Origin of the sequence: Stenotrophomonas sp. SORGH_AS_0282 (assembly GCF_030818125.1) — a bacterium.
Classification (GTDB): Bacteria; Pseudomonadota; Gammaproteobacteria; order Xanthomonadales; family Xanthomonadaceae; genus Stenotrophomonas; species Stenotrophomonas rhizophila_A.
The window spans coordinates 628,046-683,902 of record NZ_JAUTAB010000001.1; the positions used below are offsets into that span (position 1 = coordinate 628,046).

52 protein-coding genes (2 of these 52 only partly in view) are annotated in these 55,857 nt (G+C 67.1%); 37 read left to right on the plus strand and 15 right to left on the minus strand.

Annotated features, from left to right (window positions below):
• From QE395_RS02725 to gloA, 4 genes are all read right to left on the minus strand, one after another.
• On the minus strand, positions 1-23 hold the 5' portion of the coding sequence (locus QE395_RS02725; protein WP_306987489.1) for a UdgX family uracil-DNA binding protein. It extends 1,444 nt beyond the left edge of the window; 23 of the gene's 1,467 nt are visible here — the first part of the coding sequence; it begins with the start codon at positions 21-23; its stop codon lies beyond the left edge, outside the window.
• Complete coding sequence (locus QE395_RS02730; protein ID WP_306987490.1) at positions 20-1,327, minus strand: putative DNA modification/repair radical SAM protein; 1,308 nt, start codon at positions 1,325-1,327, stop codon at positions 20-22. Before QE395_RS02730 ends, QE395_RS02725 begins: the two co-directional genes overlap by 4 nt.
• 90 nt (positions 1,328-1,417) lie before the next feature.
• A complete protein-coding gene (locus QE395_RS02735; RefSeq protein ID WP_068854082.1) occupies positions 1,418-1,846 on the minus strand; it encodes a VOC family protein in 429 nt (142 codons plus the stop codon).
• 92 nt (positions 1,847-1,938) lie between these two features.
• Positions 1,939-2,466 carry a lactoylglutathione lyase gene (gene gloA / locus QE395_RS02740; RefSeq protein WP_249833148.1) on the minus strand — a complete coding sequence of 176 codons (528 nt, stop codon included), beginning with the start codon at positions 2,464-2,466 and terminating at the stop codon, positions 1,939-1,941.
• 103 nt (positions 2,467-2,569) lie between these two features.
• Here gloA and QE395_RS02745 point away from each other — a divergent pair, with 103 nt between their 5' ends.
• Together QE395_RS02745 and QE395_RS02750 are read left to right on the plus strand one after the other, a co-directional pair.
• Entirely contained in the window at positions 2,570-3,682 is a 1,113-nt protein-coding gene (locus QE395_RS02745; RefSeq protein ID WP_093534005.1) for a PLP-dependent cysteine synthase family protein, read from the plus strand.
• A gap of 117 nt (positions 3,683-3,799) precedes the next feature.
• On the plus strand, positions 3,800-5,830 hold the full coding sequence (locus QE395_RS02750; protein WP_306987492.1) for a M3 family metallopeptidase: 2,031 nt from the start codon (positions 3,800-3,802) through the stop codon (positions 5,828-5,830).
• 104 nt (positions 5,831-5,934) lie between these two features.
• On the opposite strand, the gene QE395_RS02755 is transcribed toward QE395_RS02750, so the two are convergent.
• Genes QE395_RS02755 through QE395_RS02765 form a run of 3 tightly spaced genes read right to left on the minus strand, consistent with a single transcriptional unit; the run spans position 5,935 to position 7,811 of the window.
• Positions 5,935-6,738, minus strand: a complete 804-nt coding sequence (locus tag QE395_RS02755; RefSeq protein WP_306987493.1) for an SDR family oxidoreductase — start codon at positions 6,736-6,738, stop codon at positions 5,935-5,937.
• The gene (locus QE395_RS02760; protein WP_095362992.1) at positions 6,729-7,322 is read right to left on the minus strand and encodes a DUF1415 domain-containing protein; all 594 of its coding nucleotides are present in this window, start codon (positions 7,320-7,322) and stop codon (positions 6,729-6,731) included. Before QE395_RS02760 ends, QE395_RS02755 begins: the two co-directional genes overlap by 10 nt.
• A 6-nt stretch (positions 7,323-7,328) precedes the next feature.
• Positions 7,329-7,811: a YajQ family cyclic di-GMP-binding protein gene (locus QE395_RS02765; protein ID WP_095362991.1), complete on the minus strand. Its 483-nt coding sequence runs from the start codon at positions 7,809-7,811 to the stop codon at positions 7,329-7,331.
• Between the two features lie 79 nt (positions 7,812-7,890).
• On the opposite strand from QE395_RS02765, the gene QE395_RS02770 reads away from it, so the two are divergent.
• From QE395_RS02770 to QE395_RS02790, 5 genes are all read left to right on the plus strand, one after another.
• Positions 7,891-8,787 (plus strand): DMT family transporter, encoded by an 897-nt coding sequence (locus tag QE395_RS02770; protein WP_095362990.1) that lies wholly within the window; start codon positions 7,891-7,893, stop codon positions 8,785-8,787.
• A 132-nt stretch (positions 8,788-8,919) separates the two neighbouring features.
• Positions 8,920-9,927 carry a methionine ABC transporter ATP-binding protein gene (locus QE395_RS02775; RefSeq protein ID WP_249834390.1) on the plus strand — a complete coding sequence of 336 codons (1,008 nt, stop codon included), beginning with the start codon at positions 8,920-8,922 and terminating at the stop codon, positions 9,925-9,927.
• Positions 9,924-10,613 (plus strand): methionine ABC transporter permease, encoded by a 690-nt coding sequence (locus QE395_RS02780; RefSeq protein WP_068854074.1) that lies wholly within the window; start codon positions 9,924-9,926, stop codon positions 10,611-10,613. Before QE395_RS02775 ends, QE395_RS02780 begins: the two co-directional genes overlap by 4 nt.
• Positions 10,614-10,745: 132 nt before the next feature.
• Positions 10,746-11,024 (plus strand): type II toxin-antitoxin system RelE/ParE family toxin, encoded by a 279-nt coding sequence (locus QE395_RS02785; protein ID WP_068854073.1) that lies wholly within the window; start codon positions 10,746-10,748, stop codon positions 11,022-11,024.
• Positions 11,025-11,035: 11 nt separating this feature from the next.
• A complete protein-coding gene (locus QE395_RS02790; RefSeq protein WP_083214286.1) occupies positions 11,036-11,338 on the plus strand; it encodes a HigA family addiction module antitoxin in 303 nt (100 codons plus the stop codon).
• On the opposite strand, the gene QE395_RS02795 is transcribed toward QE395_RS02790, so the two are convergent.
• Positions 11,339-11,941, minus strand: a complete 603-nt coding sequence (locus QE395_RS02795; RefSeq protein WP_306987495.1) for a lipocalin family protein — start codon at positions 11,939-11,941, stop codon at positions 11,339-11,341.
• Between the two features lie 164 nt (positions 11,942-12,105).
• Here QE395_RS02795 and QE395_RS02800 point away from each other — a divergent pair, with 164 nt between their 5' ends.
• On the plus strand, positions 12,106-12,462 hold the full coding sequence (locus QE395_RS02800) for a hypothetical protein (RefSeq protein WP_093533995.1): 357 nt from the start codon (positions 12,106-12,108) through the stop codon (positions 12,460-12,462).
• Between the two features lie 34 nt (positions 12,463-12,496).
• Positions 12,497-14,590 carry a prolyl oligopeptidase family serine peptidase gene (locus QE395_RS02805; protein WP_306987496.1) on the plus strand — a complete coding sequence of 698 codons (2,094 nt, stop codon included), beginning with the start codon at positions 12,497-12,499 and terminating at the stop codon, positions 14,588-14,590.
• Positions 14,591-14,725: 135 nt separating this feature from the next.
• Here QE395_RS02805 and QE395_RS02810 read toward each other — a convergent pair whose 3' ends face one another.
• On the minus strand, positions 14,726-15,913 hold the full coding sequence (locus tag QE395_RS02810) for a pyridoxal phosphate-dependent aminotransferase (RefSeq protein WP_306987497.1): 1,188 nt from the start codon (positions 15,911-15,913) through the stop codon (positions 14,726-14,728).
• A 133-nt stretch (positions 15,914-16,046) separates the two neighbouring features.
• On the opposite strand from QE395_RS02810, the gene QE395_RS02815 reads away from it, so the two are divergent.
• The 8 genes from QE395_RS02815 to hslU all read left to right on the plus strand — a co-directional run bounded on the left by QE395_RS02815 (position 16,047) and on the right by hslU (position 23,655).
• Complete coding sequence (locus QE395_RS02815; protein ID WP_306987498.1) at positions 16,047-18,128, plus strand: S9 family peptidase; 2,082 nt, start codon at positions 16,047-16,049, stop codon at positions 18,126-18,128.
• A gap of 57 nt (positions 18,129-18,185) precedes the next feature.
• Complete coding sequence (locus QE395_RS02820; RefSeq protein ID WP_306987499.1) at positions 18,186-18,602, plus strand: YbaN family protein; 417 nt, start codon at positions 18,186-18,188, stop codon at positions 18,600-18,602.
• Positions 18,603-18,729: 127 nt separating this feature from the next.
• Positions 18,730-18,975: a lipoprotein gene (locus tag QE395_RS02825; protein WP_068854065.1), complete on the plus strand. Its 246-nt coding sequence runs from the start codon at positions 18,730-18,732 to the stop codon at positions 18,973-18,975.
• Complete coding sequence (gene dapF, locus QE395_RS02830) at positions 18,968-19,819, plus strand: diaminopimelate epimerase (RefSeq protein WP_306987500.1); 852 nt, start codon at positions 18,968-18,970, stop codon at positions 19,817-19,819. The genes QE395_RS02825 and dapF overlap by 8 nt, the downstream gene beginning before the upstream one ends.
• Entirely contained in the window at positions 19,816-20,493 is a 678-nt protein-coding gene (locus tag QE395_RS02835) for a DUF484 family protein (RefSeq protein ID WP_068854063.1), read from the plus strand. The genes dapF and QE395_RS02835 overlap by 4 nt, the downstream gene beginning before the upstream one ends.
• A gap of 22 nt (positions 20,494-20,515) precedes the next feature.
• Positions 20,516-21,406, plus strand: a complete 891-nt coding sequence (xerC, locus tag QE395_RS02840) for a tyrosine recombinase XerC (protein WP_093533981.1) — start codon at positions 20,516-20,518, stop codon at positions 21,404-21,406.
• A gap of 91 nt (positions 21,407-21,497) precedes the next feature.
• The gene (hslV, locus tag QE395_RS02845) at positions 21,498-22,049 is read left to right on the plus strand and encodes an ATP-dependent protease subunit HslV (RefSeq protein WP_017356659.1); all 552 of its coding nucleotides are present in this window, start codon (positions 21,498-21,500) and stop codon (positions 22,047-22,049) included.
• A 232-nt stretch (positions 22,050-22,281) separates the two neighbouring features.
• Positions 22,282-23,655, plus strand: a complete 1,374-nt coding sequence (gene hslU / locus QE395_RS02850; RefSeq protein WP_306987502.1) for an ATP-dependent protease ATPase subunit HslU — start codon at positions 22,282-22,284, stop codon at positions 23,653-23,655.
• 424 nt (positions 23,656-24,079) lie between these two features.
• Here the strand turns inward: hslU and QE395_RS02855 are convergent, their stop codons facing one another.
• On the minus strand, positions 24,080-24,748 hold the full coding sequence (locus tag QE395_RS02855) for a TetR family transcriptional regulator (protein WP_068854060.1): 669 nt from the start codon (positions 24,746-24,748) through the stop codon (positions 24,080-24,082).
• A 162-nt stretch (positions 24,749-24,910) separates the two neighbouring features.
• Here QE395_RS02855 and smeD point away from each other — a divergent pair, with 162 nt between their 5' ends.
• The 3 genes from smeD to QE395_RS02870 are packed head-to-tail and all read left to right on the plus strand — an operon-like array spanning position 24,911 to position 30,662.
• A complete protein-coding gene (gene smeD, locus QE395_RS02860) occupies positions 24,911-26,086 on the plus strand; it encodes a multidrug efflux RND transporter periplasmic adaptor subunit SmeD (protein WP_306987504.1) in 1,176 nt (391 codons plus the stop codon).
• Positions 26,087-26,098: 12 nt separating this feature from the next.
• Positions 26,099-29,275, plus strand: coding sequence for a multidrug efflux RND transporter permease subunit SmeE (gene smeE, locus QE395_RS02865; RefSeq protein ID WP_306987505.1), 3,177 nt, complete (start codon positions 26,099-26,101; stop codon positions 29,273-29,275).
• Positions 29,268-30,662, plus strand: a complete 1,395-nt coding sequence (locus QE395_RS02870) for an efflux transporter outer membrane subunit (protein ID WP_249833135.1) — start codon at positions 29,268-29,270, stop codon at positions 30,660-30,662. Before smeE ends, QE395_RS02870 begins: the two co-directional genes overlap by 8 nt.
• Here the strand turns inward: QE395_RS02870 and QE395_RS02875 are convergent, their stop codons facing one another.
• The 3 genes from QE395_RS02875 to QE395_RS02885 all read right to left on the minus strand — a co-directional run bounded on the left by QE395_RS02875 (position 30,663) and on the right by QE395_RS02885 (position 32,109).
• On the minus strand, positions 30,663-31,055 hold the full coding sequence (locus QE395_RS02875) for a low affinity iron permease family protein (protein ID WP_306990402.1): 393 nt from the start codon (positions 31,053-31,055) through the stop codon (positions 30,663-30,665).
• 69 nt (positions 31,056-31,124) lie between these two features.
• A complete protein-coding gene (locus QE395_RS02880) occupies positions 31,125-31,457 on the minus strand; it encodes a hypothetical protein (protein ID WP_068854055.1) in 333 nt (110 codons plus the stop codon).
• A gap of 199 nt (positions 31,458-31,656) precedes the next feature.
• Entirely contained in the window at positions 31,657-32,109 is a 453-nt protein-coding gene (locus tag QE395_RS02885; protein WP_068854054.1) for a nucleoside deaminase, read from the minus strand.
• A gap of 71 nt (positions 32,110-32,180) precedes the next feature.
• Here QE395_RS02885 and ubiE point away from each other — a divergent pair, with 71 nt between their 5' ends.
• The 3 genes from ubiE to QE395_RS02900 all read left to right on the plus strand — a co-directional run bounded on the left by ubiE (position 32,181) and on the right by QE395_RS02900 (position 35,866).
• Positions 32,181-32,942, plus strand: coding sequence for a bifunctional demethylmenaquinone methyltransferase/2-methoxy-6-polyprenyl-1,4-benzoquinol methylase UbiE (gene ubiE, locus QE395_RS02890; RefSeq protein WP_306987507.1), 762 nt, complete (start codon positions 32,181-32,183; stop codon positions 32,940-32,942).
• A 151-nt stretch (positions 32,943-33,093) separates the two neighbouring features.
• On the plus strand, positions 33,094-35,025 hold the full coding sequence (locus tag QE395_RS02895) for a M1 family metallopeptidase (protein ID WP_306987508.1): 1,932 nt from the start codon (positions 33,094-33,096) through the stop codon (positions 35,023-35,025).
• Between the two features lie 109 nt (positions 35,026-35,134).
• Complete coding sequence (locus QE395_RS02900; RefSeq protein ID WP_068854051.1) at positions 35,135-35,866, plus strand: hypothetical protein; 732 nt, start codon at positions 35,135-35,137, stop codon at positions 35,864-35,866.
• A gap of 274 nt (positions 35,867-36,140) precedes the next feature.
• On the opposite strand, the gene QE395_RS02905 is transcribed toward QE395_RS02900, so the two are convergent.
• Complete coding sequence (locus tag QE395_RS02905; RefSeq protein WP_068854050.1) at positions 36,141-37,079, minus strand: carbohydrate kinase family protein; 939 nt, start codon at positions 37,077-37,079, stop codon at positions 36,141-36,143.
• A 274-nt stretch (positions 37,080-37,353) separates the two neighbouring features.
• Here QE395_RS02905 and QE395_RS02910 point away from each other — a divergent pair, with 274 nt between their 5' ends.
• The 8 genes from QE395_RS02910 (at position 37,354) to QE395_RS02945 (ending at position 47,415) form a co-directional block, all read left to right on the plus strand.
• Positions 37,354-38,400, plus strand: a complete 1,047-nt coding sequence (locus tag QE395_RS02910) for a rod shape-determining protein (RefSeq protein WP_038686189.1) — start codon at positions 37,354-37,356, stop codon at positions 38,398-38,400.
• Between the two features lie 159 nt (positions 38,401-38,559).
• Complete coding sequence (gene mreC / locus QE395_RS02915) at positions 38,560-39,564, plus strand: rod shape-determining protein MreC (protein ID WP_210131082.1); 1,005 nt, start codon at positions 38,560-38,562, stop codon at positions 39,562-39,564.
• On the plus strand, positions 39,561-40,046 hold the full coding sequence (gene mreD / locus QE395_RS02920) for a rod shape-determining protein MreD (RefSeq protein WP_068854048.1): 486 nt from the start codon (positions 39,561-39,563) through the stop codon (positions 40,044-40,046). Before mreC ends, mreD begins: the two co-directional genes overlap by 4 nt.
• Position 40,047: 1 nt before the next feature.
• Complete coding sequence (mrdA, locus tag QE395_RS02925; protein WP_306987511.1) at positions 40,048-42,111, plus strand: penicillin-binding protein 2; 2,064 nt, start codon at positions 40,048-40,050, stop codon at positions 42,109-42,111.
• On the plus strand, positions 42,108-43,220 hold the full coding sequence (gene rodA, locus QE395_RS02930; protein WP_068854046.1) for a rod shape-determining protein RodA: 1,113 nt from the start codon (positions 42,108-42,110) through the stop codon (positions 43,218-43,220). Before mrdA ends, rodA begins: the two co-directional genes overlap by 4 nt.
• 527 nt (positions 43,221-43,747) lie before the next feature.
• Positions 43,748-44,893 carry a lytic murein transglycosylase B gene (gene mltB / locus QE395_RS02935; RefSeq protein ID WP_249833132.1) on the plus strand — a complete coding sequence of 382 codons (1,146 nt, stop codon included), beginning with the start codon at positions 43,748-43,750 and terminating at the stop codon, positions 44,891-44,893.
• On the plus strand, positions 44,890-46,137 hold the full coding sequence (locus QE395_RS02940) for a septal ring lytic transglycosylase RlpA family protein (RefSeq protein WP_249833131.1): 1,248 nt from the start codon (positions 44,890-44,892) through the stop codon (positions 46,135-46,137). The genes mltB and QE395_RS02940 overlap by 4 nt, the downstream gene beginning before the upstream one ends.
• A 60-nt stretch (positions 46,138-46,197) precedes the next feature.
• Complete coding sequence (locus tag QE395_RS02945; protein WP_095362969.1) at positions 46,198-47,415, plus strand: D-alanyl-D-alanine carboxypeptidase family protein; 1,218 nt, start codon at positions 46,198-46,200, stop codon at positions 47,413-47,415.
• 372 nt (positions 47,416-47,787) lie between these two features.
• On the opposite strand, the gene QE395_RS02950 is transcribed toward QE395_RS02945, so the two are convergent.
• Complete coding sequence (locus tag QE395_RS02950) at positions 47,788-48,849, minus strand: lipid A deacylase LpxR family protein (RefSeq protein WP_068854042.1); 1,062 nt, start codon at positions 48,847-48,849, stop codon at positions 47,788-47,790.
• A gap of 192 nt (positions 48,850-49,041) precedes the next feature.
• Here QE395_RS02950 and QE395_RS02955 point away from each other — a divergent pair, with 192 nt between their 5' ends.
• From QE395_RS02955 to QE395_RS02980, 6 genes are all read left to right on the plus strand, one after another.
• On the plus strand, positions 49,042-49,320 hold the full coding sequence (locus QE395_RS02955; protein WP_068854041.1) for a DUF493 family protein: 279 nt from the start codon (positions 49,042-49,044) through the stop codon (positions 49,318-49,320).
• Positions 49,308-50,015 carry a lipoyl(octanoyl) transferase LipB gene (gene lipB, locus QE395_RS02960; RefSeq protein ID WP_249833129.1) on the plus strand — a complete coding sequence of 236 codons (708 nt, stop codon included), beginning with the start codon at positions 49,308-49,310 and terminating at the stop codon, positions 50,013-50,015. The genes QE395_RS02955 and lipB overlap by 13 nt, the downstream gene beginning before the upstream one ends.
• A gap of 18 nt (positions 50,016-50,033) precedes the next feature.
• Positions 50,034-51,044, plus strand: coding sequence for a lipoyl synthase (gene lipA / locus QE395_RS02965; RefSeq protein ID WP_068854039.1), 1,011 nt, complete (start codon positions 50,034-50,036; stop codon positions 51,042-51,044).
• Positions 51,045-51,651: 607 nt separating this feature from the next.
• On the plus strand, positions 51,652-53,829 hold the full coding sequence (locus QE395_RS02970) for a carboxy terminal-processing peptidase (RefSeq protein ID WP_184125654.1): 2,178 nt from the start codon (positions 51,652-51,654) through the stop codon (positions 53,827-53,829).
• Between the two features lie 116 nt (positions 53,830-53,945).
• On the plus strand, positions 53,946-54,638 hold the full coding sequence (locus QE395_RS02975) for a DUF2242 domain-containing protein (protein WP_249833128.1): 693 nt from the start codon (positions 53,946-53,948) through the stop codon (positions 54,636-54,638).
• A 13-nt stretch (positions 54,639-54,651) separates the two neighbouring features.
• A protein-coding gene (locus QE395_RS02980) for a hypothetical protein (protein WP_306987514.1) crosses the window boundary here: on the plus strand, positions 54,652-55,857 show its 5' portion. The gene runs 81 nt beyond the window's last position; the window shows 1,206 of its 1,287 coding nt (coding positions 1-1,206); the start codon lies at positions 54,652-54,654; its stop codon lies off the right edge, out of view.

Genomic DNA, 55,857 nt, shown 5'->3' on the forward strand with positions numbered 1-55,857 from the left:
ACCCGCACACTCCAGCGGTTCATGCGGCAGCGTCGGGAAACAGCGAGGCCTGGCGCGGCGGCGGTGCCAGCCGCGCGCGCAGCGCGGTGGGGTCATCCAGTGCGCGACGCGGGTGATGATCGGCCAGCTGCACGAACGGCAGCAGCTTGCTCATCGGCGCGCGCAGGCGGGCTACGTCGGCCACGCGCAGGCGGCCATGGCGGCGCGCCATCAGCACGCGTTTGACGTTGCGCACGCCCAACCCCGGCACGCGCAGCAGCATCTCCTTCGACGCCACGTTGAGATCGACCGGGAAGCGTTCAGGGTGGCGGATCGCCCAGGCCAGCTTCGGGTCGATATCCAGGTCGAGCATGCCGTTCTGGGTGGTATCGGTGATTTCCTCCACGCCATAGCCATAGAAGCGCAGCAGCCAGTCGGCCTGATACAGGCGGTGTTCGCGCGCCAGTGGCGGTGCCTGCACCGGAAGCAGCCGGCTGGCGTCGGGGATCGGGCTGAAGGCGGAGTAGTACACCCGGCGCATGCGGTAGTTGCCGTACAGGTTGTCGGCAGCACCCAGGATCTGCTGGTCGCTGGCGCCGTCGGCACCGACGATCATCTGCGTGCTTTGCCCGGCGGGTGCGAAGCGCGGTGCGCGGGCGCGTCCGGCACGCTTGGTCGGGGCGGTCGGCGCCGGTGCCGCCACCGTGGTGGGCTTGGCCTCGCTGGTAGTCCTGGCCTCCTTGGCTTCTTCGATGCGCCAACGCAGTTCACCCATCGCGCCGCGGATGGAAGGCAACGATTTCTCTGGCGCGAAGCTGCTCAAGCCCTCCTCGGTGGGCAGCTCGATGTTGATCGACAGGCGGTCGGCGTAGCGACCGGCCGCCGCCAGCAATTCGGGTGAGGCTTCCGGAATGGTCTTGAGATGGATGTAGCCGGAGAACCGGTGTTCCTCGCGCAGCTGGCGCGCCACTTCCACCATCTGCTCCATGGTGTAGTCGGCATTGCGGATGATGCCGCTGGAAAGGAACAACCCTTCGATGTAGTTGCGCTTGTAGAAATCCATGGTCAGCGCGACGACTTCGGCCACGTTGAAGCGTGCGCGCGGTACGTTGCTGGAGACCCGGTTCACACAGTACGCGCAGTCGTAGATGCAGAAGTTGGTGAGCAGAATCTTCAGCAACGAGACGCAGCGACCGTCAGGGGTGTAGCTGTGGCAGATGCCGGCGCCTTCGGTGCTGCCGATGCCGGCGGACGCGCGCGAATCCCGCCGCCCCGCGCCACTGGAGGCGCAGGACGCGTCGTACTTGGCGGCATCGGCCAGAATCGCCAGTTTGCGTATCGTCTCCATGGAGAGACGGTAGGGGCGGCCAGTCTCACGTTGTGAGACTGGCGTGGGTGGTGGCTGAAGGGTTCAGGCGCGGCCGGGTAACGACGGTACTCAGAACGTGACTTTCACCGAGTCGGCGCTGTAGGTCGCCGGGCCGTGGTACACGACCTCGATGTTGTTGCCGTCCGGATCGATCGCGAAGGCGGCGTAATAGCCCGGGTGGTAGGGGCGTTCGCCGGGGGCGCCGTTGTCCTTGCCGCCTGCGGCCAACGCCGCCTTGTGGAAGGCATCGACGGTGGCGCGGTCGCGGGCCTGGAAGGCCAGGTGGTGGCGGCCGGTCAGTTCACCGGCGGCCGCTTCGCTGTCGGCGGTGGAAATGAACAGCTCATCGGCCCAGAAATACGTATCGCCCTCGCCGGCGATGGGAATGCCGATGGTGTCGAACACGGCCTGGTAGAAGCGGCGGCTGGCCGGCAGGTCACGCACGATCAGTTGCAGGTGGTCGATGAGCCGGCCGCGGTGCAGTTCCATGGTTTCCATGCGGGTTCCTTCGGGTGGAAAGGAACGCAGGTATACCACCGGCGGTGCACGCCCGCCTTGGCAGGGCGTGCACATTGTTGAAGCCGGGGCGGTCAGCCAATCGGGGTGTTGGAGATGATCTCCACCCAATAGCCGTCCGGGTCCTTGATGAAGGCCAGGTGCTTCATGCGGCCGTCTTCCAGGCGCTTCTGGTAGGGCACCTGCAGCTCATCGAAGCGCTGGCAGGCGGCCTGGATGTCCGGCACGGAGACGCAGATGTGGCCGAAGCCGCGCGGGTCCTGGTTGCCGTCGTGGTACACGCGGCCTTCCTGGCTTTCGGTGCCATGGTTGTGGGTCAGTTCCAGCACGCCCGGAAGGCCGGCCATCCACACCCGGCGGGCGTCGTCGCCCTCGGGGATGGACGTGCCCGCCGGCAGCAGGGCCAGGAAGTACAGGCTGAACTGCGCCTCGGGGAAATCGCGCTGGTCGAGCAGGCGGAAGCCGAGCACGCGGGTGTAGAAGTCCAGCGAGGCGGCGGCGTCCTTGACGCGCAGCATGGTGTGGTTGAACACGAAGCCGGTGGTTTCGGCCGGCGGCTGGGCGGCAACGCCCGGCTGGGACTGCAGGGAGGCAAGGCTCATGGAAGATCCTGTGGGGGTGCCGCGCAATGCGGCTGGCCGTTCATTTTAGCGGGGCGGCGGCAAGGGGACGTAGAATGCTGCATCTTCCTGGCCCGTCGTCGACATGTCGCAGCGTGAATGGGTGGCCGCCGCCATCCGCAAGATCGAAGCCGATTTCAACCGTTCGGCCGATACCCACCTCATTCCGATGGACCTGCCGGGCCACCCGGGCATCGAGCTGTACTTCAAGGATGAATCCAGCCATCCCACCGGCAGCCTGAAGCACCGCCTGGCGCGCTCGCTGTTCCTGTACGCACTGGCCAACGGCTGGCTGCGCGAAGGGCGCCCGGTGATCGAGGCGTCCAGCGGCTCCACCGCGGTGTCCGAAGCCTACTTCGCGCGCCTGCTGGGCCTGCCATTCATTGCCGTGATGCCGGCCACCACCTCGCCGGAAAAGATCGCCGCCATCGAATTCCATGGCGGGCGCTGCCACCTGGTGGAGCGCGCCTGCGACCTGAACTGCGATTCGGAAAAGCTGGCCCGCGAAACCGGCGGCCACTTCATGGACCAGTTCACCTACGCCGAGCGCGCCACCGACTGGCGTGCCAACAACAACATCGCCGAATCCATCTTCAAGCAGATGGCCGAAGAGCCGCATCCGGTGCCGGAATGGATCGTGTGCAGCCCCGGCACCGGCGGTACCGCCGCCACGCTGGGTCGTTATGTCAGCTACCGCCGGCATGACACCCGCATCCTGTGCGCGGACCCGGAAGTGTCGGTGTTCTTCGACGGCTACCGCGCGGCCCTGGCCGGTGAACCGTGGCGCGAGCTTACCTGCAGCGGTGGTTCGCGGGTGGAAGGCATCGGCCGCCCACGAGTGGAATCGAGCTTCATCCCGACCAGCGTGGATGCGATGGTCAAGGTGCCCGACGCGCTGAGCCTGGCGGCCATGCGCCATGTCAGCCGCCAGCTGGGGCGCCGGGTCGGCGGCTCCACCGGTACCAATTTCATCGGCGTGCTGCACGCGGCCGAACGCATGCGCGCGGCCGGCCGCAGCGGTTCGATCGTGACGATCCTGTGCGACAGCGGCGAACGCTATGCGCACAGCTACTACAACCCGGACTGGTACCCGCGGCAGGGCATCGACGTGGAGCAGGCCGATGCGGTGATCGCCGCGGCCGTGGCCGGGCAGGGCCTGCCGGAGCTGCCCAACGCCGCGCTGGAAGCCCTGTACTGAGTACCGCAGGCGGGTGAACGGCCACGAACCCGTGGCCGGCGGGGCTTGTGCAGCGCCGGGTCCGGTGCCATATCGTGGGAAACGCCGGCGTGCCGGCCCCGCTGTCTGGAGACCCCTGTGACCCCTGCCAATCCCCTGCTCGATTTTTCCGGCCTGCCCCGTTTCGATGCGATCCAGCCCGAGCACATCGGGCCGGCCATCGACACCTTGCTGGCGCAGGCCGAAGCGGCGGTGAAAGCCGCTGAAACCGTGCAGCCGGTCAGCTGGGCCAGCTTCGTCGAGCCGCTGGACGATGCCACCGAACGCCTGTGGCGCGCCTGGGGCCAGGTCGGTCACCTGCAGGCGGTGGTGAACACCCCGGCGCTGCGCGAGGCCTACAACAGCAACCTGCCGAAGGTGACCCGCTTTGGCAGCGCGCTCGGCCAGAACCTGGCGCTGTTCGAGCAGTACCGCGCGCTCGCCGCCACGCCGGAAGCGACGCAGTACGACCCGGCCCGGCGCAAGGTGCTGGACAATGCACTGCGCGATTTCCGCCTGGGCGGCGCCGAGCTGGACGAGGCCGGCAAGGCGCGTTACAGCGCGATCCGCGAAGAACTGTCGGCGCTGTCGGCCACGTTCTCGCAGAACGTGCTCGATGCTACCGATGCGTGGTCGCTGCACGTGGAAGACCGCAGCGAACTGGCCGGCCTGCCCGACGATGTGGTCGCCGCTGCGCGCGCCGCCGCGGAGAAGGAGGGTCTTCCAGGCTGGAAGCTGACCCTGCAGATGCCGTGCTACCTGCCAGTGCAGACCTATGCAGAACACCGCCCGCTGCGCGAGACGCTGTACCGCGCCAACGCGCTGCGTGCCTCCGAGTTCGGCGATCCCAAGCTGGACAACAGCGCGCACATCGATCGCGTGCTGGCGCTGCGCGCCGAGCTGGCGACCCTGCTGGGCTTTGCCAACTACGCCGAGTACTCCATTGCCACCAAGATGGCCGACGACGCGCCGCAGGTGCTGGGTTTCCTGCGCGACCTGGCAGCGCGTGCGAAACCCTACGCGCAGCGCGACCGCGCCGAGCTGGACGCATTCGCACGCGACGAACTGGGCCTGCCTGCGTTGGAAGCGTGGGACCTCGCCTTTGCCTCCGAGAAACTGAAGCAGGCGCGTTACAGCTATTCCGAGCAGGAAGTGAAGCAGTACTTCACCGAGCCGAAGGTGCTGGAGGGTTTGTTCAGCGTCATCCACGGCCTTTATGGCCTGCAGGTGCAGCCCGACCAGGCGCCGGTGTGGCATCCGGACGTGCGCTTCTTCCGCCTGGTCGATGCGCAGGGCGCGCTGGTCGGCCAGTTCTACCTGGACCTGTACGCGCGTGAAGGCAAACGCGGCGGCGCGTGGATGGACGACTGCCGCAACCGCCGTGATACCGCGCAGGGCGTGCAGACGCCGCTGGTGTATCTGGTGTGCAACTTCGGCAAGGGAGCCGATGACAAGGCCTCGACCTTCAGCCACGACGAGGTGACCACGCTGTTCCATGAAATGGGCCATGGCCTGCACCAGCTGCTGACCCGCATCGGCGAGCTGGGCGTGGCCGGCATCAATGGCGTGGAATGGGATGCGGTGGAGCTGCCCAGCCAGTTCATGGAGAATTTCTGCTGGGAATGGGACCGCGTGCAGGCCATGACGGCGCATGTGGACAGCGGCGAGCCGCTGCCGCGCGCGCTGTTTGACCGGATGCTGGCCGCGCGCAATTTCCAGAGCGGCATGTTCACCGTGCGCCAGCTGGAGTTCGCGCTGTTCGACATGCAGCTGCACAGCAGTTTCGATCCGATGCAGGACAGCGTGCTGCAACTGCTGGAACGCGTGCGCGACGAAGTGGCGGTCAACCGCCCGCCGGAATGGAACCGCTTCCCGCACCAGTTCAGCCACATTTTCGCGGGTGGGTATGCGGCGGGCTACTACAGCTACAAGTGGGCCGAGGTGCTCAGCGCCGATGCGTACGCCGCATTCGAGGAAGCGCCGGAGCAGGTGGCCGAAACGGGCAGGCGCTTCCGCGATGAAGTGTTGTCACGGGGCGGCAGCCGGAGTGCAGCGGAGAATTTCGCGGCGTTCCGCGGGCGTGCGCCGAACGTGGACGCGTTGCTGCGTCACAACGGCATGGCCGGTTGATGCGATGGGTACCGACCAACGGTCGGTACCTACCGGTACGACCGTTGGTGCGCACGCACCATTGATCCGGGTAGGTGCCGACCGTTGGTCGGCAAGGCGGTGAATCACTCGGCGTAGATCATCGTGCGGCTCATGCCGCCATCGACGATGTGGTCCTGTCCGGTGATGAAGCCGGACAGGTCCGAGAGCAGGAACACCGCTAGCGCACCGATGTCTTCCGGCTGGCCGACGCGCCCCACCGCATGCTGGGCATGGTCGCGGCGCGACAGCTTCGGCGTGCGCCGCCGTGCCGGGGCCTGCCAGGCATCGGTGGTGATCCACCCGGGGCTGATGCTGTTGACCCGCACATCGGGCCCGCTGCTGATCGCCAGCGCGTGGGTAAACGCCACCAGCCCGCCCTTCGCCGCCGCATAGGCTTCGCTGTCCGGCTCGGACTGCCAGGCGCGGGTGGAGGCGATGTTGATGATCGCCCCGCCGGCCTGCGCACGCAGCGCTGGCAGTGCGTGCTTGCTGCACAGGAACGCCCCGTGCAGGCTGGACAGGCGGCGCTGCCATTCGGCCAACGTCATGTCAGCCAACGGCGCCCCATGCGCGCTGGCGATGCCGGCGTTGTTGACCAGCCCATCAATCCGCCCGAAACGCTTCAGCGTGGCCTTGACCAGCGCCTGCACGCTGCGTTCGCTGGCGACATCCGCGCGCTGGAACGCGGCGCGCTCCGGCAGTGCCCATTCCTTCAAACAGGCGCGGCCGGCGTCGGCGTCCAGGTCGGCGATCATCACGCTGCCGCCGGCGCCCAGCACCGCCTGCGCGATGCCCCGGCCCACGCCCTGCGCGCCACCGGTGACGATCACGACGCGGTCGCGCAGCGGTAGCGCGGGCCAGTCGGAAATGGCCGGGGTCAGTGGCACCGGGGGGTGTCCTTGCGGCCGAGCAGGCGGGTCCAGCCTTCAATGCCCAGCTTGTCGAGGGTTTCAATGTTGCGTTCGACGATCACGTCCGGGTCCGGGAAGGCGGCCACGGCGCGTTCCACGCTGTCTTCGCGCAGCAGGTGCAGGGTCGGGTAGGGCGCGCGGTTGGTGTAGTTGCTCACGTCATCCGGCGCGACCCCGGCGAACTGGTACTGCGGGTGGAAGCTGGCCACCTGCAGGATGCCCTGCAGGTCCAAGGCTTCGATCGCCGCATCGGCGTTGTCGAGGAAGTCGTTGTAATCCAGGAAATCGGTCAGCACGTCCGGGTGCACGATCAGCGTGGTGTCGATCTGCTCGGCCGGGGTGTCGCGCAGCAGCACCAGCTCCTCGGCGAGTTCTTCCACCAGTGCTTCGACGGTGGTGGCGTCGCTGAGCACGAAGCGCACCTGGTCCTTTACGTACACCGCCTTGGCGAACGGGCACAGGTTCAGGCCGATGACGATCTGCTCCAGCCAACGCCGGGTTTCCGCGATGGGATCGCTGCCGTCCGGCGCGGTGTCGGCGATGAGGGGCATGTCATTCATGGGCAATCAGTCGCGGAAATTGTCGAACTGGAGCGGGACCTCGAACGTTCCCTTTTTCAGCAGGGCCATCACGTCCTGCAGGTCGTCGCGCTTCTTGCCGGTCACGCGCAGCTTGTCGCCGTTGATCTGGCTGTCGACCTTGAGCTTGGCTTCCTTGATTGCCGCAGCGATCTTCTTGGCGACCTTCTGTTCGATGCCCTGTTTCACGGTGATCTTCTGGCGGGCGCCGGCGAGGTTGGTTTCGATATCACCGAATTCCAGGCAGGCGGCATCGATCTTCCGCGCGGTCAGGCGCTGGCGCAGGATGTCGGTCATCTGCTGCAGCTGGAAGTCGCTGGGCGCGGACTGGCTGATGACGCTGTCTTCCAGCACGAACTTGGCATCCACGCCCTTGAAATCGAAGCGGGTGGACAGCTCCCGGTTGGCCTGGTCGACCGCATTGGTCAGTTCGTGGATGTCGACTTCGGAAACGACGTCAAAAGAGGGCATGGGGCAAACTCCTGCAGGTGAAGCCGCCATTCTAACAACCCCCGCATGGACGTCCCGGCAAGGGCGGTGATAATGGGCCATGGAATCCCAACGCACCCCCACCCGTGCCGTCGCCTGGATGCTCATGGCCGTGGCCTGCTTCTCGCTGATGGATGCGGGCATGAAGCAGTTGTCCTCCAGCTACCCGACCCTGCAGGTCACCTTCCTGCGTGGCGCGGCGTCGCTGCCGTTCGTGCTGGTCTGGGTGCTGGCCACGGCCGGCCCGCGCTCGTTGATTCCGGTCCGGTGGGGCCTGCACCTGCTGCGCGGGCTGCTCGGCATGGCCATGATCGGGTGCTTCGTGTTCGCCCTGCGCAGCCTGCCGCTGTCCACCGCCTACACCATCTATTTCGTGGCGCCGCTGCTGATCGCCGCGCTGTCGGTGCCGCTGCTCGGTGAATACGTCGGGCCCCGCCGCTGGATCGCCATCGGCATCGGCCTGGTCGGGGTGCTGGTGGTGCTGCGTCCCGGCGTGGATGGCTTCATTTCCATTCCGGGCCTGATGGTGCTGCTGGCGGCCACCGCCTATGCGGTCGCGGCGATCACCGTAAGCATGCTGACCCGCACCGATACGCCGCAGTCGATGGTGGTCTGGTTCCTGGTGATCCTGGCGCTGGGCGCCGGGTTGCTGGCGATCCCGGACTGGCAGCCGCTGCAGTTGCGCCATGGCTGGCTGATCGCCGGCATGGGCCTGGCCGGGGCGGGTGGCCAGGTGGCGCTGACGCGGGCCTTCCAGCTGGGCGAGGCCTCGCTGATCGCCCCGCTGGAATACACCGGGCTGGTCTGGGTGATCGGCTGGGACCTGTTGTTCTGGGGCGTGCTGCCGGACCGCTTCACCTGGCTGGGCGCGGCGATCATCGTGGCCTCCGGGCTGTACCTGCTGCACCGCGAGCGGGTCCGCCAGGTGCGGGCGCCGCAGCCGCTGGACCACCCCTGAGCGCCGCCGGGCGGGCGATGACGCCGCCTTATAATCAAACGGAATATGATTCGCTGCTGCCGCGCGGGCCAGGGCCGTCCCGCGCTGGTAGGCTGCACGCCCCCTCCCGTCGATGCCCCGGTTGACCGCGAAGTGATCGAGTTCCAGCGCCTGCACAAATCCTATGCCGTCGGCGGCCGCGCGATCGCCGCGCTGCAGCCGCTGGACCTGACCATCGAGGCCGGCGAAGTGTTCGGCATCATTGGCCATTCCGGCGCGGGCAAATCGACCCTGATCCGGCTGATCAACCGGCTCGAAGAACCCACCGGTGGCCGCCTGCTGATCAATGGCGAGGACGTCACCGCGCTGGACCGCGACGGCCTGCGTGCGCTGCGCCGGAAGATCGGCATGATCTTCCAGCACTTCAACCTGCTGTCCTCGCGCACGGTGGCGGCCAACGTGGCCTTCCCGCTTGAGCTGGCCGGCACCCCGCGTGCGGACATCGACGCCCGTGTGAGCGAACTGCTGCATACCGTGGGCCTGGAGGCGCACGCCAACAAGTATCCGGCACAGCTGTCCGGCGGCCAGAAGCAGCGCGTCGGCATCGCCCGCGCCCTGGCCACCCGCCCGCAGATCCTGCTGTGCGACGAAGCGACCAGCGCGCTCGACCCGCAGACCACCGCCTCGGTGCTGAAGCTGCTGGGGCGGATCAACCGCGAGCTGGGCCTGACCATCGTGCTGATCACCCACGAGATGGATGTGATCCGCCGCGTCTGCGACCGCGTGGCCGTGCTCGATGCCGGACACTTGGTGGAGACCGGCCCGGTCACCGAGGTGTTCCTGCACCCGCAGCACCCGACCACGCGCCGCTTCGTCAACGAATCCGAGCAGGTCGACGAAGGCGAGCTGCACAAGGATTTCGACGCCGTGGCCGGGCGCATCGTGCGCCTGACCTTCCTCGGTACCGATACCTATGAGCCGGTGCTGGGCCGGATCGCCCGCGAGACGGGGGTGGACTACAACATCCTGTCCGGCCGCATCGACCGGATCAAGGACACCCCGTATGGCCAGCTGACGGTATCGCTGGTGGGCGGCGACGTTCAGGCCGCGCAGGCCGGTTTCGTTGCGGCTGGTGTCCACCTTGAGGAGCTGCGTCGATGATCCTGGCCACTGCCGGCGGTTTCTTCCGCCACCTCGACGCCGCCAAGTGGGCCGATATCGGCCAGGCCACCGTCGACACCCTGCTGATGCTGGCCGGCTCACTGCCGCTCACGCTGGCCATCGGCCTGCCACTGGGCGTGCTGCTGTTCCTGACCGGTTCGCCGCAGCTGCACCGCAAGCCGGTGCTGTATGGCGGGCTGGCGCTGCTGGTCAACCTGCTGCGCTCGGTGCCCTTCATCATCCTGATGATCGTGCTGATTCCGATCACGCTGTGGATGATGGGCACCTCGCTCGGCGTACGCGGCGCGATCGTGCCGCTGGTCATCGGTGCCGCACCGTTCTACGCGCGCCTGGTGGAAACCGCGCTGCGCGAAGTGGACCGCGGCGTGATCGAAGCCAGCCAGGCGATGGGCGCCACCACCTGGCAGCTGGTCAGCCGGGTACTGCTGCCCGAAGCACGGCCGGGCCTCATTGCCGGTGCCACCGTCACCGTGATCGCGCTGATCGGCTTCACCGCCATGGGTGGCGCGATCGGCTCAGGTGGGTTGGGCGACCTGGCGTTCCGCGACGGCTACCAGCGCTCCCACACCGACGTGGCCCTGGTCACCGTGGTGCTGCTGCTGGTGCTGGTCCAGCTGCTGCAGATGCTGGGCGATTGGCTGGTGGGGCGGTATTCGCGCAAGTAAGGGGCGTACCTGGCGCAATCATTGAGCCTGGCGATACGAACCGGCGATCGGATTGATCCGACGTTCGACCGCGTCGGCATTGCGTGATCCGCGTCTGTGCTATATTCCGTTCAGCGTATTACGCTTCGCGGAATGATCCAGTCCTTCCGCTGCCGCCACACGCTTGCCCTGTTCGAAGGCCGATGCCCACGGCGGTTCCGCAGCATCCAGGCGGTTGCCGAGCGCAAGCTGCAGATGCTGGACGCGGCGCAGACCCTGCAGTTCCTGCGCAGTCCGCCCGGCAACCGTCTTGAAGCGCTGGCGGGCGAACGACGAGGGCAGTTCAGCATCCGCATCAATGTCCAATGGCGCGTGTGTTTCACCTGGACGGATGCAGGTCCGTGCCATGTCGAAATCGTTGATTACCACTGAGGATGCCGACCATGAGCCGTGCCGCCAACAAACTGAGGGCCATCCACCCGGGCGAAATCCTGCGGGAGGAATTCATGGCGCCGCTCGAGCTGAGCATCAATGCGCTCGCGCGTGCCCTGGACGTGCCGGCCACCCGGCTGCATGCCATCGTGCATGAAACCAGGGGCGTCACCGCGGATACGGCGGCCCGGCTGGCGCGCCATTTCGGCGGTGACGCCGCCTCGTGGCTCGCACTGCAGGCCGAATACGACCTCAAGACCCTGTCTACGTGGCAGGACATCGAACGCAGGGTCATGCCGCGCGTTGCGGCCTGATCACCTTACGTTCGGAACCTCGTAGCCCAGGCGGTCCACCTGCTCGGGGTGCTGCGGCACGCGCTTGAGCTTGTCGGTGTTGACCCCGTACTGGTCGCGCAGGCGCGTGGCCAGTTCCTTGTACAGGTCCTTGTCCATGTCCGGCTTGCGCGCGAAGATCCAGGCCATCTCGCGGCCCGGGTACCCCAGCATCGCCCACGAATAATCCGGCGCCACTTCCAGTACGCGGGTATGGGTCGGCACCACCTTGTAGAACCAGGTGCGCCAGTTGTGGTTGCCGCTTTCCTCGTCCACGGAGGCGCGCACGGTCAGTTCCTGCTGCGGCTGCGAGAAGCCATCGCGGAAGCGATACGTGATGGCCACCTTCTGGTCGCCGCGCAGCGTGTACTGGTTGACGCTGGCCACGTGGCCGCGCTCGACCGGGTTCGGCACGCGGCCGATGACGTACCAGGTACCCATGAACTTCTGCAGGTCGATCGGCGCGCTGGCCGGGGTGCTGACCGTCGGCACCGGGGTCGGCTTGCTGTCGCCGAACGCACAGGCGGACAGCAGCGACAGCGTCGACAGCAGCAGGACAACGCGATGCGGGCGGTTCGAAGACATGCGGCGAAAAGCTCCAGTGGTGGTACAGGCCATGGGTCGGTCAGCGTGGCTGCAGGCATGGTGGGTGGGACGGAAGAGAACGTCAATGGCGGGAATGCGAAGGTCGCAGCCTGTGAGATGGCAGCGCGGCAAGGTGACGCATCACTTTCGCATGGAGCCCTGTCATGACCCTGTCGTCTTCGCGCCGTTCCCGCACCCCGCAGCCTGGCACCCGCGCCCTGCAGGCCCCCGATCCCCGCATCCTGCGGGGCGTTCGCCAGGTGGCCCTGGCCGGCTTGGCCGTCGTGCTGGTCTGGCCGGCCGCGCGTGGCAGCAGTGAATGGGTGGGGTGGTTGCCGATGTGGCTGGTCGGCATGCCGTGCCTGGCGTGGTGGAGCCTGTACCGCTTCCGCCTGCCGACGTCGCTGTTGGCCTGGCAGGCCCGCCGCCGGCGCGGCCCGCAGGCGCGCCGCCGGGTCCGCCGCGCGGCTCCCCGCCTTCGCCCTGACCTTCGACAGGGGGGAGCGGGGCAGGCCGTGTGATAGCGTCCGGGGGATATGACCGCCTGGAGCCGCAATGTCACGACTCGCCTCTGCCTGCCTGATGGCAGGCCTGTTCTCTGCTGGTGCCGCTGGAACCGCGATGGCCGCTGAGACCCCTGCAGATCCCTACGCCTGGCTGGAAGATGTCACCGGCGACAAGTCCTTGGACTGGGTCAAGCAGCAGAACGCCAAGTCCGAAGGCCGCCTGGCCCAGACCCCGGCCTTCAAGCAGATGGAAGCCAGCATCCGCGAGGTGCTCGATTCGGATGCCAAGATTCCCGGCGTGCAGAAGATCGGCGAGTACTACTACAACTTCTGGAAGGACAAGCAGCACGAGCGCGGCCTGTGGCGGCGCACCACGCTGGATGAGTACCGCAAGCCTGCCCCGAAGTGGGAGACCGTGCTCGACCTGGACGCGCTGAACAAGGCCGAGGGCGAGAACTGGGTGTGGCACGGTGCCGAATGCCTGCGCCCGGAGTACACCCGCTGTCTCATCGCGCTGTCGCGCGGTGGCGCCGATGCCGACGTGACCCGCGAATTCGACCTGGCCAACAAGCGCTGGATCAAGGACGGCTTCTTCCGTCCCGAATCCAAGGGCGGGCTGGGCTGGATCGACCGCGACACCGTGTTCGTCTACACCGATTTCGGCAAGGACAGCATGACCACCTCCGGCTACCCGCGGGTGGCCAAGCTGTGGAAGCGCGGCACGCCGCTGTCGGCGGCCAGCGTGGTCTACGAAGGCAAGTCCGATGACATGTACATCGCGGCGATGCACGACGATACGCCCGGCTATGAGCGCAACCTGGTCAGCCGCACGCTGGCCTTCTACAACAACGAGATCTACCTGCGCGCCGACGATGGCACGCTGACCAGGATCGATGCGCCGAACTCGGCCGAGAAGGGTCTGCGGAAGCAGTGGCTGACCCTGGAGCTGCGCGATCCGTGGACGGTGGGTGGCAAGACCTATGCCGCCGGTTCGCTGCTGATCACCAAGCTGGACGACTTCATTGCCGGCAAGCGCGACTTCGAGGTGCTGTTCGCCCCCACCGCGACCACCTCGCTGGCCGGCTCGAGCTGGACGAAGAACCATCTGGTGCTGAACGTGCTTGATGACGTCAAGAGCCGCCTGCAGGTGCTGACGCCGTCGGCCGAGGGTTGGAAGAAGAGCGACTTCACCGGCGCGCCCTCGTTCGGCACCGTGGCGGTAGGCGCGGTGGATGCCGACGAAAGCGATGCGGTGTGGATGACCGTCACCGACTACCTGACCCCGACCACCCTGGCGCTGGCAGAGATCGGAAAGCAGCCGGAAGTGCTCAAGACCATGCCGGCGTTCTTCGATGCCGAAGGCAAGGTGATCGAGCAGCACTTCGCCACCAGCAAGGACGGCACCCGCGTGCCGTACTTCGTGGTGCATGCCAAGGACATGAAGCTGGACGGGTCCAACCCGACCCTGCTGTACGGTTACGGCGGCTTCGAGATCTCGCTGACCCCGTCGTACTCCGGCGGCATGGGCCGCGCCTGGCTGGAAAAGGGCGGCGTGTACGTGGTGGCCAACATCCGTGGCGGTGGCGAGTACGGCCCGCGCTGGCACCAGGCGGCGCTGAAGCAGAACCGGCACAAGGCGTATGAGGACATGGCCGCGGTCGCCCGCGACCTGGTGAGCCGGAAGATCACCTCGCCCCGGCACCTGGGCGTGCAGGGCGGCAGCAACGGTGGCCTGCTCACCGGCAACATGCTCACCCAGTACCCGGAGCTGTTCGGGGCGGTGGTGGTGCAGGTGCCGCTGCTGGACATGAAGCGCTACAGCCACCTGCTGGCCGGCGCCTCGTGGATGGCCGAATACGGCAACCCTGACACCGCCGACTGGGCGTACATTCAAACCTTCTCGCCGTACCACCTGTTCGATCCGAAGAAGACGTATCCTCCGGTGCTGTTCACCACCTCGACCCGTGACGACCGCGTCCACCCGGGCCATGCCCGCAAGATGGCGGCGAAGATGATCGAGGCGGGCAAGGACGTCACCTACTACGAGAACATCGAAGGCGGCCACGGCGGCGCGGCGAACAATGCGCAGGCCGCGCACATGTCGGCGCTGGCCTACAGCTTCCTGTGGGAACAGTTGAAATAAGAAGGTGTGCCGACCGACGGTCGGCACCTACCCTCGGTAGCCACCGACCGTTGGTCGGTGCACGCCTCCGGGTGGTGGGGCGTCTGGTTGGCTCCACCCCTTTTGAACGCCGCGCGTGATGCGCGGCGTTTTTTTTCAGCCCTTCCAGGTTTCCAGGCCGCGCGTGATCCTTGCCACGGCTTCCTCCAATCGCGGAATTTCCTGCGTATACGCCAGCCGCACGTGCTGGTTGGCGCGGTAATGCCCGAAATCCAGGCCCGGGGTGAACGCCACGTGCTCGGTTTCCAGGAAGTGCGCGCAGAAGGCCTGCGCGTCATCGGTGAACCCGCTGACGTCGCAATAGAGATAGAACGCGCCTTCCGGTTCGACCTCGATGCGGAAGCCCAAGGCCCGAAGGGCGGGCAGCAGGTAGTCGCGACGTGCCTGGAAGGCGTGGCGGCGCTGCTCGAAGATGGCGATGGTGTCCGGCTCGAAGCAGGCCAGCGCGGCATGCTGGGCGATACTGGAGGCGCTGATGTACAGATTCTGGGCCAGCTTCTCCAGGTCTGCCACGGCCTGCGGCGGTGCCACCAGCCAGCCCAGCCGCCAGCCGGTCATGCCGAAGTACTTGGAGAAGCTGTTGAGCACGAACGCGTCGTCGTCGACCTGCAGCACGCTGGGCGCATCCATGCCGTAGGTGAGGCCGTGGTAGATCTCATCCACCACCAGGTGGCCGCCACGCGCCTTCAACGACTGCGACAGCGCAGCCAGCTGCGCCGCCGACAACACCGTACCGGTCGGGTTGGCTGGTGACGCCACCAGCGCACCGACGCTGGCGGCATTCCAATGGGTGTCCACCAGGGATGGGGTCAACTGGTAGGCGGTGTGCGGCCCCACCGGCACCAGTTGCGCCGCGCCTTCCACCAGCCGCAGGAAATGGCGGTTGCACGGGTAGCCCGGGTCGGCCAGCAGCCAATGGCGGTCGGGATCGACCAGCAGGCTGCTGGCCAGCAACAGCGCGCCCGAGCCGCCGGGGGTGACCAGGATCCGCTCCGGGTCCAGGTCCAGGTTGTAGCGGGTGCCGTAGAACCCGGCGATGGCCGCACGCAGGGCCGGCAGCCCGCGCGCGGCGGTGTAGCGGGTATGCCCGGCGGCCAGCGCGGCCTGGCCGGCCTGCACGATGGGCGCGGCCGTGGTGAAGTCCGGCTCGCCGATTTCCAGGTGGATCACATCATGGCCGGCCTGTTCCAACGCCTGCGCGCGGGCCAGCAGGGACATCACGTGGAAGGGTTCGATTTCCTGGCTGCGGCGGCTGTAGCCGGCCGTGGGGATGCGGGTGCTCATGCACCCCATGATAGGCGAGGGCCTGCGCGCTTGCCGTGGGTGCCGCCGCGCCGCCAGACTGGCCACCATTGCATTCACTGGCAAGGAGCCCTATCTCGTGAAATTCCCCCTTCCTTTTCTGGTTGCCACCCTGATGACCGCTTCCGTGCATGCCGCCCCCGCGCTGACCCCACCCGACGCCGAGAAGCATCCGCACGCGGTCACCACTCCGTTCGGTGCGACCCGCAATGACGATTACTACTGGCTGCGGGACGACAAGCGCGAAGCGCCGGCCATGCTGGCCTATCTGAATGCGGAGAACGCCTACACCGACCAGGTGATGGCCCCGCTCAAGCCGCTGCAGGACACCCTGTACAAGGAGATCGTCGGCCGCATCAAGCAGGACGATGCCAGCGTGCCGGCGCGCGAGCGCGGCTACTGGTATTACAGCCGCTACGAAACCGGCAAGGACTACCCGATCCAGGCGCGCCGCAAGGGCAGCATGGACGCGCCGGAAGAAATCCTGCTCGACCTCAACGTGATGGCCGAAGGCAAGGGCTATTTCGACGTGGGCGATGCCGACGTCAGCCAGGACAACCACCTGCTGGCCTGGGCCGAGGATGACGTGGGCCGCCGCCAGTATGTGATCCGTTTCAAGGACCTGCGCACCGGCGAGGTGCTGCCGGACCGCATTGAGAACGTCTCCGCCAACGTGGTCTGGGCCGACGACAACCGCACGCTGTTCTATGTGGAAAACGACCCGGAAACCCTGCTCACCGTGCGGGTGAAGAAGCACGTGCTGGGTACCCCGACCCACAGCGACGTGCTGGTGTACGAGGAAGCGGACGACAGCTTCTACATGGGCGTGGGCCGCACCCGTGACGACCGCTTCATCACCATCGACCTGCACAGCACCGTCAGCTCGGAAAGCCGCTACGCACCCGCCGCCAACCCGCAGCAGTTCACGGTGCTGGCGCCGCGTGCGCGCGATGTGGAATACGACGCCGACCATTTCGGTGGGCGCTGGGTGATCCGCACCAACGATGCCGGTGCGAAGAACTTCAAGATCGTCACCGCGCCCACCGAGGCCACCGCACGCAGCCAGTGGACCGACTGGGTTGCGCACGATGACAACGTGCTGGTGGAGGGCTTCGAACTGTTCGACGGCTTCACCGCGATCGCCGAGCGCTCCAACGCGCTGGAGCGGGTGCGCCTGCTGTTCGCCGATGGGCGCCAGGACTACGTCAAGGCCGACGAGCCGGCGTACTCCATGGGGCTGGCCGCCAATCCCGAAGCGGATACACCGTGGCTGCGCTATGCCTACACCTCGCTGACCACGCCGACCACCACCTACGAGCTCAACACCACCACCGGTGAGCGCCGCCAGCTCAAGCAGCAGCCGGTGATCGGCTATGACCCGGCGCAGTACACCACCGAACGGGTGTGGGTGACCGCGCGTGACGGCGCCAAGGTGCCGGTGTCGCTGGTCTACCGCAACGGTTTCAGGAAGGACGGCACGGGCGCGCTGTATCAGTACGCCTACGGCAGCTATGGCATGTCGATGGACCCGGGTTTCAACCAGACCGTGGTCAGCCTGCTCGATCGCGGCGTGGTGTATGCCATCGCGCACATCCGCGGCGGCGAGGAAATGGGCCGCGCCTGGTACGAGGACGGCAAGCTGTTGAAGAAGCAGAACACCTTCAACGACTTCGTCGATGTCACCCGCGAACTGGTCCGGCAGGGCTATGCCGCCAAGGACCGGGTGGCCGCGTCCGGTGGCAGCGCCGGCGGCCTGCTGATGGGTGCGGTGGCCAACCAGGCCCCGCAGGATTACCGGGTGATGGTGGCACAGGTGCCGTTCGTGGACGTGGTGACCACCATGCTGGATGCCAGCATCCCGCTCACCACCAACGAATACGACGAGTGGGGCAACCCGGAAAACCGCGAGTACTACGACTACATGCTGGGTTACTCCCCGTATGACAACGTGCAGCGCCAGGCCTACCCGTCGCTGTTCGTCGGCACCGGGTTGTGGGATTCGCAGGTGCAGTACTGGGAGCCGGCCAAGTGGGTGGCGCGCCTGCGCGACGACAACACCGGCACCGCGCCGATCGTGTTCCGCACGAACATGGAAGCCGGCCACGGCGGCAAGTCCGGCCGCTTCCAGCGTTACCTGGAGCTGGCCGAGTCGTATGCGTTCGTGCTCGACCAGCTGGGCGTCGATACGGCGCCGTAACGCTGCGTGCCGGCGCCGACCATCGCGGTCGGCGCCGGGCCTCGCTATCCTCACGGCATGACCCTCCCCGAACGCCCCGAGCACCCCGATGCCGCGCCTGCGCGGCCACCGGTGCGCTTCCGCTGGGCCTGGTGGTTGCTTGCCTATGCCAGCCTGGGCACCGGCATCGTCGGCATCTTCGTGCCCGGCCTGCCGACCACGGTGTTCGTCCTGATTTCGGCCTGGGCCGCCTCACGCGGTTCCGAGCGCCTGCACACCTGGCTGCTGCAGCACCCACGGTTCGGCCCGGCCATTGGAAACTGGCAGGCGCATGGCGCGGTCAGCCGCAAGGGCAAGTGGATGGCCACCCTGACCATGGCGGTGTGCGCCAGCATCATGTTGTGGTGCGTGCCGATCGCCTGGGTGAAGTGGCTGTCGATCGGCTGCATGACGGTGGTGGCGGCGTGGCTGTGGACCCGGCCGTTGCCGCCCTAGCACTGCCCGGGCCGGCCAACGGCCGCCGCTACCCGTGGTGGCAGTCACCGGTCCGGGCGCACCGGTCCCATCTGGGCGTTCATTGAATCGGCACACCTGTCCTTTCGCGCGCCGCTATACTCGGGCCATGAGCATCCCCCATCGCAATCGCATCCTGATTCCGTTGGCAGCGCTGGCGCTGCTGTTCCTTTCGGCCTGTGGCAACAAGGGCCCGCTGGTCATGCCGCAGAAGCCGGTGCCGGTCGAAGAGCAGGCCGTCGAGCCGGCCGCCGATGCCGAGGCGGTACCGGAAGACACCAACGCCACCGACGATCCGCCGGTCGTGCCCGATCCGGTCGACCCGCAGCTCAACTCCGACGACGGGAATGAGTAAGGCCGCCTCCACCGCGCTGCGCTTCAGCAAGATGCACGGCGCGGGTAACGACTTCGTCGTGCTCGACCTGCGCGACGGTACCCCGGCACCCACCCCGGCATTGGCGGCCCAGCTGGCCAACCGCCACACCGGCGTCGGTTGCGACCAGATCCTGACCATCGAACCGCCGCGCGCGGAAGGCTCGGTGGCGGCCTACCGCATCTGGAATTCGGACGGCTCGCAGTCCGAACAGTGCGGCAACGGCGCGCGCTGCGTCGCGGCCTGGCTGGTGCGCGATGGTGCGGCGCAGGGCGAACGTTTCAACATCGACAGCCCGCTCGCCACCCACGCCATTGAACGTATCGGCGCCGATCACTACGCGGTGGCCATGGGCGTGCCGCGCTTCGAACCGGACCAGGTGCCGTTGCTGGGCTTTGCCCGTGCGCGCGAGGAATACCTGCTGCCGCTGCAGGGCGATACCGTGCGCTTTGGCGCGGTCTCCATGGGCAACCCGCATGCCGTGATCGAAGTCGGCCTGGTCGACGCCGCACCGGTCGAACGGCTGGGGCCCCTGCTGCAGCAGCACGCGACCTTCCCGCAGTCGGTCAATGTCGGCTTCGTGCAGGTGGTCGATCCGCAGCATGCGCGCCTGCGCGTGTTCGAACGCGGCGTCGGCGAAACGCTGGCCTGCGGCAGTGGCGCCTGCGCCGCCGCCGTGGTGATGATGCAGCGCGGCCGCCTGCAGCGCGACGCCACGGTGTCGCTGCCCGGTGGCGACCTGCGCCTGCGTTGGCCGGCCGACGACGCCCAGGTGGTGATGTCCGGCCCGGCTGCATTCGTCTTCGAAGGGGAGTGGAACGCATGAGCGACACCATCGAGAAGATCGGCGCACATGAAGTCGCCGCGTGGCTGCGCCGGCACCCGGCGTTCCTGAAGCAGTTCCCGGACCTGGCCTTGACCCTGGTGGTGCCGCGCGACGATGGCCCCACCGCGTCGCTGGCCAGCTACCAGCTGGAAGTGCTGCGCGACAAGAACCGCGAGCTGTCGCGCCGGCTGGCCGACCTGGCGGCCAACGCGCAGGTCAACGAACGCCTGGCCGTGCGCACCCACCAGCTCACGCTGGCACTGATGAAGCAGGACAGCGCCGCCGATACCCTGCGCGCGATGGCCGCCTCGCTGGAGGAAGACTTCGCCGGTGACCTGGTACGGCTGGTGGTGTTGCACCCGGTGCAGGGCCTGGAGCAGGCGCCGTGGCTGCAGGTGATCGAAGAAGGCAGCCCGCTGCTGGCCTCGTTCCGCGATTGCCTGAAGGATGGCGAGCCGATCTGCGGCCGCCTGCAGCCGGAGAAGAACACGGTGCTGTACGGCGGGCGCGTGGATGAAGTGCAGTCCAGCGCATTGCTGCCGTTGCCGGGCGTGGGCCTGATCGCGGTGGGCAGCCATGATGGCAACCGTTTCTACCCGGGCATGGGCACGCTGTTCCTGCGCATGATGGGCGAGGCGCTGGCCGTGGCCCTCAAGCGCTTCGACCCGGCCTGAGACCGCGCCGGCGGCATCCCGCATGAACGCCGTCCAGGATTTCCTCGGGTACCTGCAGGTGGAGCGCCGCGCATCGGCGCACACGCTGGATGCCTACCGCCGTGACCTGGCCGCGCTCGATGCCTGGGCGATCCAGCAGGAGGGCAGCGCGGAAGGGCTCGATGGCGCGCAGCTGCGCCAGTTCATCGCGGCCGAACACCGCCGCGGGCTGGCGCCAAAATCACTGCAGCGCCGGCTGTCGGCCTGCCGCAGTTTCTACGCGTGGCTGCTCAAGCACCACCGCATCGCAGTCAGTCCCGCTGCCGGCCTGAAGGCCCCGAAGGCACCGCGCAAATTGCCGCAGGTGCTCGATGCCGACGAAGCGGTGCGCCTGGTGGAACTGCCCACCGATGCACCGCTCGGTCTGCGCGATCGCGCGCTGCTCGAACTGTTCTATTCCTCCGGCCTGCGTCTGAGCGAACTTTGCGCGCTGATCTGGCGCGACCTGGATTTCGCCACCGGTCTGGTCAACGTGCTCGGCAAGGGCAATCGCCAGCGTCGCGTGCCGTTTGGTTCGCACGCGCGCGAGGCGCTGCTGGGATGGCGTGCGGAGAGCGGCGGCGGCGATGCGCAGCCGGTGTTCCCCGGGCGCAAGGGCGGGCCGATCACCCAGCGCGCCGTGCAGATCCGCATCCGCCAGCTGGCCCAACGCCAGGGCCTGTTCAAGCACGTGCACCCGCACATGCTGCGGCACAGTTTCGCCAGCCATATCCTCGAATCCTCCGGTGACCTGCGCGGCGTGCAGGAGCTGCTGGGTCATGCCGATATCGCCACCACGCAGATCTACACCCACCTGGATTTCCAGCACCTGGCCAAGGTCTACGACGCCGCGCACCCACGGGCGAAGCGGCGCACGGGCGACAACGAAAGCTGAACCGGACCACTGCGTCACCCGGGCGCAGGGCAGGGCGGCTTGAAGGATCGGCCGGTGGCCCCACCTCTGTTCTTGTCACCCCGGAGGCTCCATGGACCCCAGTCAGAACCCCAACGTGTTTCACGCCACCACCATCATTTCGGTGCGCCGCAACGGTCATGTCGCCGTCGCCGGCGATGGCCAGGTCACCCTCGGCCACACCGTCATGAAGGGCAACGCGCGCAAGGTGCGCCGCCTGGGCCGCGAGGGCCAGGTGCTGGCCGGATTCGCCGGTGCCGCCGCCGACGCCTTCACCCTGTTCGAGCTGTTTGAAGCCAAGCTGGAAAAGCACGGCCAGCTGCAGCGTGCCGCCGTGGAGCTGGCCAAGGACTGGCGTACCGAACGCCGCCTGGGCAAGCTCGAAGCCCTGCTCGCCGTGGCCGACAAGGACACCTCGCTGATCATCAGCGGCACCGGTGACGTTATCGAACCGGAAGACGGCATCATCGCGATCGGTTCCGGCGGTTCCTACGCCTTGTCCGCCGCGCGCGCACTGCTGGCGCACACCGAACTGGACGCGCGCACCATCGCCACCGAATCGATCAACATCGCCGGCGACATCTGCATCTACACCAACCGCAACGTGGTGGTCGAGGAGCTTTGACCCTGCGGGTCAAATCGGTAGTGCCGACTGTTGGTCGGCAGCATGTATCAGCAGTAGTGCCGACTGTTAGTCGGCAGCATGTATCAGCAGTAGTGCCGACTGTTAGTCGGCAGCATGGATCAGCAGCCGACTAACAGTCGGCTCTACCGGTCGGCTCTACCTCACCGTTACGTCAGTGTCGCAGGCCCGGACAGCCCTGCCATTTTCCCCAGAATATTTTGTGAGCGCACCCATGCCGCACAACAACGAATCATCCTCCGCCACCATGACCCCGCGCGAAATCGTGCAGGAGCTGGACCGCCACATCGTCGGCCAGCACGACGCCAAGCGCGCCGTGGCCATCGCCCTGCGCAACCGCTGGCGGCGCATGCAGCTGCCAGCCGAGCTGCGCGATGAAGTGATGCCCAAGAACATCCTGATGATCGGCCCGACCGGCGTCGGCAAGACCGAAATCGCACGCCGCCTGGCCACCTTGGCCAAGGCCCCGTTCGTCAAGGTGGAAGCCACCCGCTTCACCGAAGTCGGCTACGTCGGCAAGGACGTCGAACAGATCATCCGTGACCTGGCCGATACCGCCGTCAAGCTGTACCGCGAAATGGCCAAGGTGCGCGTGCGCAACCAGGCCGAAGAGCGTGCCGAAGACCGCATCCTCGACGCACTGCTGCCGCGTCGTGCAGGCGGCATCGGCTTTGATCCGGAAGCCGCCCGCAACGAACCCTCCGCCCAGGACAACGAAACCCGCATCAAGTTCCGCCGCATGCTGCGCAACGGCGAGCTGGACGAGCGCGAGATCGAACTGGAAGTGGCCGCCAACATCGGCGTGGACATCATGACCCCGCCGGGCATGGAGGAAATGGGCCAGCAGCTGCGCCAGATGTTCTCCAGCCTGGGCGGCGGCAAGGCGCAGAAGCGCACCGTCACCATCAAGGCCGCGCGCCCGCTGCTGGTGGAAGAGGAAGCCGGCAAGCTGGTCAACGAAGACGACATCCGCAGCGCCGCGATCGACGCCTGCGAACAGCACGGCATCGTCTTCATCGACGAGATCGACAAGGTCGCCAAGCGCGGCGACAACGTCGGCGGCGGCGATGTCTCCCGCGAAGGCGTGCAGCGCGACCTGCTGCCGCTGGTGGAAGGCTCCAACGTGTCCACCAAGTACGGCACGGTCAAGACCGACCACATCCTGTTCATCGCCTCCGGCGCGTTCCACCTGGCCAAGCCGAGCGACCTGATTCCCGAACTGCAGGGCCGCTTCCCTATCCGCGTGGAACTGGGTGCCCTGAGCAAGCAGGATTTCGTCCGCATCCTGACCGAGCCCAAGGCCGCGCTGACCAAGCAGTACGAAGCGCTGCTGGCCACTGAAGGCGTGACCGTGAACTTCACCGAAGACGCCGTGGATCGCCTCGCCGAAATCGCGTTCCAGGTCAACGAGCGCCAGGAAAACATCGGCGCACGTCGCCTGCATACCGTGCTGGAACGCCTGCTCGATTCGCTGAGCTACGAAGCCCCGGACCGCGATGGCGAAACCCTGGCCATCGATGCGGCCTACGTCGACAAGCACCTGGGCGAGCTGGTCAAGGATCCGGACCTGAGTCGGTACATCCTGTAAGCGGCGGGTCAACGAGGCAGAGCCGGGCTTTGCCCGGCTGCTCTTCGCTCGAACGTCATGGCGCCTGATGGGCGGCTTCGGAACCTCTAAACGCCGGAATGTTGGCCGTGATCGTCGCGCAAACGCCTTCGGACGGTTGGGCCGCGCTACGCGCGGTGTCCGGCCAACGGCCGGGGCTACGAGTTGTTACGTAACGTCCGGAGATCTGGATATGCCAGCCGACGCCGATGGTTGATTGATCCCGATCCCAATGGCCCCGTAGAAATTCGTAGCCCCGGCCGTTGGCCGGACACCGCGCGCAGCGCGGCCCGAATGTCCGGAGCCGGTGACGTGACCGGTCGGATTCATGCGTCCGGGTGTAAACCCAGACCGAAACCACCCAGCAGTCACCCTTGTCGCCGGCACACGGGCGACATCGGACCAATCACGCCTCGTCGTCGGTCGGCAGGGCTTCGGGTGGGGCGCCCGGTACGAATACGCCGGGCTTTACGAAGGCGCCGAAAACGGCGTCCAGGGTCTGGGTGCCGTCGCGCTGCAGCTCGAACAGTTCCGGTTCCAGCATCGCGCTGTACAGCACGCCGGTCAGGCTGGTGCTGATGATGCGGGCCACCGTGTCCACGTCCACGCCCTCGCGCAGTTGCCCCAGCTCGCGCGCGCGCTCGAATGCCGCGCTGAAAATCGCCAGCTCCTCACGCGACGCCTCCAGCTGCAGCTGCTGCATGGCTTGGCTTTCCACCGAAAGATCGTTGCGCAGCATGATCTCCATCATGTTGCGCAGCCGCTCGTCCGTGGCCAGTTCCCGGAAGGAGACCAGCAGCGCCGAGCGCAGGTCCAGCACCGGTGTGTTGCGCCGTGACGAGGTCGTCCGCCGCAGCCGCTCGATGAACGGCACCCGCTCGCGGTCGATCATCGCCGTCAGGACTTCGGTCTTGTTCTTGAAATGCCAATACACCGCGCCACGGGTATAGCCCGCGCGCTCGCCGATCATCGCCAGGCTGGTGTTGGCGACCCCGAATTCGTGGAAACAGCTCTGGGCCGCATCCAGGATGCCTTCCCGGGTGGCCTGCGCCGCTTCTTTGGTTTTTCTGGCCATGGCGCTATGTGCACGTGCTGGATGAAACCGGCATGAATTGTACCCGTTTACAAACAAACATGCATGTATGTATATTTACGCCCCACTGCTAACCGGTGAGGCGTGCGCGTACCCGCGCGGGCCCGGCCACCCCCATTTTTCCGTTCCCGCTGCGAGCCTCCCATGTCCCGTACCCCGTACCGTCTTCTCGCGCTGTCCCTCGCGATCGCCCTGACCGTGTCCGCCTGCGGCGGGGGAGGTGAGGAGGGTCCGCAGGGTGGGCCGGGGCAAGTCACCGTGGCCACCCTGAAGGCCGAACAGGTCGGCCTCACCCGCGAACTGCCCGGCCGCACCAATGCCTTCCTGGTCGCCGAAGTGCGCCCGCAGGTCAGTGGCATCGTCGCCAAGCGGCTGTTCACCGAGGGCGGCCTGGTCACCGCCGGCCAGCCGCTGTACCAGGTCGATGACGCCAGCTACCGCGCCGATGCCAACAGTGCCCGCGCCCAGCTGGCCCGCGCCGAAGCCACCGCCAACGCCGCCCGCCTCAGCGCCAAGCGCATCACCGAGCTGGCCAAGGTCGATGCAGTCAGCAAGCAGGACCTGGAAAACGCCGTGGCCGCCCAGAAACAGGCCGAAGCCGATGTCGGCGCCGCCAAGGCCGCCCTGGACGCCGCCAACGTCACCTTGGGCTTCGCCCGGATCACCGCACCGATCAGTGGCCGCATCGGCAAGTCCAGCGTCACCCAGGGCGCGCTGGTCAGCGCCGGCCAGGCCGACGCATTGGCCACGGTGCAGCAGCTCGACCCGATCTACGTCGACCTGACCCAGTCGGCCAGCGAACTGCTGCAGCTGCGCCGCGAACTGGCCAGTGGCCGCCTGCAGGACAACCAGAGCCTGCCGGTGACCGTGCTGCTCGACGACGGTACCGAGTTCGACCACAAGGGCACCCTGGAATTCTCCGAAGTCAGCGTCGACCCCACCACCGGCAGCTACGCGCTGCGGGTCAAGGTCGCCAACCCCGACCAGGTGCTGATGCCCGGCATGTACGTGCGTGCCGTGGTCGGTAGTGGCGTGCGCGACAACGCGCTGCTGGTGCCCATGCAGGGCATCGCCCGCGACGCCAAGGGCGACACCAGCGCCATGGTGGTCGGCAAGGACAACAAGGTCGAAGTGCGCCCGGTCAAGGTCAGCCGCGCGCTGGGCAGCAAGTGGCTGGTCGAAGAGGGCCTGAAGCCCGGCGACAAGGTCATCGTTGAAGGCCTGCAGAAGATCCAGCCGGGCATGCCCGTGCAGGCCACCGAGATGGGCGCCGCACCGGCCAGGCCGGCAACGCCGGCGGCCGCGGCCGACAAGCAGTAAGCGGAGAACTCCATGGCTCGTTACTTTATTGATCGCCCCATCTTCGCGTGGGTGATTGCGATCATCATCATGCTCGCCGGTGCGCTGGCGGTGCTCAAGCTGCCGGTGTCGATGTACCCGGAAGTGGCACCGCCCGCCGTCGAGATCAGCGCCTCCTACCCGGGCGCATCGGCCAAGGTGGTCGAGGACTCGGTGACCCAGATCATCGAGCAGAACATGAAGGGCATCGATGGCCTGATCTACTTCTCCTCCAACAGCTCGGCCAATGGCCAGGCCACCATCACCCTGACCTTCGAAAGCGGCACCGATCCGGACATCGCCCAGGTCCAGGTGCAGAACAAGCTGCAGCTGGCCATGCCGCTGCTGCCGCAGGAAGTACAGCGCCAGGGCATCAACGTGGCCAAGTCCAGCAGCGGCTTCCTGCAGGTGATCGGCTTCGTCTCCAACGATGGCAGCATGGATGCCAACGACATTTCCGACTACGTCGGCTCCAATGTCGTCGATCCGCTCAGCCGCGTGCCGGGCGTCGGCAACATCCAGGTGTTCGGCGGCAAGTACGCCATGCGCATCTGGCTGGACCCCAACAAGCTGCACACCTACAAGCTGTCGGTGGACGAAGTCACCGCGGCGATCACCGCACAGAACGCCCAGGTGGCCATCGGCCAGCTCGGCGGCGCGCCGTCGGTGAAGGGCCAGCAGCTCAACGCCACCATCAACGCGCAGGACCGCCTGCAGACCCCGGAACAGTTCCGCAACATCCTGGTCCGCGGCGGTGCCGACGGCAGCGAGCTGCGCCTGGGCGATGTGGCCCGGGTCGAGCTGGGCGCCGAAAGCTATGACTTCGTGACCCGCTACAACGGCAAGCCGTCCAGCGGTATCGCGATCACCCTGGCCACCGGCGCCAACGCGCTGGATACCGCCAACGGCGTGCGCGCCGCGCTGGAGGACCTGAAGGAAAACTTCCCGGCCGGGCTGGAATCGGTAGTGCCGTATGACACCACCCCGTTCGTGCAGGTCTCGATCAAGGGCGTCATCAAGACCCTGATCGAAGCCATCGTGCTGGTGTTCGTGGTGATGTACCTGTTCCTGCAGAACTTCCGCGCCACCCTGATCCCCACCATCGCCGTACCGGTAGTGCTGCTGGGCACGTTCGGCATCCTGGCCGCGCTGGGCTTCTCGATCAACATGCTGACCATGTTCGCGATGGTGCTGGCGATCGGCCTGCTGGTGGACGATGCCATCGTGGTGGTGGAGAACGTCGAACGCATCATGTCCGAAGAAGGGTTGTCGCCGTTGGAGGCCACCCGCAAGTCGATGAGCCAGATCACCGGCGCGCTGGTCGGCATCGGCCTGGTGCTGTCGGCGGTGTTCGTCCCGATGGCCTTCATGAGCGGCTCCACCGGCGTCATCTACCGGCAGTTCTCCGCCACCATCGTGTCTGCCATGGCACTTTCGGTGCTGGTCGCCATCGTGCTCACCCCGGCGCTGTGCGCCACCATGCTCAAGCCGCTGAAGAAGGGCGAGCACCATGTGGCGCACAAGGGCCTGGCCGGTCGCTTCTTCGGCGGCTTCAACCGCGGCTTCGACCGTTCCAGCGAAACCTACCAGCGCGGGGTCAAGGGCATCCTGGCGCGGCCGTGGCGCTTCATGGCCATCTTCGTGGCCCTGGCCGTGGCGATGGGCGTGCTGTTCGCGCGCCTGCCCAGCTCGTTCCTGCCCAATGAAGACCAGGGCATCCTGATGGCGCTGGTGCAGACCCCGGTCGGCGCCACCCAGGAACGTACCCTGGAGGCGATGTACAAGCTGGAAGACCACTTCCTGAAGAACGAGACCGAAGCCGTGGAGTCGGTGTTCTCGGTGCAGGGCTTCAGCTTCGCCGGCATGGGCCAGAACGCGGGCATGGCCTTCATCAAGCTCAAGGACTGGAAGGAGCGTGATGCCGACCAGGGCGTAGGCCCGATCACCGGGCGCGCGATGGGCGCGCTGGGCCAGATCAAGGACGCCTTCATCTTCGCCTTCCCGCCGCCGGCCATGCCGGAGCTGGGCATCGGCTCGGGCTACACCTTCTTCCTGAAGGACAACAGCGGCCAGGGCCACGAGGCCCTGCTCAACGCGCGCAACCAGCTGCTCGGCGGCGCCGGGCAGAGCAAGCTGCTGGCCAACGTGCGCCCGAACGGCCAGGAAGACACCCCGCAGCTGCGCATCGACGTGGACGTGGAAAAGGCCAATGCACTGGGCCTGTCGACCAGCGCGATCAACAGCACCCTGGCCGCCGCGTGGGGCAGCAGCTACATCGATGACTTCATCGACCGTGGCCGGGTCAAGCGCGTGTACGTGCAGTCCGATGCGCCGTTCCGCATGAACCCGGACGACTTCAACCTGTGGTCGGTGAAGAACAACGCCGGCGAGATGGTGCCGTTCAGCGCCTTCGCCTCCAAGCGCTGGGACTATGGTTCGCCGCGCCTGGAGCGCTACAACGGCGTGTCGGCGATGGAAATCCAGGGCGAGCCCGCACCGGGCGTGGCCTCGGGCGATGCCATGGCCGAGATCGAACGCATCGCCAAGGACCTGCCGCCGGGCTTCGAGATCGAATGGACCGCGCTGTCCTACCAGGAACGCCAGGCCGGTTCGCAGACGCCGCTGCTGTACACGCTGTCGCTGCTGATCGTGTTCCTGTGCCTGGCCGCGCTGTATGAAAGCTGGAGCGTGCCGACCTCGGTGCTGCTGGTGGCGCCGCTGGGCATCCTCGGTGCGGTGCTGGCCAACACCTTGCGTGGCATGGAACGCGACATCTACTTCCAGGTGGCGATGCTGACCACGGTGGGCCTGACCAGCAAGAACGCGATCCTCATCGTGGAGTTCGCCAAGGAGAACCTGGAGAAGGGTGCAGGCGTGCTGGAAGCCACCATGCACGCGGTACGCGACCGCCTGCGGCCGATCATCATGACCTCGCTGGCATTCGGCCTGGGCGTGCTGCCGCTGGCCATTGCGTCGGGCGCCGGTTCGGGTGCGCAGCGCGCGATCGGTACGGGCGTGCTGGGCGGCATGATCGTCGGCACCGTGCTGGGGCTGTTCTTCATTCCGCTGTTCTTTGTGGTGGTGCAGAAGCTGTTCAACCGCGGCGCCCGGAGCGGTGGGTCCCGACCGTTGGTCGGGACGAACTCCAACGAAGGTGACACCCATGAATAAGGCTCTCCTTGCCCTGGCCATGACCGCCGCCCTCTCCGGCTGCGCCATGCTCGAGCCACGCAGCACCGAGGTCGCCCCGGCGATCCCGGAGCAGTGGCCGGCCACCACCTCCACCGCTGCGGCGGTGGAGGTGGCCGACATCGGCTGGCGCGACTACTTCGTCGACGAGCGGCTGCAATCGCTCATCGCCCAGTCGCTGGAGAACAATCGCGACCTGCGCGTGGCCGTGCTCAATGTGGACAAGGCGCGTGCGCAGTACCGCATCCAGCGTGCCGACCGGGTTCCCGCGCTCGGCGTGCAGGGGCAGATGACCCGCAGCGGTGGCGATGTGCCGGTCACCGAGCAGTTCAGCGCCAACCTCGGCGTGGTCGAGTTCGAACTGGATTTGTTCGGCCGTGTGCGCAACCTGAGCCAGGCGGCGCTGCAGCAGTACTTCGCCGAGGCGGCCAACCGCCGCAACGCGCAGCTGTCGCTGGTGGCCGAAGTGGCCAATGCGTGGTTGACCCTGGGCGCCGACAGCGAGCAGTTGAAGATCGCCGAGGCCACCCTGGCCACCTATGAGGATTCGCTGCGCCTGAGCGAGGCGCGCCACCAGCTGGGCGGTGCCTCGGCGCTGGAACTGAGCCAGACCCGCACGCTGGTGGAAACCGCGCGTACCGATGTTGCCCGCTACCAAGGCCAGGTCGCCCAGGACCGCAACGCGCTGGCGCTGCTGGCCGGTGGCCCGGTCGACGAGGCGTTGCTGCCCGCCAGCGAAGCCACCGACGTGGCCGCCGTGCGCGCGGTGCCGGCGGGCGTTCCCGGTGAGGTGCTGCTGCGCCGCCCGGACGTGATGGCGGCCGAGCACACGCTGCTGGCGGCCAACGCCAACATCGGCGCCGCACGCGCGGCGTTCTTCCCGTCGATCAGCCTCACCGGCAGCATTGGGTCCGCCTCGTCTGAACTGTCGGGGTTGTTCGATGCCGGCACCCGCGCGTGGAGCTTCATGCCCACGCTGAACCTGCCGATCTTCCAGGGCGGCAAACTGCGCGCCGGGCTGGGCGTGGCCAATGCCAACCGCGATATCGCGCTGGCGCAGTACGAGAAGGCGATCCAGTCCGGGTTCCGCGAGGCCGCCGACGCACTGGCGCTCAACGACAGCCTGGACGCGCAGCTGGCGTCACAGCAGGCGCTGGTGGCGGCGGCCGAACAGGCACGGACGCTGTCGCAGGCGCGCTATGACGCTGGGCTGGACAGCTTCCTGACCCTGTTGGACGCGCGGCGGACCGCGTACACCGCGCGGCAGTCGCTGGTGACCACGCAGTTGAACCGGTTGTCCAACCAGGTGGCCCTGTACAAGGTGCTGGGTGGCGGATGGTATGAACGCGGCGATGTGGCCGCGCGGTAACTACCGATTCCGTGCCTTTTCAAGGGCTTTGGCAGCATCGCGCGCAATCTGTTCGTAGGTGCGGCGAATCTCTTCCAGCCGCTCCTCGTCCAGTTCTTCAAGATCCAGCAGTTCGTTGTTGGCCTCCGCGGTCACCCGGATCAGCTCGTCGAGCTTGATCTGGATGGCGGCGGTATCGGCGTTCTGGCTGTGCTGGATGAGAAACACCATCAGGAACGTGATGATGGTGGTGCCGGTGTTGATCACCAGCTGCCAGGTGTCGTTGAACTTGAATACGGGCCCGCTCAGGGCCCAGATGAGCACGATGCTGACCGCACCGAGGAAGGTCCACGGCGTACCCGCCGCGTAGGACGCCTTCTTGGCGACGAGGTTGAACACGCTGCGAAGTTTCATGGGAACCGGAACGCTGGAACGGGCCCCATCAATGGCAGGCGACACGTGTAGGCGCCGTGCAGCCGTGGCTCAGGCGCTCGCGCTCAGGCGGGGACGGGCATTCTGGTCGTGCTGGCTCATCAGGTAGACGTGTTCCCAGACGTCCTCGACGAATTTCCGCGCGTCATCCACGCTGAGTTTGGCCATGATCTGCGCCGCGTACTGGTGCTGGAAGGCTTCTTCGCGCTCTTCGTCGGAGGCCTTGGGGTGGGTGATCAGCGAATCGCAGGCGAACTTGATCCAGGGGATGTAATGCCCGAAGGACGCGGATTTCAGCTCGTCAGCGACATGCTTCTCGCGCCAGTAGTTCACCTCGGCCTCGACATTGATAACGGCGGGAATGGAGCGTGGGACGGAGGACATGGCTGCTTCGATTCGAAAGGAAGGAAGGGAAAGGCAACCTGATAGTGCGTAAAACCCGGTGCATGGCGCGTCATGGCGATGTGCAGCGCGCGTGCGCGCACTGCCATTCAACTGAAGCATTCATGACTGCGTGGCGCCACACGCAGGGGGTGTGGCGCATCTGGCATGTTTCGCTGCGCGGCCGCGCAGGAATCGGCGCTTACTCGCCGATGTCTTCGTTCCAGACCTCGGGATGTGCCGAGATGAATCCGCCCAGCAGGTCGATGCATTCCTGGCTCTGCATGTCGATCACCTGCACGCCGTTTTCGCGCAGCCAGTCGATACCGCCCTGGAAGGTGACCGATTCACCCACCACCACCGTGCCGATGTTGAACTGGCGTACCAGCCCGCTGCAGTACCAGCACGGGGCCAGGGTGGTGACCATGATGGTGTCCTGATAGCGGCGCTGGCGGCCGGCCTTGCGGAACGCGTCGGTTTCACCGTGCACGGACGGGTCGCCCTCCTGGACCCGGCGGTTGTGGCCGCAGCCGAGCAGGCGGCCGTCGTTGTGGTACAGGGCAGCGCCGATGGGGATGCCGCCTTCGGCCAGGCCCTGGCGGGCTTCGGCGATGGCGGTTTCAAGCAGGGCGGCGTAGTCGGGGGTGGTGATCATGGGCGGTCCGTTCAACTGAAGGGGCCATCATAAGGTGCCGCCGGCCGGCCAGCGGTGCGATAATCGGGGCCATGAGCGAATCCCCCTACAAGACTGGCACCACCCATTTCGGCTTCCGCGATGTCGCCGCCAAGGACAAGCAGAAGCTGGTGGGCGAAGTGTTCACCTCGGTCGCGCGCAACTACGACCTGATGAACGACCTGATGAGCCTGGGCATCCACCGGGCGTGGAAGCGCTACTACGTGGCCACCGCGCAGGTGAAGCCGGGTGACAGCGTGCTCGACCTGGCTGGCGGCACCGGCGACATCGCCGCGCTGCTCAAGGAGCGCGTGGGCGACGACGGCCAGGTGGTGGTCGGCGACATCAACGCCGGCATGCTCACCGTGGGCCGCGACCGCCTGACCAACCGCGGCCTGGTGGCCGGCCTGGACTTCGTCCAGTGCAACGCCGAGGCGCTGCCGTTCCCGGATGCCAGCTTCGACCTGGTGACCATCGCCTTCGGGCTGCGCAACGTGACCGACAAGGATGCCGCCCTGCGCGAGATGTACCGCGTGCTCAAGGTGGGCGGCCAGGCGCGGGTGCTGGAGTTCTCCGAAGTCACCGCCGACTGGTTCAAGCCGATCTACGATTTCCACTCGTTCAAGATCCTGCCCAAGCTGGGCCAGCTGTTCGCCCGCGACGGCGACAGCTACCAGTACCTGGCCGAGAGCATCCGCAAGCACCCGCCGCAGGAGCAGCTCAAGAGCATGATGGGCGAGGCCGGTTTCGCGCGCTGCCATTACAAGAACCTGACCGGCGGCATCGTCTCGATCCACTCCGGCTACAAGGTTTGAGACACCGGTCCCGTTCCCGCTGAGCCGAGGCGGCCAGTGGGGCGCGCCTGCTGTGTGAGGGTGGCTGAATGGGGAATGGGGCAGGCGGTCACATCCCGGGCGGGCGAAGTCGGGGGTAAACTGGCGGTTTCACCCTGATCGGTCCCGATTCATGCGATCCCCGTTCCTGCTGATTCCCCTGGCCGTCGCGCTTGCCGCCGGCTGCTCCAAAGAGCCCGCCGCCCCGACCGCGGCCCCCGCCGCCCAGCCGAGCGCCGACACTGCCGTGAAAGCCGTCAACCGCAGCCACGATGAAAGTTCCTACGCCGAACCGGACAAGGTCGTCATCAAGGACCTGGGCCTGGACCTGAAGCTGGATTTCGACAGCAGGCAGATCGGCGGCACCGCCACCTACACCCTGGAGTGGAAGGACAAGGCGGCCAAGCAGCTGGTGCTGGACACCCGCGAGCTGACCATCGAGAAGGTTGAAGCCGTCGCCGCCGATGGCAGCGCCGCGCCGCTGCAGTTCGCGCTGGCGCCGGCCGACAAGGTGTTCGGCAGCAAGCTGACCATCGAAGCCCCGGCCCAGCCGGGCAAGGTGCGGGTGACCTACCACACCGCGCCGACCGCCTCGGGCCTGCAGTGGCTGGAGCCGTCGATGACCGAAGGCAAGCAGCTGCCCTTCATGTTCAGCCAGTCCCAGGCCATCCACGCGCGTTCGTGGGTGCCGCTGCAGGACACGCCGAGCGTGCGCTTCACCTACAGCGCGCACGTGGCTTCGCGCCCGGACGTGATGGTGCTGATGAGCGCCGACAACGACCCCAAGGCCGCGCGTGACGGTGATTACACCTTCAAGATGCCGCAGCCGATTCCGTCCTACCTGCTGGCCATCGCCGCCGGCGACCTGGTGTTCGAGCCGATCTCCGGTCGTTCCGGCGTCTGGGCCGAACCGACCATGGTCGGCAAGGCCGCCAAGGAGTTCGAAGACACCGAGAAGATGATCGGTGCGGCCGAGAAGCTCTATGGCGAATACCGCTGGGGCCGCTACGACATGCTGGTGCTGCCGCCGTCGTTCCCGTTCGGCGGCATGGAAAACCCGCGCCTGACCTTCGCCACCCCGACCGTGATCGTGGGCGACAAGTCGCTGGTCTCGCTGGTGGCCCATGAACTGGCGCACAGCTGGTCGGGCAACCTGGTGACCAACTCCAGCTGGAAGGACATCTGGCTCAACGAAGGTTTTACCACCTACGTGCAGGGCCGCATCACCGAAGCGCTGTATGGCCAGGAAATGGCCGAGATGGAGCGCGAGATCGACCAGAACGACCTGCTGGCCGAGGTCAAGGACATGAGCCCGGCCGACCAGGCCCTGGCCCTGCCGCCGCTGACCGAGCGCGACCCGGACGAGGCGCTGAGCAACGTCGCCTACGTCAAGGGCTCGTGGTTCCTGCAGTTCCTGGAGCAGCGCTTTGGTCGTGAAGTGTTCGATCCGTTCCTGCGTGGCTGGTTCGATGACCATGCGTTCCAGAGCGCAAACACCGACCAGTTCGTCGAGTACCTGAAGAAGAACCTGCTGTCCAAGAAGCCCGGCGCGGTGACCGACGCCGAGCTGAAGGCATGGCTGGACGAGCCGGGCATTCCGGCGTTCGCCACCAAGGCGCGTTCGCGCAACTTCTCCATCGTCGATACCGCGCGCATTGCATGGCAGGGCAGTGGCACGCTGCCGAGCGCGCAGATCACCAGCGAGTGGGGTACCCAGGAATGGGTGCACTTCATCGACGGCATGGGCAAGACCCTGCCCGTGGACAAGCTGGCCGCGCTGGACAAGGCGTACACCTTCACCGGCACCGCCAATGGCGAGATCGCCATGCGCTGGTACCCGCTGGCGATCCGCAGCGGTTATCTGGAGGCCAATGAAGCGGCCGGTGCCTTCATCGAACGCGTTGGCCGGCGCAAGCTGATCCTGCCGATCTACGCCGAACTGGTGAAGACCCCGGAAGGCCTGGCGTTCGCCAAGGCGGCCTTTGAAAAGGCCAAGCCCAGCTACCACCCGATCACCACGGCATCGGTGCAGGACATGCTGGACAAGGCAAGCGCGGGCAAGTAACCGCCAGCGCTGCGTTGATCAGGAACGGCGGGGGAAACCCCGCCGTTTTTCATTGTTAAAGTAGGCAGGTGACGCCTCTTGGCGTCCTCGCTGACACCTGGAGCCTGTAATGAAACGACTGATCCTTGCCGCGGCCTGTGCACTGGTCCTGGCTGCCTGCAGCAACCCGGAAGAAGAGCGCAAGGCGCAGGAAGCCGCGACCGCCGCCGCCAAAGCGCAGCAGGAAGAAAAGGCCGAAGGCGTGGCCAAGCAGTACGACATGGCTGTGGCCGGGCAGGACTGGGAGCGTGCACGCATCCATGGCGGTTCGCTGCTGGACCAGTACAAGGACACGGACGTCGCCGCGCGGATCGAACCCGGCTACGCCGAGGTCAAGGCCAAGGCCGAAACCGCGCGCGAACTGCGCCGCATGCAGGGCCTGTGGCAGTACAACCAGGTGCCGGTGGGCAGCAAGGGCAACCAGGTCTCGGCCTCGATCTACAGCAAGGAGCGGGTGGACGTGGACGGCAGCGGCCCGACGACGGTGCAGCTGATCTTCCGCGACCACCCCGAGTGGAAGCGCCACGCCTACCTGGTGCTCCAGGCCGGTGATTTCCGCTGCCCGCAGTGCACGGTGAAGGTGACGGTCGACGACGGCAAGCCGATCTCGATGGCCGCCTGGCGCCCGAAGACGGACGAGGCCATCGCGATGTTCATCACCGACCAGAAGGCGCTCTGGAAGCTGGCCCGCAAGGCCAGGTCCATCACCATTGAATTCCCGGTCAAGGCCGGCGGCACCCGCACCGCCGTATTCGAAACCGGCGGCGTAGACGCCAGCCGCATGCCCAACTGGTGGAATTAACCGAGCGGTGAGGCACCGCCTGGGCCGGCCAACGGCCGGCGCTACCGGTGTCCGGAGCCCATGGTTGATTCATCCCGATCCCAATGGGCACGTAGCAATTCGTAGGTCCGGCCGTTGGCCGGACGCCGCGCGTAGCGCGGCCCGAGCATCAGGAGGCGGAAGAATCACCGCCTCCGTATTCCGTCCAACGTTGACACGAACCGGAGCCGGGCGTCAGGCGTTCATGACCCTGGAACAATGCGCCGTAGGCCAACGGCCGGCGCCACCGGGCGAATCAAACGCCCAGCGCGTAACCGAATTGCTGTTTGAATTGCTCATTAAACTCTTCGAAGGTGAACCGCTGGTTCTGCGTGCCGGGATGCTCCACCTTCAGCGCGCCCATCAGGTTGCCCATGCGGCCGATGGTCAGCCAGTCGTAGCCCTTCTCGATGCCGTAGATCAGGCCGGCGCGGAAGGCGTCGCCACAGCCGGTCGGATCCACCACGCGGCGCTCGTGCGCCGGCGGGATGTCGTAGGTCTTTTCCGGGGTGTGGATGACCGCGCCCTTGGGGCCGCGGGTGGTGATGTAGGCCTTGACCCGGCTCACGATCTCCTTTTCGTCCCAGCCGGTGCGCTCCTGCAGCAGGTTGGACTCGTAGTCGTTGACCACCACGTAGTCGGCCTGCTCGATGAAGGTGCGCAGCTCCGGCCCATTGAACAGCGGCATGGCCTGGCCCGGGTCGAAGATGAACGGCACGCCGGCCTCGAAGAACTCCTGCGAGTTCTGGATCATGCCCTCGCGGCCGTCCGGGCCGACCAGGCCCAGGGTCACGCCCGGCACGTCCTTCACATGGTTCTCGTAGGACCGCATCATCGCGCCCGGGTGGAAGGCCGTGATCTGGTTGTTGTCGTGGTCGGTAGTGATGAACGCCTGCGGGGTGAACAGCTCGTCGATCACCTTGATCCGGCTCAGGTCGATGCCCAGGCCCTGGAAATACTCGCGGTACGGGCCGAAGTCCGAGCCCACCGTGCCCATCGGGATCGGCTCGCCGCCCAGCAGGTGCAGGTTGTAGGCGATGTTGCCTGCGCAGCCGCCGAACTCGCGGCGCATGCGCGGCACCAGGAACGACACGTTCAGGATGTGCACCTTGTCCGGCAGGATGTGATTCTTGAACTGGTCCGGGAACACCATGATGGTGTCGAAGGCAAGAGAACCACAGATCAAAGCGGACATCGATTAAGGCCTATGCGGAAGGGGTTTGAGGCCCGGCAGGCGGGCAACGAAACGGCGCCCTGAGGCGCCCAATGGCGCAAAGGTTAACGGGTGCGGCGCCGCAGGGCCAGAACCCCGGCTGTCCGGATTGGGCTGAATGGCCGCCAAGGCTGGCTTTGACGGACATTTCTCCTTGCTCGCGCACAGGGGGATTGCTAGGCTTGTCGACCTCGAATTCTGCCCAATTTTTCGCCATCCCGCGTTGGGCGCGACACCCCTCAGGATCAACTCCCAGATGTTCAAGAAACTGCGTGGCATGTTCTCCAATGACCTGTCCATCGACCTGGGCACGGCCAATACCCTCATCTACGTGCGCGGGCAGGGGATCGTGCTGAACGAACCGTCGGTCGTGGCCGTTCGCCAGGACCGTGCCATCGGTGGCACCCGCTCGGTGGCCGCCGTCGGCGCCGAAGCCAAGCAGATGCTGGGCCGTACCCCGGGCCACATCACCACCATCCGCCCGATGAAGGATGGCGTCATCGCCGACTTCACCTACACCGAGGCGATGCTCAAGCACTTCATCAAGAAGGTGCACAAGTCGCGCTTCCTGCGCCCGAGCCCGCGCGTGCTGGTCTGCGTGCCGGCCGGTTCGACCCAGGTCGAGCGCCGCGCCATCAAGGAATCGGCCGAGGAAGCCGGTGCCCGTGACGTGTTCCTGATCGAAGAGCCGATGGCCGCCGCGATCGGCGCCGGCATGCCGGTCACCGAAGCCCGTGGCTCGATGGTCATCGACATCGGCGGCGGCACCACCGAAGTGGCCGTGATCTCGCTGAACGGCATCGTCTATTCGGCCTCGGTGCGCATCGGCGGCGACCGCTTCGACGAGTCGATCACCAACTACGTGCGCCGCAACCACGGCATGCTGATCGGTGAAGCCACCGCCGAGCGGATCAAGGTCGAGCTGGGCTGCGCCTACCCGCAGGCCGAGGTCATCGAGATGGAAATCTCCGGCAGGAATCTCGCCGAGGGCGTGCCGAAGATGATCAAGATCAACTCCAACGAAGTGCTCGAAGCGCTGCACGAACCGCTCTCGGGCATCGTCAGCGCGGTCAAGCTGGCGCTGGAGCAGACCCCGCCGGAACTGTGCGCCGACGTCGCCGAGCGTGGCATCGTGCTGACCGGTGGTGGCGCCCTGCTGCGCGACCTGGACCGCCTGATCTCCGAGGAAACCGGCCTGCACGTGCAGGTGGCAGACGACCCGCTCACCTGCGTGGCCCGCGGTGGCGGTCGTGCGCTGGAGCTGGTGGACATGCACGGCAACGAGTTCTTTGCGCCGGAGTAAGCCGTACCGGTCCTGTGTGTTGGACGCGCCCCTGCGGCGTGATGCCCGCTGCGTGCCTGCCACGCCGGGCATCGCAGCGCCGGGGCGTTGTCGCATCCCGGTGCCGCCGAACCTGGCGGCCCCGCGCTCCCTTTCCACCTTGTCCAGTCGAAGCCAGTCGTGCCGCCCTACGCCGGTCCTCCCGTAGCCTCCCGCCAGGGTGATGCCAGCAGCCCCCTGCGGCTGCTCGCCTATTTGGCCCTGGCCATCACCCTGATCGTGCTCGATGACCAGGCCGGCTGGCTGGCGCGCGCGCGCGCCCAGGCCAACGTGCTGGTGCAGCCGGTGTGGGCGCTGGCCGGCCTGCCGGGCCGGCTTGGCACCCAGGTCAAGGACAATGCGGCCAGCCACGGCCAGCTGGTCGATGAGAACCGCGAGCTGCGCAACCAGTTGCTGATCGCCAATGCACGCCTGACCCGCCTGCAGACCGCCGCGCTGGACAACGCCCAGCTGCGCGAACTGCTCAACGTGGCCGAACGCAGCGGGCTGGACGTGCAGCTGGCGCCGATCCTGGACATCGACCTGGACCCGGTCCGGCAGCGCCTGGTGCTGGCCGCCGGCACCCGCGATGGCGTGCACATGGGGCAGGCGGTGATCGACGCCGGCGGCCTGATGGGGCAGGTGATCGCCACCACCGCCAGCAACGCCACCGTGCTGCTGCTCACCGATCCGGACCACGCGGTGCCGGTCACCGTGGCCCGCAACGGCGTGCGCCTGATCGTCTACGGCCGCGGCGACACCCTGGAACTGCGCGACATTCCGCTCAGCGCCGGGGTGGAAGTGGGCGACGAGATCGTCACCTCCGGCCTGGGCGGCCGTTTCCCGGCCGGCTTCCCCGTCGGCAGGATCACCGCCCTGCGCCCGGACGACACCCATGCCTTCCTGGTCGGCGAACTCAAGCCCGCCGCCCAGCTCGACCGCGGCCGCGACGTACTGCTGCTGAGGCCGGGCGCCGCGATCCGGATCCCGCCCAACCTCCAGCTTTCCGAAACCGCCGGCGGACCGGCAGCGCCTGCACCTGCGGCGGCAACCCCGGTAGCGCCGGCCGTTGGCCGGCCCACGGAAACCGCGCCGCAACCGGCCCAACCCGCACCCCAGCCTTCCCCGACGGGGCCCACCCCATGAGCCGCCTGCGCGACAAACCCTGGGTGCTCCCGGTCAGCATCGTGCTGGCGCTGCTGCTCGGCCTGCTGCCGTTGCCGGTGCTGCTGCAGCCGCTGCGCCCGTACTGGCTGGCGCTGGTGCTGGCGTACTGGGTCATCGAGGCGCCGGACCGGGTCGGGCTGGGCGTGGCCTTCGCCTGCGGCGTGATCGCCGACCTGCTGTACGGCGGCGTGCTCGGCGAACAGGCGCTGCGGCTGGTGATGCTCACCTTCATCCTGCAGCGCTTCCGTGCGCGCATCCGCTTCTTCCCGATGTCCCAGCAGGTGCTGGCCATCGGGGGCCTGCTGTTCAACGACCGCATCGTCAGCGCCGTGGTCCACATCGCCGTGGGCGAACCGACCCTGCCGTGGTCTTACTGGTGGGCGCCGCTGCTGGGCATGGGGCTGTGGCCGCTGGTGTTCGTGCTGCTCGACGCCGTGCGCTTCGGGCGTCGCGGGCGCTGACATGTACGTGCGCCGCCAGGCCAAGAATCCGCGCGCCGAAGCCGAGCAGTTCCGGCGCCGCGCCGCGCTGGGCTTCCTCGGCGTGCTGGTCTGCCTGGTCGGGCTGGGTGGGTGGTACTTCAAGCTGCAGGTGCTGGACCACGACACCTACGCCACGCGTTCGGAAGCCAACCGCATCAAGCCGCGGCCGGTAGTGCCCGGGCGCGGCATGATCTATGACCGCAACGGGCGGCTGCTGGCCGAAAACGTGCCCGCGTTCCGACTGGACATCACCCCGGACAAGGTCAAGGACATGGACGCCACCCTGGCCGGGTTGGCAAAGATCCTGACGATCACGCCGGAAGACCTGGAAACGTTCAACAAGTCACGCAAGGCGCGTCGCAGCTTCCTGCCGGTGACGCTGAAGCTGCGGGTCACCGACGAGGAAATGGCGCGCTTTGCGGTCGACCGCTGGCGCTATCCCGGCGTGGAGCTGGAACCCTACCTGACCCGCCGCTATCCCTACGGCGATCTGTTCGCACACATCATCGGTTACGTCGGCCGGGTCGATGACAAGGACCTGGAAACGCTGGGCGAAGGTAATGCCGCGCTGACCCATATCGGCAAGTCCGGCCTGGAGCGCTATTACGAGCAGCAGCTGCGCGGCAAGGTCGGCTACGAGCAGGTTGAAACCAACGTGCAGGGCCGCGCCATCCGCACCATCGGCCGGGTCGCGGCACAGTCGGGCAACGACCTGCGCCTGTCCATCGATGCCGACCTGCAGCGCGCCATGGTGGTGGCCTTCGGCGATTTCGACGGCGCCGGCGTGGCGATGGATCCGCGCACCGGCGAAATCCTGGCCATGGTGAGCCTGCCGTCGTACGACCCCAACCTGTTCGTCAACGGCATCTCGCACGCCGATTTCAAGGCCCTCAACGACAACCCCTCGCGCCCGCAGTTCAACCGCCTGGTGCTTGGTGGCGTGGCACCGGGTTCGACCATCAAGCCGCTGATCGGCCTGGCCGGGTTGGACAGCGGGGTGCGCAAGCCCGAAGACAAGATCCTCTCCACCGGCATGTTCTACCTTCCGGGCACCTCGCGTGGCTGGGGCGATGCCAACCGTGGCGGCCACGGCTGGACCGACCTGCGCAAGTCGATCACCCAGTCGGTCAACACCTATTACTACAAGCTGGCGCTGGACCTGGGCATCGAGCGGTTCGACCACTACATGGGCTATTACGGCTTCGGCGAGCCTACCGGTATCGACCTCACCGGCGAGATCGGCGGCATCCTGCCTTCGCCGCAGAACAAGTACAAATCCCGCAAGGAACGCTGGTATCCCGGCGATACGGTCAACGTCAGCATCGGCCAGGGCGATTGGAAGGTCACCCCGCTGCAGCTGGTGCACGGCGTGGGCGGCATTGCCGACGGCCAGCTGCGCATCCCGCACCTGGTGATGCAGCAGCGCGAAAGCTTCGATTCGGACTGGGTGCCCACGCCGGCCGGCACGAGCAAGCCGGTCAGCCCGAGCCCGGGGAACCTGCAGGCCGTGCGCGAAGGCATGATGGGCACCATGCGCCCGGGCGGCAGCGGCGCGCGCGCGGCGGCCGGCGCGCCGTACACCATCGCCGGCAAGACCGGCACCGCGCAGGTGATCAGCCGCCGCGGCACCGCGGCGGTGAACCCCAAGAGCCTGCCCATGCACCTGCGCCACCGGTCGCTGTTCGTGGGCTTTGCGCCGGCCGAAAACCCGGTGATCGTGCTGGCCATTGCGGTCGAAGGCGGCGGCTACGGCGGCTCGGCGGCGGCGCCCATCGCGCGCAAGCTGTTCGATGCCTGGCTGCTGGGCAAGATGCCCGAGGGCATGGAGCCGCTGGACAGCCTGCGCGGCACCACCGCGATCGGCATCACCGCATTCGAAGGCGACAGCGCCGCGCGCGAAGCCGGCGATGCCGCTGCCGCCGTGCTGGAATCGCTGCCGGTGCTGGTCGGCCTGCCCGAACCGGTTCCCGCGCCTGCCCCCGTACCTGGCGCGCCACTGGCGCCGGCGGCCCAACCTCCCGCCCCGCCGGAGCGCAGCCGATGAAGGATTTCCTGCGCTGGGCCAGCGACATGGTCGTGCGCTTCAGCAGCACCCTGGACTGGGTGCTGTGCCTGGCGCTTGGCGCGTTGATGCTGATCGGCCTTGCCGTGCTCAAGAGCGCCGGCGGCGATTCGCTGGTGTTCGCCCAGGGCGCGCGCTTCGTGGTCGGGCTGGGCGCGATGTGGGCGATTTCGCGCATGCCGATCCTGCGCATCCGCTCGGCCACCCCGCTGATCTACGCGGTGTCGATGATCCCGCTGCTGGCCGTGTTCGTGCTCGGCACCGGCAAGTACGGCCGCCAGTGGCTGGACCTGAAGCTGTTCTACCTGCAGCCGGCCGAGCTGCTCAAGGTCAGCCTGCCGATGATGGTGGCCTGGTACCTGCACCGCATGCCGCTGCCGCCGCGCTTTTCCACGGTGATGGTCAGCGCGGTGATCATCGGGGTGCCGACCGGGCTGGTGATGCTGCAGCCGGACTTCGGTACCGGCGTGCTGATCGCCGCCAGCGGTGCGTTCGTGCTGCTGCTGGCCGGCCTGCCGTGGTGGTGGGTGGGCGTGGCCGTGGGGGGCGTCGCCGCCGCCGCACCCGTCGCCTGGATCTGGCTGCTGCGGCCCTACCAGAAAGACCGCATCATGATGTTCCTGGACCCGGAGATGGATGCGCTGGGCGCCGGGTGGAACATCATCCAGTCCAAGATTGCCATTGGTTCGGGCGGTTTCGATGGCAAGGGCTGGGGCCAGGGCTCGCAGTCGCACCTGAACTTCATTCCCGAGCAGACCACCGACTTCGCCTTCTCCGTGCTCAGCGAGGAGTTCGGCTGGATCGGCGTCGCGCTGGTGCTGTTCCTGTACCTGGTGGTGATCGGGCGCTGCCTGTGGATCGCCTCGCAGTCGCGCGATTCCTATTCCCGCCTGCTGGCCGGCGCCACCGGCCTGGCGTTCTTCGTCTACGTGCTGGTCAACGGCGGCATGATCTCCGGCCTGCTGCCGGTGGTGGGCGTGCCGATGCCGCTGATCAGCTATGGCGGCACCTCGGCGGTATCGCTGCTGGCCGGGTTCGGGCTGGTCATGGCCGCACGCAGCCACAACCCGGTGCACGGCGGCTACAGCTGACCGTCGCACGTCCTGTCCGGCGGCGACGGCATGTCGCCGCACCCATGCTCGCAGCTTATGTCTAGTCAAAAGATCGGCGGGAATTCGGCCGGTTTTGCGCAGATTCGGGTTTGGATCGTAGCGAATGTGCCGAATCCGGCATTGCCGGTGTAGAAGGCGTCAACGCGCTGACAGGAAAGTGAGATGTAGCGCACAAATATGAATGCGCTTGATCAGGATCAATGGACTTGTCGTAAACGGCCTGCACAATGGCGGCCCGCAAGCAGCTGCGCATCGAGCCAAGCGACGCGCAAGGCGCTGCGGGACGTAGTTGACCCAACGGGTACAGGGGGTGCGGCGTTGCGCTGGGGAGTAGCGCGTCGCACCAGTATCGACCGGGTCGGTAGCCCGGTTGCGCCCATGGGGATGGGGGCGCAGCCGGAGTACCTTTACACACGCTCTTAACGAACCCCCGAAACTTCGGGCAAATCGTTGGGATTCATGGTGTTAGGGGTTTTATTTCATCTTTGACCTGCTAACCTGCGGCGATGATTCGACGCACTTTGGCTTGCATGCTTACGCTCGGTTTGGTCGCCTGCGCGACCCAGCCGCACTCCCCGTCACCGCCGCCGCAGGCGTCAGGTGCGCCCAACAAGCCGGGAGTCGCCCACAAGGGGCCTGCCGAAGCCGCGCCGGAAGGGGCCGCAGCCACCGCGCCGCCGGTTGACCTGACCCCGGTGCCGTTCGAAGTGGCGCGCGCCAACTTCGTGCGTGAGACCGCCGCCCGCTACGGCATTCCTGCTGCGCAGATCGAGGCCACGCTCGCCCAGGCGCAGGTGCGCGCTCCGATCATTGCCGCCATGTCGCGCCCGGCCGAGCGGGTCAAGCCGTGGAACGAGTATCGGCCGATGTTCATCAGCCAGGCGCGGATCGACGGCGGCAGGAAGTTCCTGGCCCAGCACCGCGATGAGCTGATGCGCGTGCAGGAACGTACCGGGGTGCCGGCCGAAGTGATCGTGGCGATCATCGGCGTGGAAACCAGTTACGGCGCCAACACCGGCAGCTACCGCGTACTCGATGCGCTGTACACGCTGGCCTTCAATTACCCGCGCAGCGGCGACCCGGCCAAGCTCGAACGCGAAGTGCGGCGCGAACTGTTCTTCCGCGATGAGCTGGCGCGCCTGTTCGCGCTGAGCCGCGACGAGAAGCTGGACATCCTGTCCATCAAGGGCAGCTATGCCGGCGCGATGGGCATGGGCCAGTTCATGCCGTCCAGCTACCTCGACTTCGCCGTGGACGGCAACGGTGATGGTCGCCGCGATCTGTTCACCAGCTACGACGACGTGTTCTCTTCCATCGCCAATTACTTCGTCAAGAAGGGCGGGTGGGTGCGCGGCGGCCCGGTTGCGGTGCCGGCCACGCTGGCGCCCGGCCGCGCGCCCTTCGATCCCACCGACTGGACCCCGACCTGGACGCTGTCCGACCTGGCCCAGCGCGGCTACCAGCCCGCGGCACCCGTCCCGTCCGGGCTGACGGCCACCCCGATCACGCTGGAGGGCAGCACCGGCAAGCAGTACTGGCTGGGCTTCCAGAACTACTACGCCATCACCCGTTACAACCTGTCCAAGATGTACGCGATGGCCGTGTACCAGTTGTCGCAGGCCATCGCCGGCCAGGAGCTGCCGCCGGCATGAACGCACGCGCGCGCTGCAGATGGGCGGTTCCCGGCCTGCTGATCCTGGCGCTGGCCGCCTGCAGCAGTGCGCCAAAAAAGCCGCCCAGCGCGAGCGGCACTACCGGCAAACCGTCGGGCGCGCTGGTGCAGGGGCAGGGCAAGGGCAAGGGCAGCCGCCCTGCGCATTGCCCTGAAGGCTCGCCGTACAAGGCCGCGTCGGAGGATCCCAGCACGCGCGGCGATTACCGCGCGGGCGGGCTGTACAAGCCGGGCGTCAACGACAGCACCCCGACCTACATTCCCAACGTGGCCTGCATTCCCGAACCGGACGTGGTGGACCTGCCACGCTCGGCGATCGGCAACAAATCGCCTTACGTGGTACTGGGCAAGAGTTACCAGGTACTGGACCGGCCCAAGGGCTATGCCGAAAAGGGCACGGCGTCCTACTACGGTGCCAAGTTCCATGGCCGGCTTACCTCCAACCGTGAGGTGTACGACATGTACGCCTTCACCGCCGCGCACAAGACCCTGCCGCTGCCGAGCTTTGCGCGGGTCACCAACCTGGACAACGGCGAATCGGTGATCGTGAGGGTCAATGACCGCGGCCCGTTCCACGACGGCCGGGTGATCGATCTCAGCTACGCCGCCGCCGTGCGCCTGGGCATTACCCAGCGCGGCACCGGCAACGTGGAAGTACGCGCGCTGACCCCGGGCGAGGACAACCTGCTGGCCGACAAGCCCTCGCGCCGTGAGCGCCGCGCGGCGGAAGCGGCCGCCACCGTGGCGGCTGCAACGCCGCCGGCCCCGGTGCGCCGCGCCAGCGACATGGACAAGCTGGTCGGCGCATTGCCGGCGCCTGCCGCGCGTCCGGCCGGCCCGGCCCAGCCGGCCGCGACCCAGGCGGCAACGCTGGAGACGGGCCCGGTCACGGTGAGCGCGCTGCCGGCGGCTGCGCCGGTGGCTGCCGCTGCCCGCCCCCTGCCTGCGCCCGTCGCGGCCGCCACACCCAGCCCCTCGTTGCAGCAGCAGGTCGGCAACGTGCTGCTGCAGGTAGCCAGTTTCGCCAGCCGCGAGAACGCCACCAAGGCCCTGGGTCAGCTGTCTTCGGCCGGCATCGTCGGCGCCAGCATCAGCGACATCGTCAGCGGCGGCCGCACCCTGTGGCGCCTGCGGGTGCCGGCGGCCGACCATGCCAGCGCCTCGGAACTTGCCGGCCGCATTGTCGGTCTGGGATTCGGGTCGCCGCAGATCGTGAAAGAGTAAACGACCTACAATGACCGTCCCCTGTAATTCCCTTGGCGCCCTCCTGGAGCTTGCTGTCCGATGAAATTCCGCTTTGCCGCTGCTGCCATGGCCACGACCCTGTTCGTGGGCATGGTCTCCGCCCAGACCCCCTTGCCGACCCCGGCCCCGGCACCCGCTCCTGCCGCCGCCGCCCCCGTTACCGTGGCCACCCCGCCGGCGCCCAAGCCCAGCGTGGCCAAGGCCTGGGTACTGATGGATTACGCCACCGGCCAGGTGCTGGCCGGCGAGAACATCCATGAACAGCTGGCGCCGGCCAGCATCACCAAGGTGATGACCTCGTACGTGGTTGCCGCCGAAGTGAAGAACGGCAAGGTCCGTACCGACGACCAGGTGATGATGAGCGAGCGCGCCTGGCGCGAAGGTGGCGCCGGCACCGACGGCAGCTACAGCGGCTTCCCGGTCAACCAGACCGCGCGCCTGGAAGACATGGAAAAGGGCATGGCGATCCAGTCGGGCAATGACGCCGCCATCGCGCTGGCCGAACATGTGGCCGGCAGCGAAGAAGCCTTCGCCTCGCTGATGAACAGCTACGCCGCCAAGATCGGCATGAAGGACTCGCACTTCGTCAACGCCCATGGTCTGAGCGCCGAAGGCCATCGCACCACCGCCTACGACCTGGCGCTGCTGGGCCGTGCGTTCGTGCGCGACTACCCGGAAACCTACGCTTACAACAAGGTGAAGGAATTCACCGTGGGCAACATCACCCAGCCCAACCGCAACCTGCTGCTGTGGCGCGACCAGAGCGTGGACGGCATCAAGACCGGCCACACCTCCGAAGCGGGCTACTGCCTGATGAGCTCGGCCCAGCGGGGCGACCAGCGCCTGATCGCGGTGGTGCTGGGCGGTGCTTCGGAGAAGCAGCGCGCCGATGACAGCCTGGCGCTGCTCAACTGGGGCTTCCGCTTCTTCGAAACGCACCGCATGTACGAGCCGGGCAAGGCCGTGGCCGAACACAAGGTGTGGAAGGGCAAGGCCGATACGCTGCAGCTGGGCGTGGCCCAGCCGCTGCTGGTGAGCGTGCCGCGCGGCCGCTACAACGACCTCAAGCCGAGCATCGACGTGCCCAAGACCCTGGAAGCCCCGTTCACCGCGGGCCAGGCAGTGGGTACGCTGAAGGTGACCCTGGACGGCAAGGTGGTGGCGCAGGCTCCGCTGGTGGCGGTGGCTGCGGTGGAAGAAGCCGGCTTCTTCAAGCGCCTGTGGGACAGCTTCTGGATGTGGTGGGAATCGGAATAACGGTTCCGCCCGTATTCAATGAAAAAAAGACCGGCTCGCGCCGGTCTTTTTTTTGCGCAATGGGTCCGTAACGGTTCCTTGCTCTTGGTTGATTGATCCCGATCCGGGGACGTTACGTAACAATTCGTAGCCCCGGCCGTTGGCCGGAAACCCCGCGCAGCGCGGCCCAAGTATCCGGAGGCGGTTGCGCAACGATCGCGGTCAACGTCCCGGCGTTTACACGTTCCGAAGCCGCGCATCGGGCGGTCATGGCCCCGGAACGAAGAGCAGCCGGCCAACGGCCGGGGCTACGAATTCATACGTGCCCATCGGGATCCGGATCAATCAACCACGAGCCCGTCATCGTCACGGGCCCGTGGGGATTCCGGTCGCTCAGAGCGACCGGCTGATCGTAAAGCTGCCGTAGATCGGCGACTGGTCCTGCAGGTCGAACTCGCGGGTGCTGTGGTAGCGGGCGAGGGCGAACTTCCAGCGGTTGTACATCACCGCCAGGCCGTAGCCGCCCTGGGCCACCCAGTTGCGCTTGTCCACGCTGTGGCTGTTGCGGAAGGTGTTGCCGTCCAGGGTGATGTCCCGGATCACCCAGGCCGCATCGCTGGTGGCGAACAGATGGAACGACCACCCGGTGGGCTTACCGCCGCGGGTCGGCGCGGTGTTTTCGCCGGCCGGGCGCAGCGGGGTGCTGCCGAAATCGTCCGGCAGCTTCCAGCCGAAGCGGACTTCGCCGCCGGCATTGAGGTGGGTGGCGAGGTTGCCGACCGCACCGCCGTAGTGGCTGATCGCATCCCAGCCCCAGCCGGCCAGGTTGTCCTCGGCATCGCCCCAGCGGTGCATGCGCTCGTGGGTGAGCATGAACACCGGTTCGTTGTGCAGCTGGTTGTCCCAGCCCTGGAATTTCTCATCGCCCAGCGCGTCATGCACGGCGTCCTGCACTTCCTTGCCCAGCGCCCACGGCCCGACCACGCCGAGCGCGAGCTGGGTGGTCTGCAGGCGGTCGCCGCGCCGTGCGTTGTAGCCGAAGCTGCCGATCAGCACGCCGGCATACGGCCGATCGTCCTCGATCACATCGCGGCGGGTGAAGTCCTTGGGGGTGTAGATCTGCTGGGCGAAGCTGAAGATCATGTTCTGCTGCTCGAACTCGCCGGGGGCCAGGCGTTCGAGGTGGCGGTTGACCCAGCGGGCAAGCTTCGGCAGGCACGGATCGTCGGTGTAATCGACCAGGTTGGGCGAGACGAAGGTGATCTGCGCCCCGTTGGTGTAGCCCTGGTCCTGGTCGGCGCCTCCAAAGAGATCGTTGTCGACGCGGAAGTTGACCTGCGGCGGGTGCTCGCGCATGGCGTCGGGCCCGCATTGTTCGGCTGCCTGTACCGCAGGCGCGGCTGCTGCAAGAACACCGGCAAGTGCGGCCGGTAACGCGAATCGCTTCAGAAGCATAAGATTCCCGCGGATGGTTTATTCATTTTTAAGCGGGAGCAGGGTATTCACGGCGTGATGCCGTGACCAGCACCGCGCACGCACTGGTGCGTCTTGTTCGTGAAGGCCGATCTTCACGCAACGTTCGGCGCAGCTGTGCGCACGATCACGCAGGTCTTGGGTTCAGACGCTTCCGTCCCCATAATCGCGGTCATGGAAATCAAGTCTGACAATCCCGAACACGGCTTCCAGTTCCCCGGTCAATTCGAGCTCAGCGCCATGGGCGCCGCGAACATCGGTCTGGAGCACGAACTTCCGCAGCTGCTGCATCTGGCCGGCATCCAGGTGCTCAAAGAGCGCATCACCTGGAAGACCTCGTCCAACGGCAAATACGTGTCCGTGAAGCTGGTCTTCATGGCCGAAAGCCGCGAGCAGCTGGACCTTGCCCACACCGCGCTGCGCGACCACCCGGAAGTGAAGTGGACGCTGTAACCAGCGGCGAAACCACCGCTGCACCGGGCCAGCGCCCGGCGCAGCCGGCGATCGTGCGCGACCTGGGCCGCCAGCCCTATGCGCCGGTCTGGCATGCAATGCAGCGTTTCACTGATGCACGTACCGACGACACCCCGGACGAGCTGTGGGTGGTCGAGCACGATCCGGTGTTCACCCTGGGCCAAGCCGGCAAGGACGAACACGTGCTGGCCGCCGGCGATATCCCGGTGCTGCACGTGGACCGCGGCGGCCAGGTGACCTACCACGGGCCGGGCCAGATCGTGGTCTACCCGCTGCTGCAGCTGCGCCGGCTGGGGATCGGGGTGCGCGATTACGTGTGCCGGATCGAGCAGGCGATCATCGACACGCTGGACGAATGGAATATCGGGGCTGAACGGCTGGACGGCGCGCCGGGGGTCTACGTGGGCGGGGCCAAGGTAGCCGCGCTGGGCATCCGGGTCCGTCGCGGCTGCACCTTCCACGGGCTGGCCTTCAACGTGGCGATGGACCTGGAGCCATTCCACCGCATCAACCCCTGCGGCTACCAAGGGCTGCAGGTCACCTCGATGGTAGACTTGGGGGGACCGTCCGGCATGGCGGCCGTCAAGCCGGTACTGCTGGGCCACCTGGCCCGCCAGTTCGGGTTGGACCTCCAGCCTGCCACGGACCTGCCCGATCTGACTGACGCGGCCTGAGCGCCGCCGACCAAGGCCATGACTGAAACCACCGCTCGCATCATTCCCCTGCAGGTCGTGCAGGGCGACACGCCGTCCGCCGCGCCGTTGCAGGCCGGGGTCAAACAGCTGGGCGGTGACAAGATCGGCCGCTCGCCGGTGCAGTTCGCCGACGCACCGGTGCTGCGCAAGCCGTCGTGGATCCGGGTCCGGATTCCGTCGGGCAACGCGGTGCAGACGCTGAAGGCCAAGCTGCGCGAGAACCGCCTGGTGACGGTCTGCGAGGAAGCCAGCTGCCCGAACATCCACGAGTGCTTCAGCCACGGCACGGCAACGTTCATGATCTTGGGCGAGGTCTGCACGCGGCGCTGCTCGTTCTGCGACGTGGCCCACGGCCGACCGAAGCCGCCGGACGCGGGTGAACCGGCCAGCCTGGCCCAGACCGTGGCGGACATGGGCCTGAAGTACGTGGTGGTGACCAGCGTGGACCGCGATGACCTGCGCGACGGCGGTGCCCAGCACTTCGCCGACTGCATCGGGGCGATCCGCGCCAAGTCGCCGAACACCCGCATCGAAGTGCTCACGCCGGACTTCCGCGGCAAGGGCCGCATGGAGCGGGCGCTGGACATCCTGGCGACCAACCCGCCGGATGTGTTCAACCACAACATCGAAACCGTGCCGGACCTGTACCGCAACGTACGCCCGGGTGCGGATTACCAGTGGTCGCTGACGCTTCTCAAGAACTTCAAGGCTCAGCACCCGTCGATCGCGACCAAGTCCGGCATCATGCTGGGCCTGGGCGAGGACATGGACCAGGTGCGGGCAACCATGCGCGACCTGCGCGCGCACGACGTGGACATGATCACCATCGGCCAGTACCTGCAGCCGACCGCACACCACCACCCGGTGCTGCGTTACTGGACGCCCGAGGAATACAAGGAACTGGAAGTCTACGGCTACGAGCTGGGCTTCAGCCACGTGGCCTCCGGCCCGATGGTGCGGTCTTCGTACCACGCCGATGTGCAGGCAAAGGGCGCTGGCGTCGCCTGAGCCCTGGTTCTTCTCCCGTCTGATTGGAGCGCGCGCTCCGATCAGACGCGGCTGCCGGTGAATCGAGCGCCGGGCCGCCATGCCCTTTCCGGCGAATGTCCCCCGGCGTCGGCCTGTGGCCGACACCTCCTCCTTTAATTCGCCTCCAAGGGCATGGCGACCCGGCACTCGACCCACCGGCGTTGGCCCCCTGGCTCCTGCTTCTCCAGTGCGAACCGCAAGCCGAGCCCCGTCGCGGCCGGCAGGCTCCTGGCAAAGTAAAGGAGGAGGCCGTCGCCGCAGGGCGACCGCCGGGGGACATTTGCACAGGGGCCTGCCGGCCGCGGCGGGGCCCTCAACGCTCGCGATGGACCTGATCGAAGACCGTGAAGCTGCTCCGGCCTGAATGCCTGCCGACCGCCGAAAGGGCCAGGCCGCCGCTCGGTTTCGCGCGTAAACCCCGTTCCCAGCAGCAATTCCGCGTCATTCACAATTTGATACAGCCCCGCGTTTAGGCTGGAAATCCGCGTTCTGACGCGGTGGATGACAAACCCCGCAACTTTCGGCACTGTCGTGTGGTCTGATCCGCACGCAGTCTCCCCGTTGGCAAGGTGCCATGAGCAAGTCGATGAAATTCAAAGCCCCCGCATTCCTGATGGCCCTGGCGCTGACCGCGCCGCTGGCGCTGGCTGCCTATGCCGATTCGCCGGCCCTGCCGTCGGCGGCCACGGCCGACCAGGTGACGACCTCCAAGCTGGTGTACGGGCTGCTGTCGGACAGCCGCTATGCGTACCGGCCGCGCGCGCTGGATGCGGCGACCTCCAAGGACGTGTTCAAGCGTTACCTGGAATCGCTCGACGGCAGCAAGCAGTTCTTCACCCAGGCGGACATCACCAGGTTCGCCCCGTTCGAATCGAATATTTCGTCGGCCATCCGCGGCGGCGAGCTGGAGCCGGCGTTCCAGGTGTTTGCGGTCTACAAACAGCGGGTGGGCGAGCGCGTGGGTTACGCGCGCAAGCTGCTCAAGCAGGATTTCGATTTCAGCAGCGATGAGCGCTTCGAGTACGACCGCAAGGACGTGCCGTGGGCCGCCAGCAGCGCCGAACTCGATGACCTGTGGCGCAAGTCGGTGAAGAATGACTGGCTGCGCCTGAAGCTGGCCGGCAAGCAGCCGGCCGACATCCGCAAGACGCTGGACAAGCGCTATGCGCAGCTGGAGAAGTCGGTCAATGAGCTGAAGGGCGAGGACGTGTTCCAGTTCTTCCTCAACTCCTATACCAGCGCCGTTGATCCGCACACCGATTACTTCACCCCGCGCACGGCCGAGAACTTCAACCAGGCCATGTCGCTCTCGCTGGAAGGCATCGGCGCGCAGCTGCAGCGCCAGGACGACATGGTGGTGATCCGCGAGATCATCGCCGGTGGGCCGGCCTCGGTGAACGGCACGCTCAAGCCCGGTGACCGCATCGTGGGCGTGGGCCAGGGCAAGTCCGGTCCGGTCGAGGATGTGATCGGCTGGCGCATTGACGACGTGGTGGCCAAGATCCGCGGCAAGAAGGACACCCAGGTGCGGCTGGAATTCATTCCGGCTGAAGAGGGCGTGGACGGCAAGCCGCACATGCTGGTGCTGACCCGGCAGAAGGTGCGCCTGGCCGAACAGGCCGCCAAGGGTGAAACGCTGACCATCCCGGCCAAGGATGGGGCGCCGGCGCGCAAGGTGGGCGTGATCAAGCTGCCGACCTTCTATCAGGACTTCGAAGGCCGCCGCCGCAACGCGACCGATTACGCCTCGGCCACGCGCGATGTGGCCAAGCTGCTGGCCGGCTTCAAGAACGACAAGCTCGATGGCGTGGTGCTGGACCTGCGCAACAATGGTGGCGGTTCGCTGGATGAAGCCATCGAGCTGACCGGCCTGTTCATCGAACAGGGCCCGGTGGTGCAGGTGCGCGAATCCGGTGGCCGCGTCACGGTCAACAACGACCGCAGCGAAGCGGTGGCGTGGGACGGCCCGCTGGCCGTGCTGATCAACCGCGGTTCGGCCTCGGCATCGGAAATCTTCGCCGGTGCCATCCAGGATTACGGCCGTGGGCTGGTCATTGGTGAAACCACCTTCGGCAAGGGCACCGTGCAGAACATCGTGGACCTGGACCGCTGGCCCAGTGGCGAAGCCCAGCGCTTCGGCCAGGTGAAGCTGACCATCGCGCAGTTCTTCCGCGTCAGCGGCAGCAGCACCCAGCACAAGGGCGTGGTGCCGGACCTGGCCTTCCCGGCCAGCGTGGATGCCAGCGAGTACGGCGAAAGCACTTACGACAACGCGCTGCCTTGGACCCGCATCGCCGCCGTGCCGCACACCCAGTACGGCAACTTCGGCCCGCTGCTGCCCAAGTTGGAAACCCTGCATGCCTCGCGCATCGCCTCCGACAAGGAGTTCCAGTGGTGGAACGAGGACGTGGAGCAGTTCCGCACCGAAGCGGCCAAAAAGTACATCTCGCTCAACGAGGCCGAGCGCCGCACCGAGCGTGAGCGCCAGGAAACCCAGCGCAAGCAGCGCCAGGCCACCCGCAAGGAACTGGGCCTGGACCTGGACCCGCTGGCCGATGACAGCAACGATGATGGCCTGACCGGCAACGAGCGCGACATCGTCAAGGATGCTGCCCGCGAGAAGGCCGCCGAGAAGCGCCCGGACCCGCTGCTGCGCGAGTCCGCCGCGATCCTGGCCGACGCGGTGAACCTGCTGGCCGAAGACCGCCCGTTGTCGGCGCAGGTGCTGCCGCAGTCGACCGCCGCAGGCCGCTGGGCCGATTGATCGGGTGAATCAAGTGAAAACGAGGGGCCGGCGGAAACGCCGGCCCTTTGCTTTTAGACCCCACGCATACGCCGCCGGGCCTATGCTTGCGCAATCATCCTCCTGCAGGAGCGCCCATGCGGCTGTCCCATGCACTCCCGGCCGGCCTGCTGGCCCTTGGCCTGTCCGCCTGCGGCGGCAAGGCCGCCGACAGCACGCTGCTGCGCGAATCCTTCGATTCGGGCGACACCTACTCGCGTACCGTTCCCGGCACGCCGGCGCAGGCCTGCGAAGCCGCGCGACGTACCCTGCTCAGCCAAGGCTATGCGATCGCCCGTGCCGACGCCGACGCGGTGGAAGCGAACAAGAACTTCCAGCCGACCGAGGACTCGCACGAGCAGCTGGTGCTGCGCATTTCCTGCGCCGCGCGGGGCGACGAAGCACTGGTGTTCGTCAGTGCCGTGCAGGACCGCTATGCGCTGAAGAAGAGCCCCACCTCGGCCAGTGTGGGCGTGGGCGCGCTGGGCTCGGTGTCGCTGCCGTTCGGCAGCAACGACGATTCGCTGGTGAAGGTGGCCAGCAGCACCGTGCAGGACGGCGACTTCTACCGCCGCTTCTTCACCCGCCTGCAGCAGTACCTGCCGGCGGCCAAGGCCAGCACCCCGGAGCCGGCAGCCGCGCCGGTTCCGCCGGCCCCGGCGCCGCCGGTGACGCCGGTTCCCGAGCCTGCGCAGTCTCCGGTTCCTGCATCGGTCCCCGCAGCGCCTGCCACGCCGACGCCGGCGCCACCCCCGGTTCCCGCCAGCGATACGCCAGACGACGCGCACTGAGCGGGCGCGAAGCATGCCGGGCAAGGGCCGTCATCCCTCGCGCAGGCTGCGCGCAGCGGGCGTTCTGCTGACCGCGGTGATGGGCCTGGTTCCGGCGGCGGAAGCTCGCACGGACCCGGGCGCCTGCGTGCAACGGCTGATCGAACGACTCGGCTGGCAGCTCCAGGACGCCGACATTGCCACGCCGCGCGTGCATGGTGGCCCCGTCTGCGAACGGGCCGACCTGCCCCAGGCGCAGGCTGCCGGCGATCTGCGCGTGCAGCTGCCCCGTGCCTGGACCGCCCCGCAGCGCGAGCGCTTCCTCCAGACGCTGCTGGACGATCCGGCGACCGTGTGCGCCTACGCCTTCGAGCTGGGCAAGGCTACCCGCCGCGCCGCCACGCGCCTGCAGGACAACCCCGGTTACCGGTTCTCGGCGCTGCAGCTGGGCTGGATCGGCTTCGGCCCCGGCGGTGCCCGGGCGCAGGGCTGGCAGGGCTTTCGCAGCTTCGGTCGCGGTTACCAGCCGCACGGATCCAACAGCGCGGCCGTGCAGGCGTTCTATGACGGCCGGGTGCGCAGTGAATGCGGGGTGGGCCGGCAGGTGGCGCAGCTGGCCACCCAGCGCGAGCTGTATGGCGATGCGGCGTTCGATGCGGCGTTCACCCCGGGCGAACTGTCCATCGGCACCTTCCTGACCCTGCACGACACCGACAGCATCCTGCTGGGGCATCACGCCGGCGACTTCTTCGCCGATGGCAAGGCCGTGCGCACCTCGCAGCGCGGCCGCCAGGCGTTCGTGGGCGCCCCCGGCTTCATCGAACATGTGTTCGATCCAGTGTACCTGGACGACATCAACAACCAGGCCGAGAACTTCGTGATCGTCGACGTCGGCCCGGGTGCGGCCGAGGCGTTGCGCGAGCACGGCGGCTTCGCCCATTACGACCGCACCAACCGCCGCATCTGGGAGCTGGCCAGCCGCATGCCCGGGCCCGGGCTGCGACGGTTCGAGCGCCTGCTGTTCGAGCGCGACCCGGCCCTGCGTGCGGCGCTGCCGGCCAGCCAACAGCCGCTGCTGGCTGAACTGGACGCGCTGCTGGACGATCCGTTCTACCGGGAGTTCGTGATTTATGTGCACCCACGCGGTATACGTCCCGTGGGCTATCACATCGCACGCCTGCTCGACCGCAATCCGCGCACGCCGTTCGCGTTCGAGCTGGGCCTGCACAACCTGCATACC

What these genes read in the sequence shown, in the direction of transcription:
- ubiE (WP_306987507.1), top strand. Translation starts at nt 32,181, where the DNA reads ATGAGCGAATCCCCCTACAAGACTGGCACCACCCATTTCGGCTTCCGC.
- hslV (WP_017356659.1), top strand. Translation starts at nt 21,498, where the DNA reads ATGGACCCCAGTCAGAACCCCAACGTGTTTCACGCCACCACCATCATT.
- QE395_RS02760 (WP_095362992.1), bottom strand. Translation starts at nt 7,322, where the DNA reads ATGAATGACATGCCCCTCATCGCCGACACCGCGCCGGACGGCAGCGAT.
- QE395_RS02875 (WP_306990402.1), bottom strand. Translation starts at nt 31,055, where the DNA reads ATGAAACTTCGCAGCGTGTTCAACCTCGTCGCCAAGAAGGCGTCCTAC.
- rodA (WP_068854046.1), top strand. Translation starts at nt 42,108, where the DNA reads ATGAAGGATTTCCTGCGCTGGGCCAGCGACATGGTCGTGCGCTTCAGC.
- QE395_RS02780 (WP_068854074.1), top strand. Translation starts at nt 9,924, where the DNA reads ATGATCCTGGCCACTGCCGGCGGTTTCTTCCGCCACCTCGACGCCGCC.
- QE395_RS02810 (WP_306987497.1), bottom strand. Translation starts at nt 15,913, where the DNA reads ATGAGCACCCGCATCCCCACGGCCGGCTACAGCCGCCGCAGCCAGGAA.
- mrdA (WP_306987511.1), top strand. Translation starts at nt 40,048, where the DNA reads ATGTACGTGCGCCGCCAGGCCAAGAATCCGCGCGCCGAAGCCGAGCAG.
- xerC (WP_093533981.1), top strand. Translation starts at nt 20,516, where the DNA reads ATGAACGCCGTCCAGGATTTCCTCGGGTACCTGCAGGTGGAGCGCCGC.
- mreD (WP_068854048.1), top strand. Translation starts at nt 39,561, where the DNA reads ATGAGCCGCCTGCGCGACAAACCCTGGGTGCTCCCGGTCAGCATCGTG.
- QE395_RS02805 (WP_306987496.1), top strand. Translation starts at nt 12,497, where the DNA reads ATGTCACGACTCGCCTCTGCCTGCCTGATGGCAGGCCTGTTCTCTGCT.
- QE395_RS02895 (WP_306987508.1), top strand. Translation starts at nt 33,094, where the DNA reads ATGCGATCCCCGTTCCTGCTGATTCCCCTGGCCGTCGCGCTTGCCGCC.
- QE395_RS02885 (WP_068854054.1), bottom strand. Translation starts at nt 32,109, where the DNA reads ATGATCACCACCCCCGACTACGCCGCCCTGCTTGAAACCGCCATCGCC.
- QE395_RS02955 (WP_068854041.1), top strand. Translation starts at nt 49,042, where the DNA reads ATGGAAATCAAGTCTGACAATCCCGAACACGGCTTCCAGTTCCCCGGT.
- lipA (WP_068854039.1), top strand. Translation starts at nt 50,034, where the DNA reads ATGACTGAAACCACCGCTCGCATCATTCCCCTGCAGGTCGTGCAGGGC.
- QE395_RS02825 (WP_068854065.1), top strand. Translation starts at nt 18,730, where the DNA reads ATGAGCATCCCCCATCGCAATCGCATCCTGATTCCGTTGGCAGCGCTG.
- gloA (WP_249833148.1), bottom strand. Translation starts at nt 2,466, where the DNA reads ATGAGCCTTGCCTCCCTGCAGTCCCAGCCGGGCGTTGCCGCCCAGCCG.
- dapF (WP_306987500.1), top strand. Translation starts at nt 18,968, where the DNA reads ATGAGTAAGGCCGCCTCCACCGCGCTGCGCTTCAGCAAGATGCACGGC.
- mltB (WP_249833132.1), top strand. Translation starts at nt 43,748, where the DNA reads ATGATTCGACGCACTTTGGCTTGCATGCTTACGCTCGGTTTGGTCGCC.
- QE395_RS02820 (WP_306987499.1), top strand. Translation starts at nt 18,186, where the DNA reads ATGACCCTCCCCGAACGCCCCGAGCACCCCGATGCCGCGCCTGCGCGG.
- QE395_RS02730 (WP_306987490.1), bottom strand. Translation starts at nt 1,327, where the DNA reads ATGGAGACGATACGCAAACTGGCGATTCTGGCCGATGCCGCCAAGTAC.
- QE395_RS02745 (WP_093534005.1), top strand. Translation starts at nt 2,570, where the DNA reads ATGTCGCAGCGTGAATGGGTGGCCGCCGCCATCCGCAAGATCGAAGCC.
- QE395_RS02815 (WP_306987498.1), top strand. Translation starts at nt 16,047, where the DNA reads ATGACCGCTTCCGTGCATGCCGCCCCCGCGCTGACCCCACCCGACGCC.
- smeD (WP_306987504.1), top strand. Translation starts at nt 24,911, where the DNA reads ATGTCCCGTACCCCGTACCGTCTTCTCGCGCTGTCCCTCGCGATCGCC.
- QE395_RS02970 (WP_184125654.1), top strand. Translation starts at nt 51,652, where the DNA reads ATGAAATTCAAAGCCCCCGCATTCCTGATGGCCCTGGCGCTGACCGCG.
- QE395_RS02795 (WP_306987495.1), bottom strand. Translation starts at nt 11,941, where the DNA reads ATGTCTTCGAACCGCCCGCATCGCGTTGTCCTGCTGCTGTCGACGCTG.
- QE395_RS02855 (WP_068854060.1), bottom strand. Translation starts at nt 24,748, where the DNA reads ATGGCCAGAAAAACCAAAGAAGCGGCGCAGGCCACCCGGGAAGGCATC.
- QE395_RS02945 (WP_095362969.1), top strand. Translation starts at nt 46,198, where the DNA reads ATGAAATTCCGCTTTGCCGCTGCTGCCATGGCCACGACCCTGTTCGTG.
- QE395_RS02835 (WP_068854063.1), top strand. Translation starts at nt 19,816, where the DNA reads ATGAGCGACACCATCGAGAAGATCGGCGCACATGAAGTCGCCGCGTGG.
- smeE (WP_306987505.1), top strand. Translation starts at nt 26,099, where the DNA reads ATGGCTCGTTACTTTATTGATCGCCCCATCTTCGCGTGGGTGATTGCG.
- QE395_RS02910 (WP_038686189.1), top strand. Translation starts at nt 37,354, where the DNA reads ATGTTCAAGAAACTGCGTGGCATGTTCTCCAATGACCTGTCCATCGAC.
- QE395_RS02765 (WP_095362991.1), bottom strand. Translation starts at nt 7,811, where the DNA reads ATGCCCTCTTTTGACGTCGTTTCCGAAGTCGACATCCACGAACTGACC.
- QE395_RS02785 (WP_068854073.1), top strand. Translation starts at nt 10,746, where the DNA reads ATGATCCAGTCCTTCCGCTGCCGCCACACGCTTGCCCTGTTCGAAGGC.
- QE395_RS02790 (WP_083214286.1), top strand. Translation starts at nt 11,036, where the DNA reads ATGAGCCGTGCCGCCAACAAACTGAGGGCCATCCACCCGGGCGAAATC.
- QE395_RS02870 (WP_249833135.1), top strand. Translation starts at nt 29,268, where the DNA reads ATGAATAAGGCTCTCCTTGCCCTGGCCATGACCGCCGCCCTCTCCGGC.
- QE395_RS02900 (WP_068854051.1), top strand. Translation starts at nt 35,135, where the DNA reads ATGAAACGACTGATCCTTGCCGCGGCCTGTGCACTGGTCCTGGCTGCC.
- hslU (WP_306987502.1), top strand. Translation starts at nt 22,282, where the DNA reads ATGCCGCACAACAACGAATCATCCTCCGCCACCATGACCCCGCGCGAA.
- QE395_RS02905 (WP_068854050.1), bottom strand. Translation starts at nt 37,079, where the DNA reads ATGTCCGCTTTGATCTGTGGTTCTCTTGCCTTCGACACCATCATGGTG.
- QE395_RS02950 (WP_068854042.1), bottom strand. Translation starts at nt 48,849, where the DNA reads ATGCTTCTGAAGCGATTCGCGTTACCGGCCGCACTTGCCGGTGTTCTT.
- QE395_RS02975 (WP_249833128.1), top strand. Translation starts at nt 53,946, where the DNA reads ATGCGGCTGTCCCATGCACTCCCGGCCGGCCTGCTGGCCCTTGGCCTG.
- QE395_RS02735 (WP_068854082.1), bottom strand. Translation starts at nt 1,846, where the DNA reads ATGGAAACCATGGAACTGCACCGCGGCCGGCTCATCGACCACCTGCAA.
- QE395_RS02940 (WP_249833131.1), top strand. Translation starts at nt 44,890, where the DNA reads ATGAACGCACGCGCGCGCTGCAGATGGGCGGTTCCCGGCCTGCTGATC.
- QE395_RS02800 (WP_093533995.1), top strand. Translation starts at nt 12,106, where the DNA reads ATGACCCTGTCGTCTTCGCGCCGTTCCCGCACCCCGCAGCCTGGCACC.
- QE395_RS02770 (WP_095362990.1), top strand. Translation starts at nt 7,891, where the DNA reads ATGGAATCCCAACGCACCCCCACCCGTGCCGTCGCCTGGATGCTCATG.
- QE395_RS02880 (WP_068854055.1), bottom strand. Translation starts at nt 31,457, where the DNA reads ATGTCCTCCGTCCCACGCTCCATTCCCGCCGTTATCAATGTCGAGGCC.